At 57.4% G+C, this 56,964-nt stretch carries 57 protein-coding genes and 1 other RNA gene (2 of these 58 running past the window's edge); 15 read left to right on the top strand and 43 right to left on the bottom strand.

Translation table 11 applies throughout. The features are described from left to right. Positions 1-88, bottom strand: partial view of a bifunctional protein-disulfide isomerase/oxidoreductase DsbC gene (dsbC, locus tag SK54_RS06110; protein ID WP_003863443.1) — the start only. The gene continues 626 nt to the left of window position 1, outside the view; the window shows 88 of its 714 coding nt (coding positions 1-88); the start codon lies at positions 86-88; the stop codon falls past the left edge of the window. A 28-nt stretch (positions 89-116) separates the two neighbouring features. Continuing rightward, positions 117-1,013, bottom strand: coding sequence for a site-specific tyrosine recombinase XerD (gene xerD, locus SK54_RS06105; protein ID WP_003863442.1), 897 nt, complete (start codon positions 1,011-1,013; stop codon positions 117-119). A 101-nt stretch (positions 1,014-1,114) separates the two neighbouring features. Here xerD and fldB point away from each other — a divergent pair, with 101 nt between their 5' ends. Beyond that, positions 1,115-1,636 (top strand): flavodoxin FldB, encoded by a 522-nt coding sequence (gene fldB, locus SK54_RS06100; RefSeq protein ID WP_015571793.1) that lies wholly within the window; start codon positions 1,115-1,117, stop codon positions 1,634-1,636. Position 1,637: 1 nt separating this feature from the next. Here fldB and SK54_RS06095 read toward each other — a convergent pair whose 3' ends face one another. Continuing rightward, complete coding sequence (locus SK54_RS06095) at positions 1,638-2,048, bottom strand: protein YgfX (RefSeq protein WP_017382887.1); 411 nt, start codon at positions 2,046-2,048, stop codon at positions 1,638-1,640. Further along, entirely contained in the window at positions 2,029-2,295 is a 267-nt protein-coding gene (gene sdhE, locus SK54_RS06090; RefSeq protein ID WP_003863437.1) for an FAD assembly factor SdhE, read from the bottom strand. The genes SK54_RS06095 and sdhE overlap by 20 nt, the downstream gene beginning before the upstream one ends. Positions 2,296-2,589: 294 nt before the next feature. On the opposite strand from sdhE, the gene ygfZ reads away from it, so the two are divergent. After that, a complete protein-coding gene (gene ygfZ, locus SK54_RS06085; protein WP_017692714.1) occupies positions 2,590-3,570 on the top strand; it encodes a tRNA-modifying protein YgfZ in 981 nt (326 codons plus the stop codon). Between the two features lie 111 nt (positions 3,571-3,681). Here the strand turns inward: ygfZ and SK54_RS06080 are convergent, their stop codons facing one another. Beyond that, positions 3,682-4,341: a PAQR family membrane homeostasis protein TrhA gene (locus SK54_RS06080; protein WP_003863433.1), complete on the bottom strand. Its 660-nt coding sequence runs from the start codon at positions 4,339-4,341 to the stop codon at positions 3,682-3,684. Between the two features lie 266 nt (positions 4,342-4,607). On the opposite strand from SK54_RS06080, the gene SK54_RS06075 reads away from it, so the two are divergent. The 6 genes from SK54_RS06075 to SK54_RS06050 all read left to right on the top strand — a co-directional run bounded on the left by SK54_RS06075 (position 4,608) and on the right by SK54_RS06050 (position 10,525). Further along, the gene (locus SK54_RS06075) at positions 4,608-5,339 is read left to right on the top strand and encodes a MurR/RpiR family transcriptional regulator (RefSeq protein WP_015571796.1); all 732 of its coding nucleotides are present in this window, start codon (positions 4,608-4,610) and stop codon (positions 5,337-5,339) included. 116 nt (positions 5,340-5,455) lie between these two features. Continuing rightward, entirely contained in the window at positions 5,456-6,889 is a 1,434-nt protein-coding gene (gene bglA, locus SK54_RS06070) for a 6-phospho-beta-glucosidase BglA (RefSeq protein WP_017382891.1), read from the top strand. A gap of 124 nt (positions 6,890-7,013) precedes the next feature. After that, positions 7,014-7,373, top strand: a complete 360-nt coding sequence (locus tag SK54_RS06065) for a hypothetical protein (protein WP_032660255.1) — start codon at positions 7,014-7,016, stop codon at positions 7,371-7,373. A gap of 48 nt (positions 7,374-7,421) precedes the next feature. Continuing rightward, positions 7,422-9,431 carry a protein-disulfide reductase DsbD family protein gene (locus SK54_RS06060; RefSeq protein WP_048246895.1) on the top strand — a complete coding sequence of 670 codons (2,010 nt, stop codon included), beginning with the start codon at positions 7,422-7,424 and terminating at the stop codon, positions 9,429-9,431. 1 nt (position 9,432) lies between these two features. After that, a complete protein-coding gene (locus SK54_RS06055; protein WP_032669266.1) occupies positions 9,433-10,035 on the top strand; it encodes a DsbA family protein in 603 nt (200 codons plus the stop codon). Beyond that, positions 10,025-10,525 (top strand): protein disulfide oxidoreductase, encoded by a 501-nt coding sequence (locus SK54_RS06050; protein ID WP_017382895.1) that lies wholly within the window; start codon positions 10,025-10,027, stop codon positions 10,523-10,525. The genes SK54_RS06055 and SK54_RS06050 overlap by 11 nt, the downstream gene beginning before the upstream one ends. A 2-nt stretch (positions 10,526-10,527) precedes the next feature. On the opposite strand, the gene SK54_RS06045 is transcribed toward SK54_RS06050, so the two are convergent. The 8 genes from SK54_RS06045 to SK54_RS06010 form a co-directional block, all read right to left on the bottom strand. Continuing rightward, positions 10,528-11,271 (bottom strand): SDR family oxidoreductase, encoded by a 744-nt coding sequence (locus SK54_RS06045; protein WP_015571798.1) that lies wholly within the window; start codon positions 11,269-11,271, stop codon positions 10,528-10,530. A 70-nt stretch (positions 11,272-11,341) separates the two neighbouring features. Continuing rightward, on the bottom strand, positions 11,342-14,215 hold the full coding sequence (gene gcvP / locus SK54_RS06040) for an aminomethyl-transferring glycine dehydrogenase (RefSeq protein ID WP_048246892.1): 2,874 nt from the start codon (positions 14,213-14,215) through the stop codon (positions 11,342-11,344). Positions 14,216-14,339: 124 nt separating this feature from the next. After that, a complete protein-coding gene (gene gcvH, locus SK54_RS06035; protein ID WP_006811885.1) occupies positions 14,340-14,729 on the bottom strand; it encodes a glycine cleavage system protein GcvH in 390 nt (129 codons plus the stop codon). A 23-nt stretch (positions 14,730-14,752) separates the two neighbouring features. Then, positions 14,753-15,847, bottom strand: coding sequence for a glycine cleavage system aminomethyltransferase GcvT (gene gcvT / locus SK54_RS06030; protein WP_003860107.1), 1,095 nt, complete (start codon positions 15,845-15,847; stop codon positions 14,753-14,755). A gap of 397 nt (positions 15,848-16,244) precedes the next feature. Continuing rightward, positions 16,245-17,447, bottom strand: coding sequence for an FAD-dependent 2-octaprenylphenol hydroxylase (gene ubiI, locus SK54_RS06025; RefSeq protein WP_047050791.1), 1,203 nt, complete (start codon positions 17,445-17,447; stop codon positions 16,245-16,247). Positions 17,448-17,459: 12 nt separating this feature from the next. Further along, entirely contained in the window at positions 17,460-18,638 is a 1,179-nt protein-coding gene (gene ubiH / locus SK54_RS06020) for a 2-octaprenyl-6-methoxyphenyl hydroxylase (RefSeq protein WP_047716365.1), read from the bottom strand. Beyond that, entirely contained in the window at positions 18,635-19,948 is a 1,314-nt protein-coding gene (gene pepP / locus SK54_RS06015; RefSeq protein ID WP_100160610.1) for a Xaa-Pro aminopeptidase, read from the bottom strand. Before pepP ends, ubiH begins: the two co-directional genes overlap by 4 nt. 31 nt (positions 19,949-19,979) lie before the next feature. Further along, the gene (locus SK54_RS06010) at positions 19,980-20,558 is read right to left on the bottom strand and encodes a YecA/YgfB family protein (RefSeq protein WP_003860099.1); all 579 of its coding nucleotides are present in this window, start codon (positions 20,556-20,558) and stop codon (positions 19,980-19,982) included. Positions 20,559-20,725: 167 nt separating this feature from the next. Here SK54_RS06010 and zapA point away from each other — a divergent pair, with 167 nt between their 5' ends. From zapA to SK54_RS06000, 3 genes are all read left to right on the top strand, one after another. After that, positions 20,726-21,055 carry a cell division protein ZapA gene (zapA, locus tag SK54_RS06005; RefSeq protein WP_003860096.1) on the top strand — a complete coding sequence of 110 codons (330 nt, stop codon included), beginning with the start codon at positions 20,726-20,728 and terminating at the stop codon, positions 21,053-21,055. Between the two features lie 41 nt (positions 21,056-21,096). Continuing rightward, positions 21,097-21,280, top strand: a non-coding RNA gene (ssrS, locus tag SK54_RS21770) — 6S RNA. A 24-nt stretch (positions 21,281-21,304) separates the two neighbouring features. Next, a complete protein-coding gene (locus SK54_RS06000; protein WP_017692706.1) occupies positions 21,305-21,901 on the top strand; it encodes a 5-formyltetrahydrofolate cyclo-ligase in 597 nt (198 codons plus the stop codon). A gap of 154 nt (positions 21,902-22,055) precedes the next feature. On the opposite strand, the gene serA is transcribed toward SK54_RS06000, so the two are convergent. Then, positions 22,056-23,288: a phosphoglycerate dehydrogenase gene (serA, locus tag SK54_RS05995; RefSeq protein WP_015571805.1), complete on the bottom strand. Its 1,233-nt coding sequence runs from the start codon at positions 23,286-23,288 to the stop codon at positions 22,056-22,058. Positions 23,289-23,553: 265 nt separating this feature from the next. Further along, positions 23,554-24,213, bottom strand: coding sequence for a ribose-5-phosphate isomerase RpiA (rpiA, locus tag SK54_RS05990; RefSeq protein ID WP_017382903.1), 660 nt, complete (start codon positions 24,211-24,213; stop codon positions 23,554-23,556). Between the two features lie 127 nt (positions 24,214-24,340). Between rpiA and argP the strand changes: the two genes are divergently transcribed. Then, complete coding sequence (argP, locus tag SK54_RS05985) at positions 24,341-25,234, top strand: DNA-binding transcriptional regulator ArgP (RefSeq protein WP_003860089.1); 894 nt, start codon at positions 24,341-24,343, stop codon at positions 25,232-25,234. 42 nt (positions 25,235-25,276) lie between these two features. On the opposite strand, the gene SK54_RS05980 is transcribed toward argP, so the two are convergent. The 13 genes from SK54_RS05980 to tkt form a co-directional block, all read right to left on the bottom strand. Further along, complete coding sequence (locus SK54_RS05980; protein WP_017382904.1) at positions 25,277-25,999, bottom strand: oxidative stress defense protein; 723 nt, start codon at positions 25,997-25,999, stop codon at positions 25,277-25,279. 92 nt (positions 26,000-26,091) lie between these two features. Further along, positions 26,092-26,727, bottom strand: coding sequence for an arginine exporter ArgO (gene argO / locus SK54_RS05975; protein WP_015571807.1), 636 nt, complete (start codon positions 26,725-26,727; stop codon positions 26,092-26,094). A 148-nt stretch (positions 26,728-26,875) separates the two neighbouring features. Next, on the bottom strand, positions 26,876-27,730 hold the full coding sequence (mscS, locus tag SK54_RS05970) for a small-conductance mechanosensitive channel MscS (protein ID WP_015571808.1): 855 nt from the start codon (positions 27,728-27,730) through the stop codon (positions 26,876-26,878). A 187-nt stretch (positions 27,731-27,917) separates the two neighbouring features. Continuing rightward, positions 27,918-28,997 (bottom strand): class II fructose-bisphosphate aldolase, encoded by a 1,080-nt coding sequence (gene fbaA, locus SK54_RS05965; RefSeq protein ID WP_017692704.1) that lies wholly within the window; start codon positions 28,995-28,997, stop codon positions 27,918-27,920. A 92-nt stretch (positions 28,998-29,089) separates the two neighbouring features. Then, a complete protein-coding gene (pgk, locus tag SK54_RS05960) occupies positions 29,090-30,253 on the bottom strand; it encodes a phosphoglycerate kinase (RefSeq protein ID WP_015571809.1) in 1,164 nt (387 codons plus the stop codon). Positions 30,254-30,302: 49 nt separating this feature from the next. After that, the gene (gene epd, locus SK54_RS05955; RefSeq protein ID WP_015571810.1) at positions 30,303-31,322 is read right to left on the bottom strand and encodes an erythrose-4-phosphate dehydrogenase; all 1,020 of its coding nucleotides are present in this window, start codon (positions 31,320-31,322) and stop codon (positions 30,303-30,305) included. A 293-nt stretch (positions 31,323-31,615) separates the two neighbouring features. Continuing rightward, positions 31,616-32,326, bottom strand: a complete 711-nt coding sequence (locus SK54_RS05950) for a nucleoside/nucleotide kinase family protein (RefSeq protein WP_045340106.1) — start codon at positions 32,324-32,326, stop codon at positions 31,616-31,618. Further along, positions 32,323-32,832, bottom strand: coding sequence for an MltR family transcriptional regulator (locus SK54_RS05945; protein ID WP_015571811.1), 510 nt, complete (start codon positions 32,830-32,832; stop codon positions 32,323-32,325). The genes SK54_RS05950 and SK54_RS05945 overlap by 4 nt, the downstream gene beginning before the upstream one ends. 15 nt (positions 32,833-32,847) lie before the next feature. Then, positions 32,848-33,819 (bottom strand): class II fructose-bisphosphatase, encoded by a 972-nt coding sequence (glpX, locus tag SK54_RS05940; RefSeq protein WP_023295396.1) that lies wholly within the window; start codon positions 33,817-33,819, stop codon positions 32,848-32,850. Then, entirely contained in the window at positions 33,816-35,093 is a 1,278-nt protein-coding gene (locus tag SK54_RS05935; protein ID WP_015571813.1) for a zinc-binding dehydrogenase, read from the bottom strand. Before SK54_RS05935 ends, glpX begins: the two co-directional genes overlap by 4 nt. A 23-nt stretch (positions 35,094-35,116) precedes the next feature. Beyond that, positions 35,117-36,496, bottom strand: coding sequence for a PTS mannitol transporter subunit IICB (locus tag SK54_RS05930; RefSeq protein WP_048246890.1), 1,380 nt, complete (start codon positions 36,494-36,496; stop codon positions 35,117-35,119). A gap of 27 nt (positions 36,497-36,523) precedes the next feature. Continuing rightward, complete coding sequence (cmtB, locus tag SK54_RS05925; RefSeq protein ID WP_023295399.1) at positions 36,524-36,967, bottom strand: PTS mannitol transporter subunit IIA; 444 nt, start codon at positions 36,965-36,967, stop codon at positions 36,524-36,526. A gap of 313 nt (positions 36,968-37,280) precedes the next feature. Then, entirely contained in the window at positions 37,281-39,272 is a 1,992-nt protein-coding gene (gene tkt, locus SK54_RS05920) for a transketolase (protein WP_015571818.1), read from the bottom strand. Positions 39,273-39,544: 272 nt separating this feature from the next. Here tkt and SK54_RS05915 point away from each other — a divergent pair, with 272 nt between their 5' ends. Together SK54_RS05915 and SK54_RS05910 are read left to right on the top strand one after the other, a co-directional pair. Continuing rightward, positions 39,545-40,303 (top strand): metalloprotease LoiP, encoded by a 759-nt coding sequence (locus SK54_RS05915; RefSeq protein ID WP_017382909.1) that lies wholly within the window; start codon positions 39,545-39,547, stop codon positions 40,301-40,303. A 210-nt stretch (positions 40,304-40,513) separates the two neighbouring features. Further along, positions 40,514-41,782 carry an OprD family outer membrane porin gene (locus tag SK54_RS05910; RefSeq protein WP_045343966.1) on the top strand — a complete coding sequence of 423 codons (1,269 nt, stop codon included), beginning with the start codon at positions 40,514-40,516 and terminating at the stop codon, positions 41,780-41,782. 83 nt (positions 41,783-41,865) lie between these two features. Here SK54_RS05910 and SK54_RS05905 read toward each other — a convergent pair whose 3' ends face one another. The 14 genes from SK54_RS05905 to SK54_RS05840 all read right to left on the bottom strand — a co-directional run bounded on the left by SK54_RS05905 (position 41,866) and on the right by SK54_RS05840 (position 54,561). Further along, positions 41,866-43,506, bottom strand: a complete 1,641-nt coding sequence (locus SK54_RS05905; protein WP_015571819.1) for a thiamine pyrophosphate-binding protein — start codon at positions 43,504-43,506, stop codon at positions 41,866-41,868. Positions 43,507-43,519: 13 nt separating this feature from the next. Beyond that, positions 43,520-44,989: an aldehyde dehydrogenase gene (locus SK54_RS05900; protein WP_015571820.1), complete on the bottom strand. Its 1,470-nt coding sequence runs from the start codon at positions 44,987-44,989 to the stop codon at positions 43,520-43,522. A 9-nt stretch (positions 44,990-44,998) separates the two neighbouring features. After that, positions 44,999-45,769 (bottom strand): aspartate dehydrogenase, encoded by a 771-nt coding sequence (locus tag SK54_RS05895; protein ID WP_015571821.1) that lies wholly within the window; start codon positions 45,767-45,769, stop codon positions 44,999-45,001. A gap of 9 nt (positions 45,770-45,778) precedes the next feature. Then, the gene (locus SK54_RS05890) at positions 45,779-46,573 is read right to left on the bottom strand and encodes an SDR family oxidoreductase (RefSeq protein WP_015571822.1); all 795 of its coding nucleotides are present in this window, start codon (positions 46,571-46,573) and stop codon (positions 45,779-45,781) included. After that, on the bottom strand, positions 46,557-47,327 hold the full coding sequence (locus SK54_RS05885) for an alpha/beta fold hydrolase (RefSeq protein WP_047719208.1): 771 nt from the start codon (positions 47,325-47,327) through the stop codon (positions 46,557-46,559). Before SK54_RS05885 ends, SK54_RS05890 begins: the two co-directional genes overlap by 17 nt. Positions 47,328-47,337: 10 nt before the next feature. Further along, complete coding sequence (locus SK54_RS05880) at positions 47,338-47,868, bottom strand: cupin domain-containing protein (RefSeq protein WP_015571824.1); 531 nt, start codon at positions 47,866-47,868, stop codon at positions 47,338-47,340. Positions 47,869-47,878: 10 nt separating this feature from the next. Next, the gene (locus SK54_RS05875; RefSeq protein ID WP_015571825.1) at positions 47,879-49,135 is read right to left on the bottom strand and encodes an MFS transporter; all 1,257 of its coding nucleotides are present in this window, start codon (positions 49,133-49,135) and stop codon (positions 47,879-47,881) included. A gap of 25 nt (positions 49,136-49,160) precedes the next feature. Beyond that, positions 49,161-50,348, bottom strand: a complete 1,188-nt coding sequence (locus tag SK54_RS05870) for an NAD(P)/FAD-dependent oxidoreductase (protein WP_015571826.1) — start codon at positions 50,346-50,348, stop codon at positions 49,161-49,163. Then, positions 50,345-51,271 (bottom strand): VOC family protein, encoded by a 927-nt coding sequence (locus SK54_RS05865; protein WP_015571827.1) that lies wholly within the window; start codon positions 51,269-51,271, stop codon positions 50,345-50,347. The genes SK54_RS05870 and SK54_RS05865 overlap by 4 nt, the downstream gene beginning before the upstream one ends. A gap of 78 nt (positions 51,272-51,349) precedes the next feature. After that, a complete protein-coding gene (locus SK54_RS05860; RefSeq protein WP_048247935.1) occupies positions 51,350-52,138 on the bottom strand; it encodes an IclR family transcriptional regulator in 789 nt (262 codons plus the stop codon). Positions 52,139-52,150: 12 nt separating this feature from the next. Then, a complete protein-coding gene (locus SK54_RS05855; protein ID WP_017382918.1) occupies positions 52,151-52,900 on the bottom strand; it encodes an SDR family oxidoreductase in 750 nt (249 codons plus the stop codon). After that, complete coding sequence (locus SK54_RS05850) at positions 52,900-53,922, bottom strand: aromatic ring-hydroxylating oxygenase subunit alpha (protein WP_017692695.1); 1,023 nt, start codon at positions 53,920-53,922, stop codon at positions 52,900-52,902. The genes SK54_RS05855 and SK54_RS05850 overlap by 1 nt, the downstream gene beginning before the upstream one ends. A 10-nt stretch (positions 53,923-53,932) precedes the next feature. Further along, a complete protein-coding gene (locus SK54_RS05845) occupies positions 53,933-54,241 on the bottom strand; it encodes a recombinase-like helix-turn-helix domain-containing protein (protein ID WP_017382919.1) in 309 nt (102 codons plus the stop codon). Then, a complete protein-coding gene (locus SK54_RS05840; protein ID WP_003860044.1) occupies positions 54,238-54,561 on the bottom strand; it encodes a Rieske (2Fe-2S) protein in 324 nt (107 codons plus the stop codon). Before SK54_RS05840 ends, SK54_RS05845 begins: the two co-directional genes overlap by 4 nt. A gap of 415 nt (positions 54,562-54,976) precedes the next feature. On the opposite strand from SK54_RS05840, the gene SK54_RS05835 reads away from it, so the two are divergent. Next, positions 54,977-56,188, top strand: coding sequence for an MFS transporter (locus SK54_RS05835; RefSeq protein WP_026094259.1), 1,212 nt, complete (start codon positions 54,977-54,979; stop codon positions 56,186-56,188). A 3-nt stretch (positions 56,189-56,191) separates the two neighbouring features. Here the strand turns inward: SK54_RS05835 and speB are convergent, their stop codons facing one another. Further along, positions 56,192-56,964, bottom strand: the 3' portion of a protein-coding gene (gene speB / locus SK54_RS05830; RefSeq protein WP_003860040.1) for an agmatinase. The gene runs 148 nt beyond the window's last position; 773 of the gene's 921 nt are visible here — the last part of the coding sequence; the start codon falls outside the window, past its right edge — the gene reads right to left on this strand; the stop codon is at positions 56,192-56,194.

Raw genomic sequence — 56,964 nt, 5'->3', positions numbered from 1 at the left:
GAGACTGTTTAATGGCGGCATCGTCCGCATGGGCAAAACCGGAAACCGAAGCTGCCAGCAGGGTGAACAGCGCTAAAGACTTTTTCATATTTGTTCCTGTAACAATTCGTCGGCACTCACGCGCGAGGGTGGTGCTGTTGGTGTAGCTGCCGCAGGCGTTCCGTCGCGACATGGGTGTATATTTGCGTCGTTGAAAGATCGCTGTGTCCAAGCAACATCTGCACCACGCGTAAATCAGCGCCGTGGTTTAACAGATGCGTCGCGAAGGCGTGACGCAAAACGTGCGGCGACAGCTTCTCACTGTCAATACCCGCCAGTGTGGCGTAATGTTTAATGCGATGCCAGAACGTTTGTCGCGTCATCTGCTGCGCGCGCTGGCTCGGGAACAATACATCGATGGAGACGCCGTTCAGCAGCCACGGACGCCCGTGTTCCAGATACGTCTCCAGCCAGTAGACCGCCTCTTCACCCAGCGGCACCAGCCGTTCTTTGTTCCCTTTACCGATAACGCGCACCACGCCCTGACGCAGGCTGATATCGCTCATCGTCAGGCCCACCAGCTCGGAAACGCGCAAGCCCGTGGCATACAATAGTTCAAGCATGGCTTTATCGCGTAACTCCAGCGGAAGGTCAACTGCGGGCGACTGTAATAATCTCTCAACTTGTGCTTCGCTGAGATCTTTTGGCAGCCGCTGAGGCAGTTTAGGCGATGCCAGCAGTGCGCTGGGGTCATCCGCGCGGATCTTCTCGCGGTACAGGTGCTGGAACAGGCGGCGCATGGCGCTCAGCAGACGTGCAGAGCTGGTGGCTTTGTACCCCCCTTCCATCCGCTCAGCCAGTAACCCTTGCAGGTCATCGCTTTGCGCGCTTTCAAGCGTCAGCCCACGATGTGCCAGCCACTCGACCAGCAGCGTGAGATCCCGACGATAGGCGCTGAGCGTATTTTCAGCGAGGTTTTTCTCCAGCCACAGCGCGTCGAGAAACTGTTCGATGAGTGCGAGATCCTTTTCCACATCAGCCCCTTTGGTTCTGCAATCTGGCCATTATGCCTGATTGCCATCGGTTTCTGGTACACTACGCGCAAAGTCATAGCAAGAATTGAGATAGTTACGCGATGAATATTGGTCTGTTCTATGGTTCCAGCACCTGCTACACCGAAATGGCGGCGGAGAAAATTCGTGACATCATTGGCCCGGAACTGGTGACGCTGCATAACCTGAAAGATGACGCGGTTGCCTTGATGGAGCAGTACGATGTGCTCATTCTGGGTATCCCTACCTGGGACTTTGGTGAGATTCAGGAAGACTGGGAAGCCATCTGGGATCAGCTCGATTCAGTCAATTTTGAAGGCAAAATCATTGCGATGTACGGCATGGGCGACCAGCTGGGCTACGGGGAGTGGTTCCTTGACGCACTCGGCATGCTGCACGACAAACTGGCGCCAAAGGGCGCGACCTTTATCGGCTACTGGCCTACGGAAGGCTATGAGTTCACCAGTCAAAAACCGATTATTGCCGACGGTCAGCTGTTTGTCGGGCTCGCGCTGGATGAAACCAACCAGTACGATCTTAGCGACGAGCGCCTCCAGAGCTGGTGCGAGCAGATTCTGGGTGAGATGGCCGAGCAATTCAGCTGATTTACTCCTGCGTCGGCTGTTGCACGATCAACCGGCGTAGATCTCGCCACTCCGCGGGATCCATACTGTCTGCGGCCAGCCACAGGTGCTGGCGACGGTTATCCTCGACCCGACGCAGCCGTAGCATCATCCCGGTGTTAAGCATCCACGGCGTCCCCATCATCTCCCACTCTTTTCCCTGCCAGCGCAGGCGAGAATCCATCAGCAGCTTAATTTCACCCTGACGGGCGTTGATTCGACGCTGGCTGCGCACGCTGTCAAACACCACAAACGACAGCAATAGCAACCACAGAGGGGTATAGCTAAGCGGCCACGGCACCAATAACACCAGTGCCGCCACCAGCCCGTGGAGCAGTAAGGACATCCACTGTGAGCGCCACGAGACGCGAAGATCAGATTGCCACAGGACCACGTTCCTGATTCCGTGTTTGAATTAATTGCACCATCCGTTGCAACTCGGTGTCGGCGGGCTTGCCGTGATTCATCAGCCAGTTGAATAAATCCGGATCGTCAGACTCAAGCAGACGGACAAACAGGCGCTTATCGTCATCGCTTAAGCTGTCGTACTCATACTCGAAGAAAGGCATGATGGAGATATCAAGTTCACGCATGCCGCGACGGCACGCCCAGTGAATACGGGCCTTGTTGTTAATATCCATGTTCTGTTTCCTGCATTACGTTTGGCACAGTCGGTATCCCGTTTGGTATTCATTATTGCTCTCCGGGAACACCTGCTAGTGTAACGTGTTTTTGACCGTTTCTTTACTGGAATATTGCGAACCTCGAGCAGGCTCCCTGAATAATCCTTATAAAGACAGCGGATTACACTATTTTGCGTAGCGCCACGCATAACCGCGTAATGGCACGAATGGCCTGCTGAAAGCGCTTGCATTGAATACAGTCTCTTTTACCATTAGGTATTATCAAAGCGTTAAGCAATTCAGGACATCACTATGGCATTTACACCATTTTCTCCTCGCCAGCCCGCCGCCTCTGCGCGTCTGCCGCTGACGCTGATTACTCTTGATGACTGGGCACTGGCGACACTGACTGGTGCGGACAGTGAAAAATACCTGCAAGGCCAGGTCACGGCGGACGTGGCGCAGTTGACTGAGCACCAGCATCTGCTGGCCGCGCATTGCGATCCAAAAGGCAAAATGTGGAGCAACCTGCGTCTGTTCCGCCGTCAGGACGGATTCGCCTTTATTGAGCGCCGCAGCCTGCGTGACGCCCAGCTTAAAGAGCTGAAAAAATACGCGGTCTTTTCTAAAGTCACCATCGCCCCGGACGATGAACACGTTCTGCTGGGGGTCGCGGGTTTCCAGGCGCGTGCAGCGCTGAAAAACCTGTTTGCCGAGCTGCCGGATGCTAAAAAACAGCTGGTCAGCGAGGGAGCGACCTCCATTCTGTGGTTCGAACACCCGGCGGAGCGCTTCCTGCTGGTAACCGACGAAGCAACGGCGGAACGCGTCACTGACGCCCTGCGCGGTGAAGCACAGCTCAACAACAGCCAGCAGTGGCTGGCGCTGAACATCGAAGCGGGCCTGCCGGTGATTGACGCGGCAAACAGCGCGCAGTTTATCCCGCAGGCGACAAACATCCAGGCGCTGGGTGGTATCAGCTTTAAGAAGGGCTGCTACACTGGTCAGGAAATGGTGGCGCGTGCGAAATTCCGCGGCGCGAACAAACGCGCCCTGTGGACACTGGCTGGTCACGCCAGCCGTGTGCCGGAAGCGGGTGAAGATCTTGAGATGAAGATGGGCGAAAACTGGCGCCGTACCGGCACCGTGTTAGCCGCCGTCCAGCTCGATGATGGCCGCCTGCTGGTGCAGGTTGTCATGAATAATGATATGGAGCCCGACAGCGTGTTCCGCGTGCGGGATGATGCAAACACGCTCAGCATTGAGCCGCTACCGTATTCTCTGGAAGATTGATGCTGTATCGCCCGGTGGCGCTGCGTTTACCGGGCCTACGGTGTTGATATTCTCCCTCTCCCTGTGGGAGAGGGTCGGGGTGAGGGCATCAGACCGCACCTTACAAAAAAACTACACCTGCCCAACATACAGATAAATTGCCAGGAAGTGGCACACGCTGCCGCCCAGCACAAAGCCGTGCCAGATGGCATGGTTGTACGGAATACGCTTGCAGACGTAGAAAATCACGCCCAGCGAGTAGACTACCCCGCCCACCGCCAGAAGCGTCACGCCCCCCACCGCCAGCTTAATGGCTAACTGATACACCACAATCAGCGACAGCCAGCCCATTGTCAGATAGGTAACCAGCGACAACACTTTAAACCGGTGCGCAATGGTCAGCTTAAACAGGATCCCCAGCAGCGCCAGGCTCCAGATCACAATCATCAGGCCACGCGACAGCGGTGAGTTGAGCCCCACCAGCAAAAACGGCGTATAGGTACCCGCAATAAGAAGATAGATAGCGCAGTGGTCAAATTTCTTGAGCCATATCTTCGCCCGTTGATGCGGAATAGCGTGATACAGCGTTGAGGCCAGGAAAAGCAGGATCATACTCCCGCCATACAGACTGTAGCTGGTAATGGCCATCGCGCTGGCGTTGGTATCCACTGCCTGTACCAGCAATAACACTAAGCCGACAATCCCAAAAACCAGGCCAATGCCGTGGCTTATACTGTTGGCTACTTCCTCAGCCAGCGAATATCCCTGTGCGATTAATGGTCTGCTCACCATACTTAACTCCGGGAAAACAAAAGATGATTATTCATCGCCAGTCTATGCTAACTGAGAATGATTCCAGTGAACACCTGTTAGCTAAAATAAATCCACATTCAAGATTTATCCTTATAAATCATCATAATATAAAAACAATCCACCGCACAGGTGTAAATGATTTCATTAACATCTAAGTAATCAAGGAGATAAATCCGTCTCCCACCCTTCGTCATCATGGTATGCTTCAGGAATAGTGTCCGACAGCGAGTTTAGCCATTGTGAGTATGTTCAGCCATTCCGCCATTGCCAGCCTCAACAATCTGGAAATGATGGTCTACAACTATGTCATTAAGAACCGCGATAAAGTGATGTACATGACCATCCGCGAGCTGGCGGATGCGGCGGGCGTTTCCACTACTACCATCCTGCGCTTCTGCCGCAAGCTTAACTGCGATGGCTACTCGGAATTTCGGGTGCGCTTTAAACTCTATCTGGAGCAGAACGAGCCGCAGCAGGCGAATTTTGGTGCCAGTGAAATCATCAGCTTCTTTAAAAGCGTAAATAACGAAGAGTTTGATGCGCTATTAGATAACGCGGTCGATATTATTTTATCATCTGAACGAATTATTTTTGTCGGTGCGGGCACCTCCGGATCGCTGGCAAAATATGGCGCACGTTTCTTTTCAAATATCGGGAAATTCAGCAACCATATCGACGATCCTTATTTCCCGGTCACTAACGACATGGCTAAAAATGCGCTGGCTATTGTACTCTCCGTCTCCGGCGAAACCGAGGAGATCCTGCGCTTCGCCAGCCAGTTCAGCCTACACCACTGCAAGGTGCTCTCAGTCACCAGCCACGAACATTCACGTCTCGCAAAGCTGGCGGACTTTAACCTCTCCTGGCACGTACCGCAAACGCGCATTGGCGGCGTTTACGATATCACCACGCAAATTCCCGTCATCTATATTCTGGAATCATTAGGCCGGAAACTGGCGAAGAAATTAACAGAATAAAACATCCTGTTTTTTTGATGTGACAAATTACAATTTCCGCAAAATGTTATATCGTGACATTTAATTCCGCTTTGCTAGACTCGAAATCAATAAGTCCTGAATTGAGAATAGCAAAGATGAAAAAACTCACCTTACCGAAAGATTTTTTATGGGGCGGCGCGGTAGCGGCGCACCAGGTTGAAGGCGGCTGGAACAAAGGCGGCAAAGGGCCAAGCATCTGCGACGTGCTCACCGGCGGCGCACACGGCGTTCCGCGAGAAATCACGCAGGAAGTGATTGAAGGCAAATATTACCCCAACCACGAAGCCGTCGACTTCTACGGCCATTACAAAGAAGACATCAGGCTGTTTGCCGAGATGGGCTTCAAATGTTTCCGTACCTCCATCGCCTGGACGCGCATCTTCCCGAAAGGCGACGAAACTCAGCCAAACGAAGAGGGGCTGAAGTTTTACGACGACATGTTCGATGAACTGCTGAAGTACAACATCGAGCCGGTGATCACCCTCTCCCACTTTGAAATGCCGCTGCACCTCGTTCAGGAATATGGCGGATGGACCAACCGTAAAGTGGTAGATTTCTTTGTGCGCTTCTCGGAAGTGGTATTTGAGCGCTACAAAAATAAGGTCAAATACTGGATGACCTTCAACGAAATCAACAACCAGCGCAACTGGCGTGCGCCGCTGTTCGGCTACTGCTGCTCTGGCGTGGTCTATACCGAGCACGACAACCCGGAAGAGACCATGTACCAGGTGCTGCACCACCAGTTCGTGGCCAGCGCGCTGGCGGTGAAAGCCGCACGCCGCATTAACCCGGAAATGAAAGTCGGCTGCATGCTGGCGATGGTGGCGCTCTATCCGTACTCCTGCAAGCCAGAAGATGTCATGTTCGCTCAGGAATCCATGCGCGAGCGCTACGTCTTTACCGACGTACAGCTGCGCGGCTACTACCCGTCTTACGTGCTGAACGAGTGGGAACGCCGTGGCTTCTCCATCAAAATGGAAGCGGGCGACGAGCAGATCCTGCGTGAAGGCACCTGCGATTACTTAGGTTTCAGCTACTACATGACCAACGCGGTCAAAGCGGAAGGCGGTACCGGTGACGCCATTTCCGGCTTCGAGGGCAGCGTGCCGAACCCACACGTCAAGGCGTCCGACTGGGGCTGGCAGATTGATCCGGTAGGCCTGCGCTATTCGCTGTGTGAACTGTACGAGCGTTATCAGAAGCCGCTGTTTATCGTGGAAAATGGTTTCGGCGCCTACGACACCGTGGAAGAGGACGGCAGCATCAACGATGACTATCGCATCGACTACCTGCGCGCCCACGTGGAAGAGATGATGAAGGCGGTGACCTGGGATGGCGTGGATCTGATGGGCTACACGCCGTGGGGCTGCATCGACTGCGTCTCCTTCACCACCGGCCAGTACAGTAAGCGCTACGGCTTTATATACGTCAACAAGCACGATGACGGTACCGGTGACATGTCCCGCTCCCGTAAGAAGAGCTTTGAGTGGTATAAAACCGTCATTGCCAGCAACGGCGAAACGCTGTAATGGCTCGCCCTCTCTGCAAGCGGAGAGGGCAAACCGCTTATCTTCCAGACACTTCTTTACAGCTTTTGCGTTGCCAAAATATGTTCGCCCGATAATATAGGCGTCCTGAATATTTGAGGCGAACATGATCAAGCGACAACGCAACGCTATCCTGCTTGTAGCCCTGGCCTGCCTGGTGGTGCTGATATGCACCGCCCAGCGGATGGCCGGGATGCACGCGCTTGTCATGAACGTCACCACCACGAGCCAGTCTGTCCAGCAGGGACAGGAGAGTGCCGACGCACCGGTAACCCCGTGTGAGCTTAGCGCCAAGTCGCTGATGTCGGTCCCGCCTGTTTTATTTGAAGGCGCCCTGATTGCCGTCACCCTGCTGCTGGCGTTGCTGGCAGCCAGTCCACCGCGCCGCGAACGGCAGTGGCCTCCCCGCGTTATCTCCCCGCCCCGGTTAAGGGTGCATCTGCGATTATGCGTCTTCCGTGAATGAGCCTTCGCCTGTTACTTCAGGTTAATTCATCATTTACGGAGAAAATTTATGTTTACTGTATTCAGGCGACTGCTGGTCTGCCTGCTTTGGCTATGGCTGCCCCTCAGCCAGGCTGCCGACAGCGGCTGGCTGCGCGCCGCCGATAATCAGCACGCCAGCGTCAGGCTGCGTGCGCAACCCGAAAGCACTGGCGAAACCCGCCTGCTGCTGGACGTCGCCCTGCAAAAAGGCTGGAAAACCTACTGGCGCTCGCCGGGCGAAGGCGGCGTCGCCCCCGCGATTAAATGGCATCAGCCCGTCGAGGCGATCTGGCGCTGGCCTGTGCCGCAGCGTTTCGACGTCGCGGGCATCACCACGCAGGGCTACCACGGCGATGTCAGCTTTCCCATCACTCTGCGGGGCGACGTCCCGAAGATCCTGAGCGGCGTACTGACGCTCTCCACCTGTAGCAACGTCTGTATTCTTACCGACTACCCGTTTTCGCTGAACATGACCGCATCCGCAGGCGCCGGTTTTGATTACGATTTCAGTCGGGCCATGGGCACCCTTCCGCTCAGCGGCGGGTTGACCTCAACGCTTAACGCCACCTATGCCCCCGGCAAGCTGACCGTAACGGCGCAGCGTGACGCAGGCTGGCAGGCGCCGTCCCTGTTTATCGACGGTATGGATGATGTTGATTTCGGCAAACCGGCCCTCACCGTGCGCGGTGACTCGCTGGTCGCCACCGTGCCCGTGACGGACAGCTGGGGCGAGGCCGCGCCCAACCTCAGCGGCAAAACCCTGTCGCTGGTTCTGGCCGATAGCGGGCAGGCACAGGAGTCCAGCCTGAGCATTCAGCCGGGGAACGCCGCGCCGACGCTCTCGTTAGGCTGGGTGCTGCTGATGGCGATGGCGGGCGGTCTGATCCTTAACGTCATGCCCTGCGTACTGCCCGTGCTGGCCATGAAGCTGGGCACGCTGATGCAAACCGAACGGCAGGCGCGGGGTCAGGTACGCCGACAGTTTCTTGCGTCGGTAGCCGGGATCGTGATCTCGTTCCTCGCGCTGGCGCTGATGATGACGGTTTTACGCTTAGGCAATCAGGCGCTCGGCTGGGGGATCCAGTTCCAGAATCCGTGGTTTATTGGCGCGATGGCGCTGGTGATGGTGCTTTTCAGCGCCAGCCTGCTGGGGTTGTTTGAAATCCGTCTCCCTTCCGGCGCCAGCACCTTCCTCGCCACGCGCGGCGGCAACGGGCTTGCGGGTCATTTCTGGCAAGGCGCGTTTGCCACGCTGCTGGCGACGCCCTGCACCGCGCCGTTCCTGGGTACGGCGGTCTCGGCCGCGCTGGCGGCGCCGCTCCCCCTGCTGTGGGGGATCTTCCTGGCGATGGGTATCGGCATGAGCCTGCCGTGGCTGCTGGTGGCGGCCTGGCCGGGGCTGGCCCAGCGGTTTCCGCGTCCGGGACGCTGGATGAACGTCGTACGCGTAGTGCTGGGGATGATGATGCTCGGCTCATCGCTGTGGCTGCTGAGCCTGCTGACGGTGCACATTGGCAGCCTGCCCGTCATCACGCTGGGCGTGCTCCTGATCCTTACGCTGCTGCTGGTCACCGCCTGGCGCTACCGCTGGCAAACGGCACTGCGCGCCGGGGTATTTGCTGTAGTGGTGGCCGGGGCGGTCGCGTTTGTATCCGGTTCCGGCGGCGAGGGTTCCCGCCGCGATCGTATTCACTGGCAGCCGCTCAGCGAGCAGGCCATTGCCCGCGCGCTGGCGGAGAACAAACGGGTGTTCGTCGACGTGACCGCCGACTGGTGCGTGACCTGTAAAGCCAATAAATACAACGTGCTGCTGCGCGACGACGTGCAGGATGCGCTCTCCGCCCCGGACGTTGTCGCCCTGCGCGGCGACTGGAGCCGCCCCTCAGATACCATCAGCCAGTTCTTAACCACGCGCGGCAGCGCCGCCGTACCGTTTAACCAGATCTACGGACCGGGATTACCGCAGGGCCACGTGCTGCCTGCGTTGTTAAGCCGCGAAGCGGTGCTGAGCACCCTGTCCGATGCAAAAGGAAAATAACATGAGAGCCTTCGTTGCCTTACTTCTGCTGTCGTTATCAACGTTCGGTTTCGCCGCACCTTCTGATGACGCTTCCAGCGACCAGCTGGCAAAACTGCTGTTTAACGACCCCAACAGCCCGCGAACCGGCGCGACATCGCCGAAGCTGACCATCGTCTCCTTCACTGACTACAACTGCCCGTATTGCAAGCAGTTCGACCCAATGCTTGAGAAAATCGTGCAGGAAAATCCCGACGTGCAGCTCATCGTCAAACTGCTGCCGTTCAAGGGACAAAGCTCGGTAAATGCCGCGAAAGCGGCACTCTCAACGTGGCAGCAGGCGCCGGATAAATTCTGGGCGCTCCACCAGCGGCTGATGATGAAAAAGGGCTATCACGATGACGCCAGCATCGCCGCCGCGAAGGTAAAGACCGGAACGGACAGCATTAAAAAGGATGATAAAACCATGGACAGCCTAAAGATGAACCTCATCCTGGCGCAGGTGCTGAATATTCAGGGTACCCCGGCGACCATTATCGGCGACCAGATGGTGGCGGGCGCAATTCCGTATGACGACCTGGAGGGGCTGGTCAAAGAACAGCTGGCAAACGCCCGTGGCAAGTAAGCTTCCGCGCCTGCTGCGCGAGCTGGGCGTATGGCTGCTGATTGGCGTAGCCGTGAGCCTGGCGGTGGACTATTTCCGCCAGCCCGCGCTGCCGCAGAATTTCTCCGCGACGGCACTGCACACCCTCGACGGCCAGCCCGTCGATCTTATCGCCATGAGTAAGGAGCGACCGCTGCTGGTCTACGTCTGGGCGACATGGTGCGGCGTCTGCCGCTACACCACGCCGTCGGTGGCGGCGCTTGCCGCGGACGGGGGTAACGTGATGTCGGTTGCGCTGCGCTCGGGCGATAACGCGACGCTCGAAACCTGGATGAGGAAGAAGAAGGCGACGATGCCCACGGTCAACGACGCCAGCGGAGAACTGGCGCGTGAGTGGGACGTTAAGGTTACGCCAACGCTGGTGGTGATCTCTCACGGTGAGGTGAAGTCGATCACCACCGGCTGGACCAGCGGCTGGGGAATGCGCCTGCGGCTGTGGCTGGCGTCGTAGCGTTACTTCCCGCCAGCCAGCTCCAGGAAGCTACCGGTGACATAGGAGGCTTTGTCGCTCAGCAGCCAGACAATGGCCTGGGCGACCTCCTCCGGCTGACCGCCACGCTGCATCGGTAACATCGACTTCACCCGATCCACACGCCCCGGCTCGCCGCCGGAGGCGTGAATATCGGTATAAATCAGGCCTGGCCGCACGCCGTTAACGCGAATGCCCTGCGCCGCCACCTCCAGCGCGAGGCCGGTGGTCAGGGAATCCACCGCCCCTTTTGAGGCGGCATAATCCACATATTCCCCCGGCGCGCCCAGCCGTGATGCCGCCGAGGAGACATTCACAATCGCGCCGCCCTTGCCGCCGTGTTTATGCGACATGCGCTTAACCGCTTCACGGCAGCAGAGAAAATAGCCGGTGACGTTGGTAGCCAGCACGCGGTTAATACGTTCAGCGGAGAGGTTTTCGATGGTGGATTGTTCAAACAAAATCCCGGCGTTGTTCACCAGCGCGGCGAGCGGCTCACCTTCGCGATCGATGCTGTCGAACATCGCCATCACCTGCGCTTCATCGCTGATGTCCGCGCGTACGGCAAAGGCTTTACCGCCCGCGTCCACGATCTGATTAATGACGTCCGTCGCGGCTTTGATGTTGTGATGAAAATTCACCGCAACTGTGTAGCCTTCGCTTGCCAGCTGTAGCGCGGTGGCTTTACCAATACCCCGGCTGGCGCCGGTGACCAGTGCAATTGCCATTCTTTTCTCCCAATAAAAAAGCCGGGTAGCGGCTTCGCCTTACCCGGCCTACGTTACTACAGGAACAACGTTACTGGTATTCGCTCATCGGCACGCAGGAGCAGAACAGGTTACGGTCGCCGTAAACATCATCAAGACGTTTCACGGTTGGCCAGTATTTGTTTGCCACACCTGCCGGGAAGACAGCCAGCTCGCGGGTATAACCGTGGTTCCACTCTGCCACCAGTTCGTTCTGTGTATGCGGCGCGTTCACCAGCGGGTTATCTTCCAGCGTCCACTCCCCGCCTTTCACGCGGTCGATTTCGCTGCGGATCGCCAGCATGGCGTCGATAAAGCGATCCAGCTCCACCTTGCTTTCAGATTCGGTCGGCTCAACCATCAGCGTACCCGCTACCGGGAACGACATGGTTGGCGCGTGGAAGCCGTAGTCGATCAGGCGCTTGGCAATATCCAGCTCGCTGATGCCCGTCTCTTCTTTCAGAGGACGAATATCGAGGATGCATTCGTGCGCCACGCGACCGTCGCGGCCGGTATAGAGCACCGGATAGGCGTCCTTCAGACGCGTTGCGATGTAGTTGGCGTTGAGGATCGCCACCTGGCTGGCCTGCTTCAGCCCTTCCGCGCCCATCATGCGGATGTACATCCAGCTGATTGGCAGGATAGAGGCGCTGCCGAACGGTGCCGCGGAGACCGCGCCCTGACGGGTCAGCATGCCTTCAATCTGCACCACGCTGTGGCCCGGCACAAACGGTGCCAGGTGCGCTTTCACGCCGATAGGACCCATCCCCGGGCCGCCACCGCCGTGCGGAATGCAGAACGTTTTATGCAGGTTCAGGTGCGACACATCCGCGCCAATAAAGCCCGGAGAGGTGATGCCCACCTGGGCGTTCATGTTTGCGCCGTCGAGGTAAACCTGGCCGCCGAACTGATGCACCACATCACACACTTCACGGATAGTTTCTTCGTACACGCCGTGGGTGGATGGGTAGGTCACCATGATGCAGGAGAGTTTGTCGCCCGCCTGCTCGGCTTTGGCGCGCAGGTCGGCCAGATCGATGTTGCCGTTTTTGTCGCACGCCACAACCACCACTTCCATTCCTGCCATCTGGGCAGAAGCCGGGTTGGTACCGTGGGCAGAGCTTGGGATCAGGCAGATATCACGGTGGCCTTCATTGCGGCTTTCGTGATAGTGACGGATCGCCAGCAGACCAGCGTATTCACCCTGCGCACCGGAGTTCGGCTGCATGCAGATCGCGTCGTACCCGGTCAGCTTCACCAGCCAGTCGGAGAGCTGGTTGATCATCATGTGATAACCTTCCGCCTGCTCAGCCGGGCAGAACGGGTGCAGCTCAGAGAATTCAGGCCAGGTAATTGGGATCATCTCAGCCGCGGCGTTCAGCTTCATGGTGCAGGAGCCCAGCGGGATCATCGCCTGGTTCAGCGCCAGATCTTTACGTTCCAGAGAGTGCATGTAACGCATCATCTCGGTTTCGCTGTGATAGCGGTTGAACACCGGGTGAGTCAGGATCGCGTCGTCGCGCAGCATGCTTTCCTGAATGGAGCGGCTGTCGAGCGCAACCTCTTTGTCGAGCGTATCAACGTCCAGACCGTGTGCGTCACCCAGCAATACGTTGAACAGGGTCAGGATATCGTCACGGGTGGTGCTTTCGTCCAGCGTAATGCCGACCGCATTGTGAATGTCGCTGCGCAGGTTGATTTGCGCTGCCTCGGCGCGCGCCAGCACGGCCGCTTTGTCTGCCACCTCGACGCACAGGGTATCGAAATAGTGTTCATGACGCAGTCTGAGACCTTTCTGTTGCAGACCGCAGGCCAGGATATCGGCCAGACGGTGGATGCGGCTGGCAATACGTTTCAGGCCAGCCGGACCGTGGAACACCGCGTACAGGCTGGCAATGTTAGCCAGCAGCACCTGCGAGGTACAGATGTTGGAGTTCGCTTTCTCGCGGCGGATATGCTGCTCGCGGGTCTGCATCGCCATGCGCAGCGCGGTGTTACCGGCGGCATCTTTCGATACGCCGATAATACGGCCTGGCATGGAACGTTTAAATTCATCTTTCGCGCCAAAGAACGCCGCGTGCGGGCCGCCGTAGCCCATCGGCACGCCGAAACGCTGAGCTGAGCCGAAGACAATATCCGCGCCCTGTTTGCCTGGCGCCGTCAGCAGCACCAGCGCCATAAAATCAGCGGCGACGCTAACAATAACCTTACGGGATTTCAGCTCGGCGATCAGTGCGCCGTAGTCGTGCACTTCCCCGGTGGTGCCCACCTGCTGCAACAGCACGCCGAAGACGTCCTGGTGATCCAGCACTTTTTCCGCGTCGTCGACAATCACCTCAAAGCCAAAGGTTTCCGCACGGGTGCGCACCACGTCCAGCGTCTGGGGATGCACGTCCGCCGCCACGAAGAAGCGGTTGGCGTTTTTCAGCTTGCTCACGCGCTTCGCCATCGCCATCGCTTCGGCGGCGGCGGTCGCTTCATCCAGCAGCGAGGCAGAGGCGATATCCATACCGGTCAGATCCAGCGTCACCTGCTGGAAGTTCAGCAGCGCTTCCAGACGGCCCTGGGAGACTTCTGGCTGATACGGGGTGTAAGCGGTGTACCAGCCCGGGTTTTCCAGCATGTTACGCAGGATCACCGGCGGTAACTGCACGTTGGTGTAGCCCATGCCAATGTAAGACTTATAGCGCTTGTTAAGGCCGGCGATGGCCTTCAGCTCCGCCAGCGCGGCGAACTCCGTCGTGGACTCGCCTACCTGCGGCGGCGTAGCAAGCTGGATGTCTTTTGGCACGATCTGGCCGATCAGTGCGTTTAATGAATCCGCGCCAACTGTCTTCAGCATCTCCTGCTGTTGCTGAGCATCCGGCCCAATGTGACGTTCAATGAAGGCGCCACGGTTTTCAAGCTGGCTTAAAGTCTGTGTCATGAGCGATGGTTCCTGAAACGTGCAGTGAATTTAAGTTCCCTCTCCCTTTGGGAGAGGGTTAGGGTGAGGGGAAGATTGGCACCCTCACCCCTGCCCTCTCCCAAAGGGAGAGGGGGATTACTGATTACTCGTCTTCTAACAGTGCTTCGTACGCGGTCGCATCCAGCAGCGCGGCAACCTGCGCTTCGTCGCTGGCTTTGATCTTGAAGATCCAGCCGCCTTCATACGGTTCGCTGTTGACCAGCTCCGGGGAGTCGCTCAGCGCGTCGTTCACGGCAACAATTTCACCGCTCACCGGGGCGTAGATGTCAGAGGCCGCTTTAACGGATTCCGCCACCGCACAGTCGTCGCCTGCGCTCACGGTTGCGCCCACTTCCGGCAGGTCAACAAACACCATGTCGCCCAGCAGCTCCTGCGCGTGCTCGGTGATCCCAACGGTGTAAGTGCCGTCCGCCTCTTTGCGCAGCCACTCGTGTTCTTTGCTGTATTTCAGTTCTGCTGGCACATTGCTCATTGAAGTTCTCCTGATAAAAATAGTTAGGCGACCGGCTTACCGGCGCGAACAAAAATCGGTTTGGTCACGTTGACCGGCATTTCGCGGTTGCGGATCTGCACCACCGCCGTTTCGCCAATCCCCGCCGGCACGCGTGCCAGGGCAATACTGTAGCCGAGCGTCGGGGAGAACGTTCCGCTGGTGATCACGCCTTCGCGATGATTGCCATCGGCATCGGTGAAGCGTACAGGCAGCTCGCCGCGCAGAACGCCTTTTTCTTTCATCACCAGGCCTACCAGCTGTTCAGTGCCCTTCTCGCGCTGCATCTCCAGCGCTTCACGACCAATAAAATCACGGTCAGCCGGTTCCCACGCGATGGTCCAGCCCATGTTGGCCGCCAGCGGAGAGACGCCTTCGTCCATCTCCTGACCGTAGAGGTTCATCCCCGCTTCCAGACGCAGCGTATCGCGCGCGCCCAGCCCCGCAGGCTTCACGCCCGCCTCCACCAGCGCACGCCAGAAATCAGCGGCCTTCTCGTTTGGCATGGCAATTTCGTAGCCCGCTTCACCGGTGTAGCCGGTGGTGGCGATAAACAGATCCCCCGCCTGCACGCCGAAGAATGGCTTCATGCCTTCGGTGGCTTTGCGCTGCTCGTCGCTGAACAGAGACGCGGCTTTCGCCTGGGCGTTTGGCCCCTGCACCGCAATCAGCGACAGATCGTCACGAACGGTGATGTCTATGGCGTAAGGTTCAGCGTGTTGGGAAATCCAGGAGAGGTCTTTTTCGCGGGTGGCGGAGTTTACAACGAGGCGGAAGAAATCTTCGGTGAAGTAGTAGACGATGAGGTCGTCAATCACGCCGCCCGAGGCATTCAGCATGCCGGTATAGAGCGCTTTGCCCGGCGTCTTCAGTTTGGCGACGTCATTTGCCAGCAGATAACGCAAAAACTCCCGGGTGCGGCTACCGCGCAGGTCGACAATCGTCATATGAGACACGTCGAACATACCGGCATCGGTGCGCACCGCGTGGTGCTCATCAATCTGCGAGCCGTAGTGCAGCGGCATCATCCAGCCGTGGAAGTCCACCATGCGGGCGCCGCACAACACGTGCTGTTCGTACAAAGGAGTCTGTTGAGCCATCTTTTCCTCGTTGAAAAATTCACCGTGAAACCCGGTGTCGGCCTCGCGATCGGGGGCCGACGCAAACGTTCTCTTTTACCTGAACTTACCACCGAAACCGGCGGTTAACCATAAGGTAAAACGGGTCATCACATTAGCTTATGACCAAAAATCGCTGAAAAGCCTACAGAGTTATTCACTGGGAAAATGCGATTAAACCCGCATAAAATTAACAATGATCTAACAGGATTTAGCAGATGGTGATATTTCATGCGGAAAAACGGGCCGAATTTCCGTAACATAAAAATAGTTAGATTAGATTTTCTAATGCGAAAAATGACGTGAAATTAGATTATTTCAAACGAGGAAATTTCCCCGGCGCGGAGGCCGGGAAAATAAAGTGTGACGGGGATCGAGATTAACGTAACCAGTCGGGAAGATCGTTGAGGCCCATTGCCTGACGAAGAAGCTGCGGTTTTACGCCGGGAAGGGTGTCGGCCAGCTTGAGGCCAATATCACGCAGCAGTTTTTTCGCCGGATTCGCTCCGGCAAACAGCTCGCGGAAGCCCTGCATTCCCGCCAGCATCATCGCCGCACTGTGTTTGCGGCTGCGCTCGTAGCGACGCAGATACAGATGCTGACCAATATCTTTGCCTTCCCGATGCAGGCGACGCAGCTCTTCAACCAGCTCAGCCGCGTCCATAAAGCCGAGGTTCACCCCCTGCCCGGCCAGCGGATGAATGGTATGCGCCGCATCCCCCACCAGCGCCAGACGGTGCGCGGCAAACTGACGCGCGTAGCGACCGGTTAACGGAAACGTCTGGCGTTCGCTTTCAAGCGTGCACAGGCCCAGACGGTTATCAAACGCCACGCATAGCGCCTGACTGAAGGCATCCGGCGTCGCCTCCTGCATCTGCTGCGCTTTCTCCGGCTCTAAAGACCAGACGATGGAGCAGAGATGCGGATCGGCAAGCGGCAGGAAGGCCAGAATGCCGTCATTATGGAAAATCTGGCGCGCCACGCCGCCGTGCGGCTCTTCGGTGCGGATTGTGGCCACCAACGCGTGATGGCGGTAATCCCAGAAGGTCAGCGGAATATCCGCTTTGTTACGCAGCCAGGAATTGGCGCCGTCGGCACCCACCACCAGACGCGCGGTCAGCATGTCGCCACTTTCAAGAGTGATAAACGCGTCGTTTTCGCCCCACGCCACCTGCTGAAGTTTCGCCGGTGCGATCAGCGTGACGTCGCTGCACTGCTGCGCTTTCTGCCACAGCGCGTGGTGGATCACCGCGTTTTCAACGATGTGTCCAAGGTGGCTGTAGCCCATGCTTTCATCGTCAAACGCGATACGGCCGAAGCTGTCTTTATCCCACACTTCCATGCCATGGTAACAGCTGGCACGCAGCGCCACGATTTCAGACCAGACGCCAAGGTGCGTCAGTAGCTTTTCGCTGGCGGCATTGATCGCCGAGACGCGCAGCTCCGGCGGTGCATCCTGCGCCACAGGCTGCGGCGCTTTTTGCTCAAGCACGGCCACGCGCAGGCCGCTGCCCTGTAAACCACAGGCCAGCGCCAGTCCTACCATTCCGCCGCCCACAATGGCGACATCAACATTTTGCACGGTCAATACTCCTTAACGCGCGACCCAACCCAGGGTCCGCTGCGCCAGCACGTCACGTGCCGGAATGAACATTTCCATCGCCATCAGCCCAAGGTTGCGACCCGCAACCAGCGGTGCCCAGCGATTGGCAAACAGGTGGACTAAACCGTCGGTGACACCAATGGTCGCCGCTTTGTCCGCCTGGCGTCGTTTCTGGTAATGGCTCAGCACCGAGTATGCGCCACAATCCTGTTGTTCGCTCCACGTCCGGGCCAGGAGCTCTGCCAGGCTTATCACGTCACGGAGGCCAAGGTTGAAGCCTTGCCCGGCGATGGGGTGCAGCGTCTGCGCGGCGTTGCCGACCAGGGCGACGCGATGGGAGACAGTCTGCGATGCGGTCGTCAGCGCGAGCGGATAGGCCACGCGTTTTCCGGCATGGGTGATGCGCCCAAGCCGCCAGCCGAAGGCTTTTTGCAGCTCGGAACAAAAACGTTCGTCGGACCAGGAGAGAACCTCATCGGCCCGATCCTGCGCATGGCACCATACCAGCGAGCAACGCCCGTTCGACATCGGCAGCATGGCCAGCGGGCCGTGTTCCGTGAAGCGCTCAAATGCCCTGCCGTTATGCGCGCCAGCCGTAGAGACGTTAGCGATGACCGCCGCCTGCCCATAGGGTTCAGAGCGCCATTCGACGCCGCACTGCGTGGCGATCGCGGAGCGTGAACCATCTGCCGCCACCAGCAGTTGCCCCTCCAGCGTGGTGCCGTTGTCCAGCGTCACGCTGACGGCCTCGTCACGACGGCTAAAGCTGGCGACGCGCGCCGGACAGTGCAGCGTGACGCCAGGCGCGTCCTGTAACAGACGGAACAGCCGCAGCCCTACATCATGCAGCTCGACAACCTGCCCCAACGCCTCGATCCGATAATCGTGGGCATCCAGCGTCACAAACCCGGCATGCCCGCGATCGCTGACGTGAACGGTGCCGATCGCCGTTGCGCAATTCGCTATCGCCTGCCAGATCCCAATACGCGCAAGCTGCTGACAGGTCCCCTGCGCCAGCGCGATAGCGCGGGCGTCGAAACCGGGATGATCGGCCGCCTGCGGCGCGACCGCCTCAACGAGATGCACCGGAAGCTGGCCCTGGGTTAACTGCGAAATAGCCAGCGCCAGAGTAGCGCCGGTCATGCCTCCGCCAACGATGATTACGCTCATTCGCGTGCCGCCGCCATCAGCGCCTCGATGTCGTCGGCTTTTTTCACCACGGTCGCGGTCAGGTTTTCGTTACCGGTTTTGGTGATGACGATGTCATCTTCAATACGAATGCCGATCCCGCGGTACTGTTCCGGCACGTCGGCATCCGGCGCGATGTACAGCCCCGGCTCAACGGTCAGCACCATGCCTGGCTCCAGCATGCGCGAACGTTCCGGACCGTATGCCCCGACGTCATGCACATCCAGCCCCAGCCAGTGGCTCAGGCCGTGCATAAAGTACGGACGATGGGCGTTTTCGGTTATAAGGGTGTCCACATCGCCTTTCAGAATGCCGAGCTTCACCAGCCCGGTAATCATGATGCGCACCACCTCGCCCGTAACCTCCTGTATGGAGGTGCCAGGGCGGAACAGCGTCAGCGCGGTCTCCAGAGACTCAAGCACGATGTCATAGATTTCACGCTGCGCGGTGGTGAATTTACCGTTCACCGGGAAGGTACGGGTGATGTCGCCCGCGTAACCCTGATATTCACAGCCAGCGTCAATCAGCACCAGATCGCCGTCGCGCAGTTCACTTTCGTTTTCGGTGTAGTGCAGAATGCAGCCATTTTCCCCGCCGCCTACGATGGTGTTATAGGACGGGAAGCGCGCGCCGTGACGGTTAAATTCATGGTGAATTTCCCCTTCAAGCTGGTACTCAAACATACCGGGACGGCACTTTTCCATGGCGCGGGTATGCGCCAGGGCGCTGATTTCGCCCGCGCGGCGCATCACGTTCAGCTCTTCTTCAGACTTGAACAGGCGCATCTCATGCACCATCGGTCGCCAGTCCGTCAGGGTGGCGGGTGCAGACAAATTCTGACGTGAGCCTTTACGCAGCTTATCCAGCGCGGTGAAAACAATGTCATCCGCATACGCGTATTCGCCCTGGGCGTGATAGAGCACGTCCAGACCGTTCAGCAGTTGGTAGAGCTGCTGGTTGATTTCGCTGTAGGCCAGCGCGCGGTCCACGCCCAGTTTTTCTGGCGCCGCCTCCTGCCCTAAGCGGCGACCAAACCAGATTTCCGCGGTCAGATCGCGCACGCGGTTAAAAATCACGCTGTGGTTGTGGGTGTCATTGCTTTTAATCAGCACCAGTACCGCTTCCGGCTCGTTAAACCCGGTGAAGTACCAGAAATCACTGCTCTGGCGATAGGGGTATTCGCTGTCGGCGCTGCGCGTCACTTCCGGCGCGGCGAAAATCAGGGCAGCGCTTCCCGGCTGCATTTTTGCCAGCAGCGCCTGACGACGGCGAGAATACTCTTGACTGGAGATAACCATGACACCCTCCTGTGCGTTATTTTTCTTAGTGTAATGTTGGCTTGCGAACTTCCGGCGCGGTCGGCTGCGAGCGCGTAAAATTGTCGTGGCACAGCAGAGACGCCACGCGCACGTACTCGATAATCTCTTCGAGAGACATCTCCAGCTCTTCCTGGTCTTCGTCTTCATCGTAGCCGAGCTGGGCGATGTTGCGCAGATCGTCGATCGCTTCACCCGCTTCGCCGGTCACTTTATCCAGTTTAGGCTGGGTTACGCCCAGGCCAAGAAGATAGTGGTTTACCCAACCCGCGAGCGCATCAGCGCGATCGAAGACGCTGACATCGTCGCCTTCAGGCAGATAAAGCTGAAAAAGAAAGCCATCGTCTTCCAGGGAATCGCTGGTTGCGGCGTGCATTTTACGCAGCGCTTCCGCCAGTTCGTGGCCAAACGCCAGCCCTTCGTTGGTGAGGTCGTGGATCAGCGGCTGCCATGAGCTGTCGCTGTTTCCGCCGCACAGTATGCCGCTGATCAGACCGTGCATTTCGGCAGGGGTCAGACCGACTCCCTGCTGGTTCAGTAACTGGTTTAAATCCTTGTAACCAGGCATTTCGTTCTGTATAGACATACGCATTCGTCATCAAAGGGAGGATATTCATGATATGCTACCACTTTGGACCCTGGTGATACCAGAAAAGGGCTTGTATCTTCACATCAGGGTAGCTATAGTGTCGCCCCTTCGCAGCCCCCGGGGCAGTATGCGAAGGCAGCGCAGTCAATCAGCAGGAAGGTGGCATGTCTGCACAACCCGTCGATCTCCAGATTTTTGGCCGTTCACTGCGAGTGAATTGTCCGCCTGAACAAAGGGATGCCTTGAATCAGGCTGCGGACGATTTGAATCAGCGGTTGCAAGATCTAAAAGAACGCACTAGAGTCACAAATACTGAGCAGCTGGTTTTCATCGCCGCGTTGAACATCAGCTATGAACTGACTCAGGAAAAAGCGAAGACCCGCGATTACGCGGCAAGCATGGAGCAGCGCATTAAAATGCTCCAGCAGACCATAGAACAGGCATTGCTTGATCAAGGTCGCAGTCCCGAAAGACCGGGACCAAAGTTTGAATAACACTTCTCAGTTGACTATGGTAGAGTAACTGTGAAGACAAAATTTCTCTGAGATGTTCGCAAGCGGGCCAGTCCCCTGAGCCGATATTTCATACCACAAGAATGTGGCGCTCCATGGTTGGTGAGCATGCTCGGTTCGTCCGAGAAGCCTTAAAACTATGACGACACATTCACCTTGAACCAAGGGTTCAAGGGTTACAGCCTGCGGCGGCATCTCGGAGATTCCCTCTCTTTTCTTCTACCGACTACCATGACTCAACTCCCTGAAGTTTCTGCTTCACGCCAGGACATCCGTCAGCTTATTCGCCAGCGTCGTCGCGCTCTAAGCGCCGAGCAACAGGCACAGTTTGCTCAGCAGGCCGCCGCCCGCATGATGGCCTATCCCCCTGTGGTGATGGCAAACACCGTCGCCCTGTTTCTCTCGTTTGATGGTGAGCTGGATACCCAACCGCTTATCGACCAGCTCTGGCGCGCCGGGAAAAAAGTTTACCTGCCGGTTCTGCATCCCTTTAGCCCGGGCAATCTGCTGTTTCTGCACTACCATCCGCACAGCGAGCTGGTGGTGAATCGTCTGAAAATCACCGAACCCAAACTCGACGTGCGCGACGTGCTCCCGCTTTCCGGGCTGGATGTGCTGATTACGCCGCTGGTGGCGTTTGACGAGCAGGGCCAGCGATTAGGCATGGGCGGGGGATTCTATGACAGGACGCTACAAAACTGGCAGCAGTACGGATTGCAGCCGGTGGGGTATGCGCATGATTGCCAGGGCGTGGAGGCATTACCCGTAGAGAAATGGGATGTGCCGTTGCCGGCGGTGGTGACGCCCAGTAAAACCTGGACCTGGTAGAACAAAGCCGGGTGGCGGCTACGCCTTACCCGGCCTACATAAATCCTCGAACATTGCAGGTCGGGTAAGCGTAAGCGCCACCCGACACACAGACCGCACGACAACTGTAGGTCGGGTAAGGCGTAGCCGCCACCCGACGCCACAGACCGCACCATCAGTACAACAGGCGCGCGCGAATCGTCCCCGGAATGGCCTTCATGCTCTGCAATGCTTTCTCGGCGATGTCTTCATCCGCTTCGATATCAATCACCACATAACCCATCTGCGAGTTAGTTTGCAGATACTGCGCGGCAATGTTAACACCCTGCTCAGCAAAGATCTGGTTGATGGCGGTCAGCACGCCAGGACGGTTTTCGTGGATGTGCAGCAGACGACGCCCACCGTGCAGCGGCAGAGACACCTCCGGGAAGTTCACCGCAGAGAGCGTTGAACCGTTGTCGGAATATTTGCTCAGTTTACCCGCCACTTCCAGGCCGATATTCTCCTGCGCTTCCTGAGTAGAACCGCCGATGTGCGGCGTCAGGATCACGTTGTCGAACTCGCACAACGGAGAAGTGAACGGATCGCTGTTGGTGGCCGGTTCCGTCGGGAATACGTCAATCGCCGCACCCGCCAGATGCTTACGCTTCAGCGCATCGCACAGCGCAGGAATGTCAACCACAGTGCCGCGCGCGGCGTTGATCAGCAGAGCGCCCGGCTTCATCAGCGCCAGCTCTTCCGCCCCCATCATGTTTTTGGTGGACGCATTTTCCGGCACGTGCAGACTGACCACGTCACTCATATTCAGCAGATCAGAGAGATGCTGCACCTGCGTCGCGTTACCCAGCGGCAGCTTGCTTTCGATATCGTAGAAAAACACGTGCATGCCGAGGGATTCCGCCAGAATACCGAGCTGCGTACCGATGTGGCCGTAACCGATAATCCCAAGCTTTTTACCACGCGCTTCGTAGGAGCCCGCAGCCAGCTTATTCCACACGCCGCGGTGCGCTTTAGCGTTAGCTTCCGGAATGCCGCGAAGGAGCAGCAGCAGCTCGCCAATCACCAGCTCCGCCACGGAACGGGTGTTAGAGAACGGCGCGTTAAAGACCGGGATACCACGTTTTGCGGCGGCATTCAGATCAACCTGATTGGTGCCGATGCAGAAACAGCCAATCGCCACCAGCTTTTCCGCCGCAGCAATAACGTCTTCAGTCAGTTGGGTACGGGATCGCAGGCCAATGAAATGGGCATCACGGATGGACGCTTTCAGCTCTTCAGTGTCCAGCGCGCCTTTGTGAAATTCGATGTTGGTGTAGCCTGCTGCGCGAAGGCTATCGAGCGCTTTCTGGTGCACGCCTTCAACCAGCAGGAATTTAATCTTGTCTTTCTCCAGTGATACCTTTGCCATTTACCCGACCCTGTTTTTATCTGAACTGATGTTGTGCTGGATATAAATCCCGTGCAGCCAACATATCAAAAAAAACTATTGCAGCAATATGAACGTTTGCGTCGGCACTCTGAAGAAAAGTCATACAGAGCAAAATGGCAGAGGAAAATGCTGCGGAAAATTACGAACGTGGCAGGATCGGCAAAAGAGGCGGAAAAACGTGACACAAGTCACCGAATTTAGCTTTTCAAATTTTTTTAGCGGGGGGAGCGCTCCCCCCGTCAGATCATTTTACGATGGTTTTTACACCGTCAGCCGTGCCGATCAGCGCCACATCCGCGCCACGGTTGGCAAATAACCCTACGGTAACGACGCCTGGAATGCCGTTGATCGCATTTTCCAGCGCAATGGCATCGAGGATCTCAAGGCCGTGAACGTCGAGGATCACGTTGCCGTTGTCGGTCACCACACCCTGACGGTATTCCGGACGACCACCCAGCTTCACCAGTTGACGTGCCACGGCGCTGCGCGCCATCGGGATCACTTCGACCGGCAGCGGGAAATTCCCCAGAATGTCGACCTGCTTGGAGGCGTCCGCGATGCAGATGAACTTATCCGCCACGGAAGCGATGATCTTCTCGCGGGTCAGCGCCGCGCCACCGCCTTTGATCATCTGCATATGGCCGTTGATTTCATCCGCGCCATCAACGTAAATGCCCAGACGGTCCACTTCGTTGAGGTCGAAAACGGTGATGCCGAGTCTTTTCAGCTTTTCCGTGGAAGCATCGGAGCTGGAAACCGCGCCCTCGATCTGCCCCTTCATCGTGCCCAGCGCATCGATAAAGTGCGCCGCCGTCGACCCCGTACCAACACCGACAATGGTACCCGGCTGTACGTACTGGAGAGCGGCCCATCCTACTGCTTTTTTCAGTTCATCCTGCGTCATGATCGTTTTGCCTGTGGTGTGAAAACTCAGGGCGCATTATAGAACACGTCGAATGGATTTCGTCTGCCACGAAGGGAAAATTGTGTCATAGTGCAGATTAAGCAAAATTAAGGAGTCAGCCAGAGCAATGAAACGTCCGGACTACAGAACACTACAGGCACTTGATGCAGTTATTCGTGAACGCGGTTTTGAGCGCGCGGCGCAAAAGCTGTGCATCACCCAGTCCGCCGTATCACAGCGTATCAAACAGCTTGAAAACATGTTCGGGCAGCCGCTGCTGGTGCGTACCGTACCGCCGCGTCCGACGGAGCAAGGACAAAAGCTCCTCGCCCTGCTGCGGCAGGTTGAACTGCTGGAAGATGAGTGGCTGGGCGATGAACAGACCGGCTCCACGCCGCTGCTGCTGTCGCTGGCGGTGAACGCCGACAGTCTGGCAACCTGGCTGCTGCCGGCCCTTGCGCCGGTGCTGGCCGACTCCCCTATCCGCCTGAATCTCCAGGTTGAAGACGAGACCCGCACTCAGGAACGCCTGCGCCGTGGCGAAGTGGTTGGGGCGGTCAGTATTCAGCCTCAGGCGCTGCCAAGCTGTCTGGTGGATCAGCTGGGCGCGCTGGATTACCTGTTTGTCGGTTCAAAAGCCTTTGCCGAGCGTTACTTCCCGAACGGTGTGACCCGCGCCGCGCTGCTGAAAGCGCCTGCCGTCGCTTTCGACCATCTGGACGATATGCATCAGGCCTTCCTGCAACAAAACTTCGATCTGCCGCCGGGCAGCGTGCCGTGTCATATCGTTAACTCGTCCGAAGCCTTCGTACAGCTCGCGCGTCAGGGAACCACCTGCTGCATGATCCCGCATTTGCAGATTGAGAAAGAGTTGAAAAGCGGTGAGCTGATTGATTTAACCCCGGGGCTGTATCAGCGCCGGATGCTGTACTGGCACCGTTTTGCGCCGGAAAGCCGCATGATGCGCAACGTCACTGACGCGCTGCTGGCGTTTGGGCACAAGGTGTTAAGACAGGATTGAAAAACTAGCCGGGTGGCGGCTTCGCCTTACCCGGCCTACGGGTTACTGAGCGGGCTTTTCAGTCGGCTCCAGCTGGAACACCACATCAACCTGATCGTCGAACTGAATGGTTGGCTGCTCGTAGGTTTCCTGAGCAGAAACCGGCGCGGCGTCCGCCTTCATCATCCGAACCATCGGGCTTGGCTGGTAGTTTGAAACGTGGTAGCGCACGCTGTAAACCGGACCGAGCTTGGTCTTGAAGCCGGATGCCAGCTGCTGCGCCTGATGAATGGCATCATCAATCGCCGCTTTACGCGCTTCGTCTTTATATTTCTCCGGTTGCGCAACGCCCAGCGAGACGGAACGAATTTCGTTCAGCCCAGCCTTCAGCGCACCATCCAGCAATCCGTTGAGCTTATCAAGCTGGCGTACAGTCACTTCCACAGTACGCACGGCGCGATAGCCTTTCAGGATGCTTTTGCCGTTCTGGTAGTCGTAATCCGGTTGGGTACGCAGGTTCGCAGAGCTGATGTCTTTTTTCGCGACACCGTTCTGTTCCAGGAAAGAGAGGTATTGCGCAACACGATCGTCTGCCTGTTTCTTGGCGGAAGCAGCATCTTTCGCCGCCACGTTCACTTCAATTGCCAGGGTTGCAACATCCGGTACCGCATCCACGCTTGCCGTGCCTGAAGTGACAATGTGCGGGCCGTTTGGCAGTTCATTCGCCTGCACCGACACCGCACCTAAACTTACTAATGCCGCCAGGGCCATCACCTTAAACTTCACTGTCATTCCTCCATGTTGCGAAGAGTGCCCCATCAACAGGGCTCATGCCAGCAAGCTTAGCGGGTCTTATTCAGATGTCCATAAGACAACGCTTAGTTGAACAATCCCTGTACGTGATGAATGCCCTCTTTCGCCAGCTGGAAGGCAATAAACCACATCACCAGCCCAACCAGGGTATTGATAGTGCGCTGCGCTTTAGCGGTGCGAAGACGTGGCGCCAGCCATGCCGCCAGGATCGCAAGACCAAAGAACCAGAGGAAGGAGGCGCTGACCGTACCGAGCGCAAACCAGCGCTTGGGCTCAACGTCCAGCTGTCCACCCAGGCTGCCGAGCACCACAAAGGTATCAAGGTAGACGTGCGGGTTAAGCCACGTCACGGCGAGCATGGTGACGATAATCTTCCAGCGCCCTTGCTTCATCACTTCGGCGCTCGCCAGCTCAAGATTGCTGCTCATGGCCGTTTTCAGGGCGCCAAACCCGTACCACAGCAGAAACGCTACGCCGCCCCAGGTAACCAGCGCCAGCAGCCACGGCGACTGCATCAGCAAGGCGCTGCCGCCAAAAATCCCGGCGCAAATCAGTAGCAAATCGCTCACCGCGCACAGCAGGGCAATCATCAGATGATACTGGCGGCGAATGCCCTGGTTCATCACAAACGCATTTTGTGGACCAAGGGGAAGGATCATGGCCGCGCCTAACGCAAGCCCCTGAAAATAATAAGATAACATGACGTAATTCTCGCAGAGTTGTCCTGGAGGCAGACTATACTGCGGGAACGACATTAGAGGAAATTGATAATATTAATTGGAGATTAGCCGGGCTAATATAAGAAAAGCCCGGTGTCGCTGACGCTTACCGGGCCTACGTTAAAGCAAATTATTCGGCTGCTTTCTCGCGTTTGAGATTTACGTCCATCTGCGGATAAGGGAAGCTGATACCGTTGGCATCGAAATCACGCTTGATGCGCTCCAGCACGTCCCAGTAAACGTTTTGCAGATCGCCGCTTTTACTCCAGATGCGCACCACAAAATTAATGGATGACGCGCCCAGCTCGTTCAGGCGAACGGTCATTTCGCGATCTTTAAGAATGCGGTCATCTGATTCGATGATATCGGTAATCAGCTTTTTCACCAGCTCAGTATCTGAATCATAGCCAACCCCGATAATGAGTTCATTACGGCGAACCGGCTCACGAGAGAAGTTAGTAATGTTGCCATCAATCACTTTCTTGTTTGGCACAATGACGATTTTGCCGTCTGCCGAACGCAGCGTGGTAGAAAAAATCTGCACGTTCAGCACGGTGCCCGCAGTGCCACCGAGATCAACATACTCTCCGGCACGGAAAGGACGGAACGTCACTAACAGTACGCCAGCTGCAAGGTTAGCCAGCGAGCCCTGAAGAGCGAGACCTACGGCCAGACCAGCGGCACCAAGTACGGCAATGACCGAAGCGGTCTGTACACCGACCCGCCCCATTGCCGCAATGAGGGTAAACGCAATAATCCCGTAACGCACCAGCGCAGATAGGAAATCAGCAACGGTTGCATCGATATGACGGGATAGCATTACGCGATTAACGCCCCGGGAAACCGTGCGGGCAACGATCATCCCCACAATAATAATGGCGATTGCCGCCGCAATATTCACAGCGTAACTAATCAGGAGCGCCTGGTTGCGCACCAGCCAGGAGCCAGCGTTATTGATGCTATCTACAACACCGAGATCTTCCATTTATCTTTCCTTATGCTCATAAAAACCACAAAATCTATCCCACACGGAGACAGGCAGGTCAGTAAAGGGTAAACAAAAAGCCATGATATTGCCAAACAGATCACAAAAACAGAGGCATCAGGCTATTGAAAAGGCATAAAAAAAGGCCCGCATATGCGGACCTTCTTGACGCTATGAACAGCTCAAATTACAGAACGTCAACCGCGTTCAGTTCTTTGAATGCCTGCTCCAGACGAGTAATCATAGAAGTCTGGGCAGCGCGCAGCCATACGCGTGGATCGTAGTATTTCTTGTTCGGCTGGTCTTCGCCTTTCGGGTTGCCCAGCTGACCTTGCAGGTAAGCTTCGTTGGTTTTGTAGTATTGCAGGATACCGTCCCAGGTTGCCCATTGGGTGTCGGTATCGATGTTCATTTTCACTACGCCGTAGCTTACGGAATCTTTGATTTCCTGAGCAGAAGAACCGGAACCGCCGTGGAAGACGAAGTTCAGGCTGTTGTGCGGCAGGTTGTGTTTCTTAGACACGTATTCCTGAGAATCACGCAGGATGGTCGGGGTCAGAACCACGTTACCTGGTTTGTATACGCCGTGTACGTTACCGAAGGACGCTGCGATGGTGAAGCGTGGGCTGATTTTGCTCAGCTCGGTGTAAGCGTAATCAACGTCTTCTGGCTGAGTGTACAGAGCAGAAGCGTCCATGTGGCTGTTGTCCACACCGTCTTCTTCACCGCCGGTGCAACCCAGTTCGATTTCCAGGGTCATGCCCATTTTGGACATACGCGCCAGGTACTTAGAGCAGATCTCGATGTTTTCTTCCAGAGACTCTTCGGACAGGTCGATCATGTGAGAAGAGAACAGTGGCTTACCGGTTGCTGCGAAGTGTTTTTCACCTGCGTCCAGCAGACCGTCGATCCATGGCAGCAGTTTTTTCGCGCAGTGGTCAGTGTGCAGGATAACCGGAACACCGTAGTGCTCAGCCATCTGGTGAACGTGATGTGCGCCAGAGATAGCACCCAGGATAGCAGCGCCCTGAGGAACGTCAGTTTTCACGCCTTTACCTGCGATGAACGCAGCGCCGCCGTTAGAGAACTGAACGATAACCGGTGCTTTAACTTTTGCAGCGGTTTCCAGTACGGCGTTGATGGAGTCGGTACCTACGCAGTTAACTGCTGGCAGAGCGAAGTTGTTTTCTTTAGCTACCTGGAACACTTTCTGTACGTCATCACCAGTGATAACGCCAGGTTTTACGAAATCAAAAATTTTAGACATGTTGCTTAGTCCTGTATCTTCGGCCGTTAGAAAAGGTGCGAGCTCTGATAAGCGCGCTGAAAATTGGGCAGGTTTCCCTGCCCCTGAATGGCTTACTTCTTAGCGCGCTCTTCGAGCATTGCTACTGCTGGCAGGACTTTACCTTCCACGAATTCGAGGAATGCGCCGCCACCAGTGGAGATGTAGGAGATCTTGTCAGCGATACCGAACAGATCGATAGCTGCCAGGGTGTCACCACCGCCTGCGATAGAGAACGCTTCGCTGTCTGCGATAGCGTTAGCCACGATCTCAGTCCCTTTGCGGAAGTTCGGGAATTCGAACACGCCGACAGGACCGTTCCACAGGATAGTTTTTGCGTTTTTCAGGATTTCAGCCAGTTTCTGTGCAGAAACGTCGCCCAGGTCCAGAATCTGCTCTTCATCTTTGATGTCGTTAACAGATTTCAGGGTTGCGGTAGCGGTTTCGGAGAACTCGGTAGCTACACGAACGTCAGTTGGAACCGGGATATCACAGGTGCTCAGCAGACGTTTGGCTTCGTCAACCAGATCCGCTTCGTACAGGGATTTACCCACGTTGTGGCCTTGCGCAGCAACGAAGGTATTCGCGATACCACCACCAACGATCAGCTGGTCAGCGATTTTGGACAGGGAATCCAGTACGGTCAGTTTGGTAGAAACTTTAGAACCACCAACGATAGCGACCATTGGACGAGCAGGTTCTTTCAGAGCTTTACCCAGCGCTTCCAGTTCGTCAGCCAGCAGCGGACCTGCACAGGCGACGTCTGCGAATTTACCGATACCGTGGGTAGATGCCTGCGCACGGTGAGCCGTACCGAATGCATCCATCACGAATACGTCGCACAGCGCAGCGTATTTTTTGGACAGGGTTTCGTCGTCTTTCTTTTCGCCTTTGTTGAAGCGAACGTTTTCCAGAACAACCAGCTCACCTTCGGCAACTTCCACGCCGTCCAGGTAATCTTTCACCAGGCGAACCGGGCTGGACAGTTTGTCTTTCAGGTAATTAACAACCGGCAGCAGAGAGAACTCTTCGTTGTACTCGCCTTCAGTTGGACGGCCCAGGTGGGAGGTGACCATCACTTTAGCGCCCTGCTTCAGAGCCAGTTCAATGGTTGGCAGAGATGCACGGATACGCGCGTCGCTGGTCACTTTGCCATCTTTAACCGGTACGTTCAGATCGGCACGGATGAAAACGCGTTTACCTGCCAGATCCAGATCGGTCATCTTAATTACAGACATGGTGAATCCTCTCGTTGATTCTTAAAGTTTTGCAAGCGCAAGGTGCGCTCTACCTGAAACCTTTTGCGGCCATGGCTAACGTGGTGTCGAGCATTCGGTTAGCAAAGCCCCATTCGTTATCACACCAGACCAGCGTCTTGATAAGGTGCGCACCACTGACTCGCGTCTGCGTGCCATCCACGATGGCGCTGTGCGGGTCGTGGTTAAAATCTACTGAGACCAACGGTAATTCCGTATAGTCAACTATACCATGAAATGCTCCCTGTGCCGCTTTTTGCAGCAACAGGTTGACTTCACAGGCTTTTACCGGTTTTTTCACCGTCACGCTAAGATCGATTGCGGTGACGTTTATCGTCGGCACGCGCACGGCAATCGCTTCGAAACGGTCGTTAAACTGCGGGAAAATACGGGTGATCCCGGCAGCCAGTTTCGTATCCACCGGAATGATGGACTGGCTCGCCGCGCGAGTGCGCCGTAAATCCGGATGGTAGGCGTCGATGACCTGCTGATCGTGCATGGCGGAGTGAATCGTGGTCACGGTGCCGGATTCAATGCCATACGCATCGTCTAACAGTTTAATGACCGGAATAATGCAGTTGGTGGTGCAGGAGGCGTTGGAGACAATGCGGTGTTCAGCTTGCAGCTCGTGCTGGTTGACGCCAAACACGACGGTGGCGTCGAGGTCGTTACTGCCGGGATGGGAGAACAGCACTTTTTTCGCGCCAGCATTCAGATGCGCTTCGCCATGTTCACGGTTACCGTACACGCCGGTACAGTCCAGCACCACATCCACACCCAGTTCGCGCCAGGGCAGCCCTTCAATACTGTTCTCATGCAGCACGCGGATGGCATCGTCACCGACGAACAGCTGTTCCCTTTCCTGGCGAACGTCCCAGGCAAAGCGACCGTGGCTGGTGTCATATTTCAACAAATGCGCCATGCCCGCAGCATCCGCCAGTTCATTGATTGCCACCACGGTGATTTCCGCACGACGCCCGGATTCATATAAAGCACGAACCACGTTGCGCCCGATGCGACCGAAGCCATTAATCGCTACGCGTACGGTCATAGATCTCCTGCAAAGCTATCCCTGAGTTTGAGGTGGCTGAAAGAGTAATCCAGCGACGCCCGAAGGGGAATCCTTGCTGTCACAAACTGCGATTGATTGGTCAATTGTCGAACATTTAATCGACTGAAACGCTTCAGCAAGAATAAGCGAATCGGGGAATAAAAGGAATCTCTGTCTAGATTAAGAGCGATTTTATCTGATCTCCATCACATTTTTCCGGAATAATCCCTTTTCCTCCCGCCACGTAAAAACGCGGCGGGTCGACCGGAGCCCCTACTGAAAGCCGCTGAGGATCAGACGAGTCGGTATTCGCCATTTGCCGACATCATCAGTTCAACATTGGCAGGACGGCTGTGACGCAAAACACGCTCCACGTTTGGCCCGTCGGTGCGCGCATAAAACGCGTCGGCGTCGGCCTGAGAGAGTCCGCCGGCCAGCTTACGTCCAACCAGGCGCGTACGTAAGGCTTCGGCGGGGGCGCGAATAAACAATGAAAAATCACAGTATTCCATCAGCGTTCGCCATCGTTCGTCATCAAGCAGCAGCCAGTTACCCTCAACAATCACGACAGGGGCCGTTACCACGATTGCATCTTCGACAGGGTCGTGCGTTTGCCGGTCATACTGCGGCCAGGTACCGTCGCCCTCTTTTATCTGCCGCAGATGTTGCGCCAGCCTGTCGACATCAAAGGTCTCCGGGGCGCCTTTGTACGCGCGCAGGTTATGCGCTTCCAGCCAGACGTTGTAGTGATGAAATCCATCCATCGGCAACGTCTGAATCGGAGCGAGCCCCTCCATCTGACGAGAGAGGAATTCCCAGAAGGCGGTCAGCGTGGACTTGCCCGTACCGGGCGGGGCGCTGAGAAAAACAATCGTACGTCTGCTGGCGCTGGCGAAATGCCGTTTCGCCAGTTGCCGCAGCAAAGGCTTATGAACATTTTCAATTTCGTCGTCAGGATAATGTGCTTCTACATATAGCCCATTGACCGTTAGCCCAATTTTCACGGCGTAAGTTCCTTTAAAATTGTCGTTACCGCCAGGGTGAGCGCCGTCTTGATCATTGCGGTAAAGCGCACCTCAGACCATGCGGCAAAGTCAGCAAATTTCATCGACTCCAGCGCGCTAAATAACGTCGCGTTACGGGTGATGCAATTAACGTTGCTGATAAAATCCCAGGTGATGTCATCGGCGAAGCCAGGGATCGTATCCTGCTCGTTCAGATACTGATAAAACTGCGAAAAATGCGTTATGTCGGCGTAGAGCCATTTTTCCATTTTCCCCAGCGCATAGATCAGGCGTAACGCCACATCGATGTCATCAAGCGGCCCACTCCGGGCGAGTAACGGCTTCACTGCATATTCCACGATCTCTTCATCGTTATCGACAAACAGCGACGGCAGAAAACATTTAATGCCCTGGAGTAAAAAAGACTGTGCCGTCGTCATAAATGCGAGGAGGTTATTCTGAGCATCCAGTTGCTCAAGCACATCGTCTTCTGTCAGTGTCGTCATTTGTATCTCGATAAATCACCGTGAATGCAGAGAGTCTATTATATTACACGTTCGATCTGCGCCGCCGATCAGTAAAGTTTGCGTGCGCACACCCTTCGCAACCTGTTGAATACCTTTAACCAGTTCGCCGCCCGTCACGCCCGTCGCGCTGAACAGAATGTCATTGCCCTTTACCAGTTCGCTAAGGGTATAGATACGATTGACTTCCACCTTCATCTCCGCACAGCGACGGTGCTCCTGCACGGCGACCCTACGGTTCTCAGGACTCTCCCCTTTCGCTTCACAAAAATCGATCAGCTCCGCCTGCATATCGCCACCCAGCGCTTTCACCGCGCAGGCGGAGATCACCCCTTCCGGCGCGCCGCCTGTGGTGTACATCAGATCATAGGGATTATCCTGTAAGCAGGTCAGAACGCTGGCGGCGACGTCGCCATCGGGCAGCGCAAACACTTTCACGCCCAGTTGCGTCGCCTCGGCAATTGCATTTTGCAGGCGCGGTTTGTCCAGCGTCACCATCCGCAGATGCTCCAGCGGCTTGCCCAGCGCCCGGGCAACGTTGCGAAGGTTTTCTGCCAGCGGGAGATCGAGGCTGATTGCCCCGGCTGCCGCTGCGTTAACCACCAGTTTTTTCATGTACATATCAGGGGCATGAAACAGGCGGCCCTCAGGCGCAAACGCCATCACAGCCAGCGCATTGCTTTGCCCCATCGCCACCATGCGGGTGCCCTCGATGGGATCGACGGCAATATCCACCGCCGGGCCGATGCCGCTTCCGACCTCCTCGCCAATCCACAGCATTGGCGCATGGTCGATCTCACCTTCGCCGATAACGATACGCCCGCGCATCGCTATCGCGTTTAGCGCCTCGCGCATGGCGGTTACCGCCAGCCCGTCGATTCGGTTTTTATCGCCGCACCCGGTTTGCGGCCAGGCGGCCAACGCCGCCTGTTCCGTAACGCGAAAGAGCGGCCATGCCAGAGACATCATGCCGCCGCCTCCCCAATATCCACACCAAACTGCGCCAGCAGATAGCGCTCTGCTTTTTCATTCCAGATGCCGTGCGTCTCTTCCACAAGCCTTGCCAGCTCCCGGAAAAGCGGATCGGTTTTGCCCTTTTCGGCAAAATCGGCAATGGCCGTTAACGGCATGGTGACACCGTTATAGATAAGCTTCTTGCCTCCAGAAATGTCCGGAAGATTGAGTACCGTATGCGGCACCGCATCAAGGCCGCCGATGTGGGTCACCATAAACGACGGCTGGAGCTGGCCCGTCGCACTCAGCGCAATCGCCTCTTTCATGTCCTCCGTCGAGCCGCCGGAGGTGCCCACCACGTGGGTACTGTTGTAATGGACGTTGTAAAAATTAAACGGCACCTTGAAATTGCTGTCCGTTGGTCCGGCGAAGAAATTCAGGCACCCGTCCTCGGCGAGAAGATCGTCTGCCAGTTCAATGACCGCCGGAACCGCGGCATAGACAAACACGTCGTCAAAGCCTGCATTGTCAGTTAATGCGCGTAACGTAGCGGCAGGGTTCTCCAGTTCGGAGGTATTGACATAGATAAGCTCAATACCCTTTTGTGCCGCCAGCTCAACCGGCAGGAGTTTTTCCGCCTGCGCAAGACGAGCCTCATCGATATCCACCACCACAACGCGCGACGGCTGAATCCCGCCGTTAATCGCATAATCAATAGCGCCAATTCCCATCGGCCCGGCGCAGGCCAGAAGCGCAATATTACCTCCCGGTTTCACACCCATCCGGTGCTCATAGACATATTGCGTCGTATGATAATTGGCGTTATACGCGCCGATAATGCAGCACATGGGTTCCGCCAGCGAAGCCGCCGCAAAATAGGAGCCGTGATAAGGTAAAACGCAGCCCAGATTAATCGCAACTTCTGGAATAATCATATACGTCGCATTGCCGCCAAAATATTCATAGCTGTAGCCAGCAGAATAACCGGTCGGTAATCCCATTGCCGGTTGTAAAACAAAGCGCTGACCTTTTTTATATTTTTCGGTCAGATTTTTCCCGACCTCAACAATCACCCCGGCGCATTCATGTCCGGTGATGACCGGATGATTTTCCAGATCGTCCGGCACACGTTTATGTTCACTGCCTAATTTCGCTGCCTTCCAGGTTGATAAACAAACGCTGTCAGAAATTACGCTCACCAGCAGTTCATTGTCGCTTATTTCGGGCAGTTCAAATTCACGGATACGAACATCCTGCTTGCCATAAATGGCAGCCACTTTCGTTTTCATAATGACTCCAGAAACCAGATAGATTAATTCGCCGTTAAATGCTTAAAGAGATCGTCAAGCTGCGGATCGCCGAGATAGTTTTTTATCAGCACTAACGGTTTGTCACTGACCCGTTTAGCACGCCCCTCCAGGCTGGCATGGGTAACAATAATGTCCGCATCGTCAGGCACATTTTCGATGGCGTAATGTTTTACGTCGATATCTCGCCCGGCCTTTTCCAGACGCTTGCGGAATGTCGTCGCGCCCATAGCGCTGGAGCCCATTCCGGCATCGCAGACAAAAGCGATATGCTTAATATCCTGGTAAGAAAACTTGCCTTCCTGCTTCATGGCTTTTACGGCGTTGGCAGAATCATTGAAAGTATCTTCCGTTTCAGCTTCGCTATTTTTATTCATATTCAGGATAAAAGAGGCGACTGCAAAGGTGACCAGCGTGCCTGCCGTTACGCCAGCAATCGTTGCGAGAAAAGCACCCTTAGGTGTTAACGCGAGATAGGCGAAAATCGAACCCGGACTTGGGCCAGCTACCAGACCACCGCCCAACATATTAAATATCCACGTTCCGCTCATGCCGCCAGCAATCATCGCAATCAGCGTCAGCGGTTTCATCAGTACGTAAGGGAAATAGAGCTCATGAATGCCGCCCAGGAAGTGAATAATCATCGCGCCAGGGGCTGATTTCTTTGCCATCCCTTTGCCAAAAAAAGTAAAAGCCAGCAGCAGACCTAATCCCGGCCCGGGGTTGGAGGCCACCATAAAGAAGATGGATTTACCCGTTTCGGAAGCCTGCTGCATTCCCAGCGGATAATAAACACCCTGATCGATAGCGTTATTTAAAAACAGGATTTTTGCCGGTTCGTTAATCAGCGACAGCAGCGGCAAATAGCCCGCATGCACCAGTGCTTCAATACATTCTTTGATAAAGTTATTGGCAATTAACACCGCAGGGCCGATCACTTCAAATCCCAGCAGGCAGAGGAGCATGCCCGCAATACCCAGCGAGAAGTTGTTGATGACCATCTCAAAACCAGCGGGAATGCGTTTATCCAGCAGCCGATCGATGTGCTTAATCACCAGACCGCCAAGTGGCCCCATGATCATTGAGCCGAGGAACATAGGAATATCCGCGCCGATAATCACGCCGATAGTGCCGATCCCCCCCATCACCGCCCCACGTTTGCCGCCAACCAGGTGTCCACCGGTAGAGCCAATCATCACCGGCAATAAATAGGTGATCATCGGACCGACAATTTTGGCAAAATGCTCATTTGGCATCCAGCCGGTTGGAATAAATAATGCGGTAATAAATCCCCAGGCAATAAAAGCGCCAATATTCGGGATGACCATTGCAGTCAAAAAGCCCCCAAAAGCCTGGACCTTTGCACGAGCAGACTTGTGTTCCATAATAATGTCCTGTAAAGGAGAGAATAATTATGCGCGAGCGATAATATCCGCCAACTGCTTTTCTGACTTAGCGGTTAACAACGCCGACAGTTTATCTTCTTCACATAATAATTCGCTTAATGCCTGGATAGCGCCGATATGTGAATCCGCATCCGCCGCCGATAAACCAATGAGTAATTTCACGGGCTCATCGTCGTCGGCAAACTGCACTTCCTGTTTAAGAAGCGTTAATGACATACCTGTTTTTAAGGCACCGCACTCCGGACGGGCATGAGGCATCGCTACACCCGGAGCGAGAATGTAATAAGGACCATTAGTGAGCGTCGAGGTTTTAATTGCTTCAATATAACCAGCGTTAATATAATGATTTTGCAGCAAAGACGACATGGACAAATCAATGGCTTCCTGCCAGTCCTTTGCTGCGGATTTTATTGATATTGAGGATTCAGGGAAATAATCAATTAACCGCATATATCATCCTTATTTTATTTTTAGGGTACAACGTATCGCTAAAAACAAAATACGCCTGCGGTAAAATGAAATCAAACGGGGAGAAAATGGCGAGCGTGTCAGAACGCATTTTAATAAAACGAATGAAAACATATCGTTAAAAACAAGAAATAAAAAAGCAAGTCTATATATGTGATATCCATTGCAAATTACACATATTATGACTTTACGCATTTGTGACGGGAATCACCAAATATATGTTGTTAACACAAAAAAAATACCATCGAAATAAAAACGGGCCGCCTTAGCGACCCGTTTTGCCTCACTGGGAGAGTTACAGCAGTTCTTTCGCCTTAGCGACAACGTTCTCAACGGTGAAGCCAAACTCTTCAAACAGCTGTTCAGCCGGCGCAGACTCTCCAAACGTGGTCATACCGACGATAGCACCGTTCAGGCCCACGTATTTGTACCAGTAGTCAGCAATACCCGCCTCCACCGCCACGCGAGCGGAGACCGCTTTAGGCAGTACGGATTCGCGGTACGCGGCATCCTGCTTGTCGAACGCATCGGTAGACGGCATGGAGACTACGCGCGCTTTCACGCCTTCAGCAGTCAGTTTTTCCCATGCGGCAACGGCCAGTTCAACTTCAGAACCGGTCGCGATGAAGATCAGCTCAGGCTGGCCTGCGCAATCTTTCAGCACGTAACCACCGCGCGCGATGTTTGCCAGCTGCTCTGGGGTACGCTCCTGCTGCGCCAGGTTCTGACGGGAGAGGATCAGTGCGGTCGGGCCATCATGACGCTCAACGCCGTATTTCCACGCCACCGCAGATTCAACCTGGTCACATGGACGCCATGTGCTCATGTTCGGGGTCACGCGCAGAGAAGCCACCTGCTCTACTGGCTGGTGGGTAGGACCGTCTTCGCCCAGACCGATGGAGTCGTGGGTGTAGACCATCACCTGACGCTGTTTCATCAGCGCAGCCATACGCACGGCGTTACGTGCATATTCCACAAACATCAGGAAGGTAGAGGTGTACGGCAGGAAACCACCGTGCAGAGCGATACCGTTGGCAATCGCGGTCATCCCGAATTCACGTACACCGTAATGGATGTAGTTACCGGCAGTATCTTCGTTGATTGGCTTAGATCCGGACCACAGGGTCAGGTTTGATGGCGCCAGGTCAGCGGAACCGCCGAGGAATTCTGGAAGCAGAGGGCCAAACGCTTCGATCGCATTCTGAGATGCTTTACGGCTGGCGATCTTGGCTGGGTTCGCCTGCAACTTCGCGATGAACTCGTTCGCTTTCGCGTCGAAGTCAGACGGCATGTCGCCTTTCATACGACGGGTGAATTCAGCCGCTTCCTGAGGGAAGGCTTTCGCGTATGCCGCGAACTTCTCGTTCCAGGCCGCTTCTTTCGCCTGGCCCACTTCTTTCGCATCCCACTGAGCGTAGATTTCAGACGGGATTTCGAAGGCAGGGTGTTTCCAGCCAAGCGCTTCACGGGTCAGTGCAATTTCCGCGTCGCCCAGCGGTGCGCCGTGGGAGTCGTGAGTGCCCGCTTTGTTCGGAGAACCGAAGCCGATGATGGTTTTGCACATCAGCAGGGACGGTTTGTCGGTCACGGCGCGCGCTTCTTCTACGGCACGTTTAATCGAGTCAGCATCGTGGCCATCAACGCCGCGCACAACGTGCCAGCCGTAAGCTTCGAAACGTGCGGCGGTGTCGTCAGTGAACCAGCCTTCAACATGACCGTCGATGGAGATGCCGTTGTCGTCGTAGAACGCAACCAGTTTACCCAGCTTCAGGGTGCCTGCCAGGGAGCACACTTCGTGAGAAATGCCTTCCATCATGCAGCCGTCGCCCAGGAAGGCGTAGGTGAAGTGGTCAACGATGTCGTGGCCAGGACGGTTAAACTGCGCCGCCAGGGTCTTCTCTGCAATCGCCATCCCTACGGCGTTAGCGATGCCCTGACCTAGCGGACCGGTAGTGGTTTCAACGCCAGCGGTGTAGCCCACTTCCGGGTGACCTGGAGTTTTGGAGTGCAGCTGACGGAAGTTTTTCAGCTCTTCGATTGGCAGATCGTAGCCAGTGAGGTGCAGCAGGCTGTAGATCAGCATAGAGCCGTGGCCGTTAGACAGCACGAAACGGTCGCGGTCTGCCCATGCCGGGTTCTGCGGGTTGTGGTTAAGGAAATCACGCCACAGGACTTCGGCGATGTCAGCCATGCCCATAGGGGCGCCCGGGTGGCCGGATTTGGCTTTCTGTACTGCGTCCATGCTCAGCGCACGAATAGCATTAGCAAGCTCTTTACGTGAGGACATTTTAACTCCAGATCGGACTGTTAAAGGCCATGCCCTTGACGACAGCGCGTTTTGGGCTACGCCGGAAAAAAGTGCCAACAATGTAACCCAAGCCGCAGGGCATGTACATGGACCATTCTTTTGCAGCTTAAGAAATCTCTGGATCATGCTCGCATGTTGCGCAATCTGCTCGCCCGCCTCTGTCGATATTCCTTATACTTAGCCCGACACCGGCTTCGTTGACGGTGCATTTTTCGGAATTAATTCAGATTAACGAGTACGGAAGCAACATCATGAAAATGCGTGCAATCGGGCTGGCTGTGGGAACAACGCTCCTGCTAAGCGGCTGTCAGAATATGGATTCTAACGGCCTGATGACCTCAGGCGCAGAAGCTTTTCAGGCCTACTCATTGAGCGATGCGCAGGTGAAAGCGTTGAGCGACGAGGCCTGTAAGGATATGGATGGAAAAGCTACGCTTGCCCCGGCAAACAGCACCTACACGCAGCGTCTGAACAAGATTGCTTCCGCGCTGGGCGACAACATTAACGGTCAGCCGGTGAACTACAAGGTGTATATGGCGAAAGACGTCAACGCCTTTGCGATGGCGAACGGCTGTATCCGCGTTTACAGCGGCCTGATGGACATGATGACCGACAACGAAGTGGAAGCGGTGATCGGCCATGAAATGGGTCACGTTGCACTGGGTCACGTGAAGAAAGGGATGCAGGTTGCGCTGGGCACCAATGCCGTGCGCGCAGCGGCGGCCTCTGCGGGCGGCATCGTCGGCAGCCTGTCCCAGTCGCAGCTGGGCGACGTGGGCGAAAAACTGGTGAACTCGCAGTTCTCCCAGCGTCAGGAGTCGGAAGCGGATGACTACTCTTACGATCTGTTGCGCAAACGCGGCATCAATCCATCGGGTTTAGCTACCAGCTTCGAAAAACTGGCGAAACTGGAGGAGGGCCGTCAAAGCTCCATGTTTGACGATCACCCGGCTTCGGAAGAGCGTGCGCAGCATATTCGCGACCGTATGGCGGCAGACGGAATTAAATAATTTCAGAAGGAGGCAGTTTTGCCTCCTTTTTATTTCGCATGAATTGTTAACTTAAAAGCACGTATCGATAACACCCCTGAAAGCCCCGCCAAATCTACCCTGCCACTCTGAAATGTCTGGTCACATAATTATTGCAAAGGTTACTTTTTCCGGTAATTATCTCTTCCGCAGTTATTCAAATTAATATATCCAGACAGAGACGTTCCCTCCGTGAAAAAAGAATTATCATTAATTGCTTTAAGTTTATTTGCCGCATTACCTGCCGCCGCAAGCCAGCAATCCGACAGCAAGGGTTTTATTGACGACAGCCATCTGGATCTGTTTTTACGCAATGCGTATATCAGCCGCGACTACCATCAGGGCCAGCAGGACAAAGCCGAATGGGGTCAGGGGATCATCGCCACGTTTGCATCCGGCTATACCGAAGGGCTGGTGGGCTTCGGCGTGGACGGTATCGCGCAGTATGGCGTGCGTCTGGACGGTGGCCGCGGCAAGAGCGGCGCGGGCGGCATCGACTTCTTTAAGCAGGAAGACGACGGCCGGGCAAAATCCGATCTGGCAAAGTTTGGCGCGACGGCCAAAATGCGCATCTCCAATACCGTGCTGAGCTACGGGAACCAGCGTCCTGAACTGCCAATCATTACATCCGACAGCTCCCGCCTGCTGTTTGAAAGCTACACCGGCACCCTGCTGACCTCGAAAGAGATCGACGGTCTGGAAGTCAACGCCGGTTACTTCACCGACGAGCAGCGTAAAAGCGATGACCGCCACGACAGCGGACTGAAGAGCCTCTCCTTCGGCGGTGCGAGCTATCAGTTTAACGACCAGTTCAGCGGCGCGCTGTACGCCTCTCATAACGAAGAGGTGATGAACAAGCAGTACCTGGGCATGAACTTCAAACAGCCTTTCAGTACCGGGCAGCAGCTGGTGCTCGACTTCAACGGCTATAACTCCCGTCTCGACCAGCATTACGCGGACAGCCTCAACACGGGCCTCAGCAACACCATCTGGAGCCTGGCAGCGAGCTATATCTGGGACATTCACACGTTCAAAGTGGCGTACCAGCAGAGCAGCGGCAGTACCGGCTACAACTACGGCGGCTATCGCGACAAAGGCGGCGTGGGTGACGGCGGTAACACCATCTGGCTGGCGAACTCCTACTGGTCTGATTTCAACGGCGAAGATGAACGTTCCTGGCAGGCATCCTACGGTCTGGACTTTGGCGGCCTTGGTTTACCGGGCCTGAGCTGGACCACCGCCTACGTGCGCGGCGATAACATCAAAACCTCTGAAACCAGCAATGGCAAAGAGCACGAGTGGTTTAACCAGATCCAGTACCAGGTGCAGGATGGCCCGGCGAAAGATCTGAAGCTGAAGCTGCGCTACTCCGTACTGCGCGTCTCCAGCAACGCCAGCGAGTACAACGTGGGCGGGGACGAGATCCGCGCTTACGTGGAATACCCGTTTAACGTGTTCTGATGAAAAAAGCCGGGTGGCGGCTTCGCCTTACCCGGCCTACCGTTTTCTCCCTGTGGAAGAGGGTTAGGATGAGGGGGAAACAGCTAGTAAAGCGTCTTCTGCGGCGGCCCCGCAAACTTAAGGGCGCCAATCTGCCCCATCCGCACTTCCACTACCGACGGCCCCGGCATCGCCAGCGCCTCCGTCATCACCGCATCAAAATCCTCTGCCCGCTCAACGCTCCACGCCTGAAGGCCAATCGCCTGCGCCAGCAGGGTAAAGTCCGGCGTATGCAGTTCGTTATAGTACTGACGCCCGCCAAAATATTTATCCTGAATACCACGCATTACGCCGTAGCCCCCGTCGTTCATGACAAGCAGCGTCACGTTAGCTTTCTCCTGCGCCAGCGTCGCCAGCTCGCCTAAATTGAGGCTCAGGCCGCCGTCGCCCACCAGCCCCACCACCTTGCGCTGCGGGTTGGCAATCGCGGTGCCGATGGCCATCGGCAGCCCCATACCAATCGCCCCGGCGAGGGAGTGAATGTTCATCATCGGACCGTTAGCCCTGAACAGGCGGCTACCCCACAGGCTGCCGGACACGGTGATATCGCGCACCAGCAGGCCGTCTGTCGGCAGGGCTTTTGCTATGGCGTCGTTAAGCTTCGCATAGGCGCCGCACTGCTCGCGCAGCCCCTGTTCGGCTTGCCCGACCGCCTGCTGCACCTGCATATCCCACTGGGGACTGCCCCACTCGCGGCCCTGCACTTTTTCAGCCAGCGCGCCAAGCACCGCTGAACAATCGGCTATCAACGTGCTATCCATCAGGTAGTTACGGCTTGCCGCCGCCGGGTCGATATCGATCTGCACCCGCGGGGAAGGCAGCTCAAGCGTCCAGGAACGGGTTTCGTTGCTGCGCAGGCGTGAACCGGCGACCAGCGTAAAATCGCACTGCGCGATCAGCGCCTCAACCGACGGCGAGTTGTGGAACGCGCGAAGGCTGGCGCGGTGGCTGTCCGGCAGCACGCCGCGCGCATGGGTGCTGGAAATCACGGTGATGCCCGCATCCGCCAGCGTTTTAACCGCGTCTGCGCTGCCCAGCGCCCCGCCCCCCAGCCACAGCAGCGGCTGTTTCGCCTGTTTGAGCTGCGCCCACAGCGCGTCAACCATTTCGGTATCCACGGCTGGAACCGATGCCGGTTTAACCGGTTTAGTCACCAGCGACAGCGGAATTTTGGCGCCCTGAATATCAATCGGGATTTCCACCGAGACCGGTCCGCACGGCGGGGTCTGCGCGTCCTGGATAGCTTTATGCAGAATCGCTATCGCCTGATTCGCATTGCTGATGCGGTACGCCCGTTTTGAGCTGGCCTTCAGGAAGGTCAGCTGGTCACGGGTTTCATGGATAAACCCGGTGTCGGCGTCCAGCCAGGCTTTCTCTACCTGCCCGGTTAAATGCAGCAGCGGCGTGCAGGCATTCATGGCTTCCACCAGCGCGCCTACCGCGTTCCCGGCCCCCGCGCCGGTGCTGGTCAGCGCCACGCCGAGACCGGAAAAGCGCCCGTGGGCATCGGCCATGGTGACGGAACCGGCTTCACCGCGCGCAGGCACAAAGCGGATATGGCCCCGCTGCCCAACCGCATCCGCGATCGGCAGGTTGTGAATGGAGATGACGCCGTAGATGGCCTCAACCTGATACTGCTCCAGCGTTCTGGCGATGGCGTCGCCGACGGTTATCATTTCGCTCATTGCTCACCCTTTCTCAGTCGCACCAGTGGTTGACGCTGTTACCCGTCGCCAGATAAATGCTCTTTTGTTGCATCCAGGCTTTCAGCCCCTGAATACCCTTCTCGCGGCCCAGACCGCTCTCTTTAAAGCCCCCGAACGGGGTCGAAATCGCAAAAACCTTGTAGGTGTTGATCCACACCGTGCCTGCCTCCAGCTGCTCGCTGAGACGCAGGGCGCGTCCGGTATCGCGCGTCCAGATCCCCGCCGCCAGGCCGTAAACCGAGTCGTTCGCCTCGCGGATAAGCGTGGCTTCATCGCCAAACGGCATCGCCACCAGCACCGGGCCGAAGATCTCTTCCTGACAGGCGCGGGCGCTGTTGCTCAGCCCTTCGATAATCGTGGGCAGGAAAAAGCTGCCGTTTGCCAGAGCGGGATCGGCGGGTATCTCACCGCCGCACAGCACGCGGCCCCCTTCACGCTTCGCCAGTTCGACGTACTCGATCACGCTCTGGCGATGTTTTTCGCCGATCAGCGGTCCGACATGCACGCCGTCGGTAAACGGGTGTCCGACGCGCAGCCCGCGAGTTAATTCCAGCAGCCCCGCCATCAGCGGGGCGTAAATGCTCTCGTGGATAAACAGCCGCGACCCGGCGATACACGCCTGCCCCGCCGAGCTGAAAATGCCATAGCAGATCCCGCGCGCGGCCTGTTCGATATCAGCATCCTCCAGCACGATGGTCGGCGATTTGCCGCCCAGCTCCAGCGAGGCCGGGATCAGTTTTTCCGCCGCCACGTGCGCCAGATGACGGCCCGTGGTGGTACCGCCGGTAAAGGAAATTTTGCGCACGCGAGGATGACGCGCCAGCGCATCGCCAATCACCGAGCCTTTGCCCGGCAACACGCTCAGCAGCCCGGCGGGCAGCCCGGCCTGTTCAAAAATCCGCGCCAGCTCCAGCGCCATCAGCGGCGTGGCTTCAGCGGGCTTGAGGATCACCGCGTTCCCGGCGGCAATCGCCGGTGCGACCTTCTGCATTTCGCTGGCAATCGGCGAGTTCCACGGCGTGATGGCCGCCACCACGCCGAGCGGCTCATAGCGGCTCAGCGTCAGCAGATCCGGCTGGCGCGGCGTGGGCAGTTCCCCTTCCAGCAGCTCGCAGGCGGCGGCAAAGTAGCGCGCCGTTCCCGCCGCGCTCATCACCAGCCCGCGCGCTTCCGCCAGCGGCTTGCCGTTATCACGGCTCTGCATCTGCGCCAGCGCGTCGACGCGGGATTCAATGAGATCGGCAACCTTATACAGGATCTTCGCGCGCATATGCGGCAGGCTGTTACGCCATGCGGGATCGCGCCAGGCGCGCTCTCCGGCGTCTACCGCCTCCTCCAGGTCATCCAGACTGGCGGCGTTCAGCGTCGCGTTGATCGACCCGTCTGCCGGGAAGTGGCTCTGCATCGGGTTGCCGCCGCCGTGTCGCCACTGGCCGCCGATAAAAATCTTCAGATCGTCCATCGTCTCTCCTCAGCTCAGGGCCAGCTCGCGGCAGGCGCGCACCGCGCTCAGTGCCGCCAGGGTGGAGGTTTTAGGATTAGAAGCCAGCGGCAGTCCGCTCAGCTCCAGATGAAACTCGCCGAACAATCCTTCCACGTGGAGCGTGTGGGTGTTACGTTTCGTTGCCGGGTCAACCATCAGCTGCACGCGGGTGTCGTCCATCCCGACGCCGCCGAGCGCCACGGTCGCCGCCACGTTGGCGTTCGCCGGGAACAGGCGCGCCGCCTCGCGGGCGCTGCCCTCGAAGAAAACCTTTGCCTCTGACACCGCATTCAGATCGATAAGCTGCTCGGCATAGCTGCCGCGCCAGCTGGCCGGGCTTTTGCGCGACTGATAGGTAACGCGCTCAAGGCCGCCCTCTTTCGCCGCCGCCAGCCCGTCGATACCGGCCACCGCACCGGAAAGCAGGGTCAGTTTTCCGCCCGCAGCGAGCAGACGCTGCTCCAGCGCGCTGTCCGCCAGCGCGCCGGTGGAAATGACGGCCAGATGCCAGCCGCGACGCAGGATCTCTTCCCCGTACTGGGCCACCGCCTGCTGGCTGGCGCATTCCAGCACCAGATCCGGCGTTTGTGCGCACGCCATCGGCGACGTCAGCGCCTCGACCGCATTGCCAAACTGGTCGTGAATGGCGGCATGGTGAGACGCGCGCGCCACGATCCAGCCGATAGCCACGCCGGCGGGCAGGCGCTCAATCACCGCCTGCGCCATGGCGCCAAAACCAATCAACATTACCTTTTTCATGATGTGTCCTTACAGATGGCGGCAGAAGCCGCCGGAAACGTCCAGCGCCGCGCCGGTGGTAAACGAGGCCAGCGGCGAAGCGAGGAACAGCAGCGCCTGCGCGGGCTCCTGCGGCTTGCCGAGGCGCGCCATCGGAATGCCGCGCTTGCGCGCGATATCCGCCGTCCATTCCGGCCAGCTCTGGCTTTTGTCCGCCCGGTTTTCAAAGCGGCGCTGCCACTGGCCGGATTCCACCATGCCGAGCAGAATGGAATTGACGCGAATACCTTTGCCCACCAGCTCTTTCGACAGTGTCAGCGTCATGTTCAGCAGCGCGGCACGAGCGGCGGAGGTGGCGATCATGTGCTCCTCCGGCTGTAGCGCCAGCAGGGAGTTCACGCAGGTAACAGAGGCAATGTCGGACTGCTCCAGCAGAGGCTGAAACGCCTGCACCGGGTTAATCACCCCGAACAGTTTGAGTTCGGCTTCGTGCAGCCACGCCTCGCGCGGGGTGTCATGGAAGTGCGCCACGTAGCCCTGCCCGGCGTTGTTGATCAGCATATCCGCCGCGCCAAAACGCGCCTGCACCGCATCCGCGAAGGCCTGAACTTCGTCGGCGTTCAGCACGTCGCAGCGGTAAGCAAAAATCTCCCCGTGGGGAAATTCGTTTTGCAGCGTCGCATGGGCGCTGGCGAGCCGGTCCGGGTCACGGCCGCAGAAGGCGACTTTCGCCCCTTCACCCAGCAGCAGGCGCAGCGTTTCAAAGCCAATGCCGGAAGAACCGCCGGTAACGACCGCTACGCGCCCGTCAATTTGTGCATTCATCGCGCACCTCTTCGTTAATGCGTAAAAGCTGTTGGTTGAAAAACGCGTCGTTATCGAGATAGCTGGCGTGCCCGGCCTGCGGAATGGCGATAAACGGCATGCCGTAGCGCAGCGCCAGACCCTGAACAAGTTCCGGCTGGGTGATGGCATCCTGCTCGCCGCACCAGACTTCAAACGTGCCGGAGTAGCGTTTAAGCCAGCCGTGAATGTCGTCATGTGCCAGCATCCATGCGGCAGCGAGGTAGCCTTCCGGGCGCAGCGCCCGCATGCCCGCCGCGACGGTGGCGATATCTTCCGCGCGCGCGCCGGGGCGCAGCAGCTTCGCGGCGCGGGTCTGGGCGAGGATGTCGCCCCCCAGCGCCATCTGCTGCTCGCGGTTGCGCCAGACCTGCTCCCGCTGCTCCGGCGCGGCATTGCCGTACCCCTGCGCGGCGTCGGCCAGCACCAGATGGATGACGCGCTCAGGGAACTTCGCGGCAAAGGCGCTGGCCACCAGCGCCCCCAGGGAATGGCCGACCAGCACTGTCTGCCAGACACCGGCGCGATCCAGCATGGCCGCCAGCGCGTCGGCGTAATCCCCCGCGTTCGCCCGCGCTACGGCCAGCATCGGGCTTTCGCCGTAACCGGGCATGTCCCACGCCAGTACGCGAAAACCGTTCAGCGCCATCTGCTTGTGCCAGGAGGCGGCGCCGGAGCTGATCCCGTGCAGCAGCACCAGCGGTATGCCGCTTCCCTGTTCACGAAAACCCGTCATCATGCCCCCCTTAGTTCCGCTTCACTTTGGAAAGCGGATGGTCGGACGGATAGGTTGGGATTTCCGGCTTGTTGGTCCCCAGCATGACGCACATCAGCGCTTCTTCTTCGCCGTGGTTAAACAGCCCGCGATAGATACCCGGCGGAACGGAGATCAGATCACGCTCACGCAGCACGGTTTCGGTGTAGTTGTCGCCGTCCTGGATCATCAGCGTGATCTGCCCCTTGAGCATGAAGAACACCTCTTCCACGTCGTCGTGCAGGTGCAGCGGTCCTTCGCACTTCGACGGCAGCACCATGGTGGAGAAGGTAAAATGGTCCGCCTGCACGGTGTTGGTGTCGTTCGCGACGCCCGTTGCGCCGGTGCCGATGTAGCGCATCTGCGCCCGGCGGTATTTCGGGTCAAAATCGGCCTGGAACTTCAGCGCGTTCCAGTCGTATTTACGCCCTTCGAAGCGCGCGATGCGCGACTCGACCCACTCTTCCATCGTCAGGTGGTCAGGTTTGATGCCTGTTGTGTTGGTTACGGTTGAATCAGTCATGACACTCTCCTCAGTAACGTCTCAGCAGCGGCAGTAACAGGACGCAGCCCACCGCCGCCATCACCGCCAGAAAAATCAGCCCGGAATCCATGCTGTGGGTGAAGGCGATAAGCGCACCCATCACCGCCGGCGACAGCGCGCCCGCAAAGTTTCCCAGCCCGTTGAAGATACCGCCCGCCGTGGCGCTCACCCGGGGATGGGTGGCCTTCGCCAGCAGGGCGAAAATGTTGGGTGCGCCGGTGCCCCACATAAAGGTGCTGAAGCTCATCGCCGCGATGACGGCCAGCGGGGTATCAAGGTGCATCACCGCCGCCAGCCCGACGGCCGCCCCCGCCATGGAGATAAAGCATGCCGCCGCGCGCTTATCGACCCTGTCCGAGAGCCACGCGCCAATCACTTCCCCTGCCAGCATGGCGATGAACGGCATCGACGACAGCCAGCCCGCGTGCTCCAGATGAATGCCTTTGCCTTTGATCAGGTAGCCCGGCAGCCAGCCGTTGATGCCCCACAGATAGGTCAGGAAAGCGATGTTAAAGATGCAGATGATCCAGAAGTGCGGGCTGACGAACAGCTCACGCCGCGCCGCGCGCCGCTCGTCCCGGGACGCCTGCGAGGTGCCGGGTTTTGCCTCCAGGCGGATCCCGCGCAGACCAATGCGCACAAAGATAAGCACCGGCACGGTAAGCATGGCCATCACAAAGAAAGTGCTCTGCCAGCCAAAGGTGTTCAGCAGCCAGAGGGAAAGCGGGAAACCAATCGCCGCGCCCACCGGGGTCCCCAGCAGCCACAGCATGGTGGCGCGTGCCTGTAAATGCTGCGGGAAGTTGTGACGTACGATGGCGAAGGCCAGCGGGAACAGCGGTCCTTCCGCCACGCCCAGCAGAATACGCAGGACGATCATCAGCGTGTAGTTATGGGTAAAGCCCATCGCCACCATCAGCACGCACCACACCGCCATCATCCCGGTGAGCAGGCGCAGCGGCGCGATTTTGTCGCCTAAACCGCTTAAAAACACCGATGAGAAGCCATAGCTCAGCAGGAAAGCGCTCATCAAAATGCCGAGACGCGTGGTGTCGAAATCAATGCCCATCGCCTGCTGGAAATGGGTATCCGAAAAGAGCGCCGCGATGCTGATTTTGTCGAAAAACGCCAGCAGCACGCAGGCCAGCAGCGACAGCGGGATGGCCCAGCGCACCGCTTTTTCGGGCGTGCGGGTCCCCTCACCGCTCGCCTCAACCGGTGCGGTGTTAGTCTCGAGTGTGGTCATCTCTCCCCCTACGGGTGCGGGTTAGCTATCGCAGTGACATCAGTGAAAAGGTCGGGTCGGCGAGCGGCACGTCGGACAGATCCCGCCCCGCCGCCATCCAGCGCTTCGCCAGCTTGACGGTACGCGCATCGTCGAACGCCACCAGCTGCGTCAGCCTCCCGTTGTCGTCCAGCGAGAAGTACAGCGCCTCTTTACGCACGACCGTTCTGCTGCCTGGCTGCGGAATACCGAGGATCTGAATATTGTGCTGGTATTGATCCGACCACAGCCACGGCGCGTCGTCGTAGCCTGGCGCATCCGGGTTGAGCATCGCTTTCGCCGTCGCCACCGCCTGATTCTGGGCGAAGGCCCAGGACTGGATGCACAAGCCGTAGTGATGGTGCTGGGCGACATCTCCTGCGGCAAAGATGAATGGATCCGAGGTGCGTCCCTGGGCATCCACCACGATCCCGCGCCCGGTTTTCAGCCCCGCATCGCGCGCCAGCTCCAGATTGAGATCGACGCCGATCCCAACCACGACCGCATCAAAGGTTTCACGCTGGCCGTCGCAGTGGATGACCGGCAGGCCGCCGTCGTCCTCCAGCTCCAGCGCACCGCAGCCGGTACGGATCTCCACCCCCTGCTCGCGGTGGATGGCCTCCAGGCGCTGCGACACCTCGCCGCTCACCGAGCGCATGCACAGCGCGGGCTGCTGCTCGAACAGGGTGACCGCCACGCCGCTTTTCCGCGCCGAGGCAGCAATCTCCAGTCCGATCCAGCCGCCGCCGACGATCGCCAGTTTTTTACTTTCCGCCAGACGACTTTTCAGGCGCTGCGCGTCCTGCCAGTGGCGCAGGGTATAGACCTGCGGATGGCTGGCCCACGCCTGCGAAGGCAGGCGCGCCCGACCGCCGGTAGCGATTAAAAGGATGTTGTAACTAAGCCGCTCGCCGTTGCTAAGAACAACTTTTTTCTCATCGCGATCGACAGATTCAGCGCGCAGCGGCCGGTACCAGGCCAGGTTCAGCGCCTGCTGCACCTCGTCGGTAAACAGCCTTGGGAGCGCCGCGTTCGGCTCCAGCAAAGACGCTTTCGACAGCGGCGGGCGCTCGTAGAAATCCCATTCTTCTTCCGCTACCACGCAAATCTCGCCGTCGAAACCCTCATCGCGCAGGGTTTTCGCCGCCCAGCCGCCCGCCTGACCGCCGCCGATAATGACAATGCGCGATGTCATACCGCCTCCGGCTTTTTCTGCTGACGGCGCGTGTCGTGGTCAATCCCGCCTTCCACCGCCCACTCGGTAAAGGAGACCAGCGAATGCTCCAGCTCACGCGGCTGCCAGTTTTCCGTCAGATAATCATCGTTGGTGTAATACTCAAACGCCCCGCCGGTCGGGCTGTTGACGTACCAGAAGTACGCCGACGACACCGGATGACGGCCCGGCCCGATAAAGGTGCTCCAGTCATGTTTATTCATCGCGATACCGCCGCCGATCACCTCGTGGATGTCGCGCACGGTGAAGGCCACGTGGTTGAGGCCGCGCTTGCGGTTCGGCAGTTGCAGCAGGAACAGGTTGTGATGGCCGCCGCGCACGCCGCAGCGCAGGAACACGGCGCGGTTGATATAGCGGTCCGAGACCTGGAAGCCGAGCACCTCGCGGTAGAATTTCTCCACTGCCGCCAGCTCTTCCACGAAGAACACCACATGCCCCACGTTGATCGGCTGGGCGCGATCGTAAACCGGGCTGGGGGTGTCGATACGGCGGGCATCGCCCCACTGGTTAATCGGCTCGACGTTCAGCTCCACGTCAGTTTGCTGGGTCACCTGCACGCGCAGCGTCATGCCGTTCGGGTCCAGGCACTCCAGCGCGTCGCCCACTTCACGAAAACCTGGCTGTTGCGCCAGCTTCGGGCGCAGCGCGTCCAGATCAGACTGGCTGGCAACCGCCCAGGTCATGCGGCGCAGGGTGTTGCCCGCTTCAAACGCGGGCGGCAGGTCGGGGCTGTCGATCGGGTTAAGCTCCACGCGCGCGCCGCTCAGGGTGGTGAAACGCTGGCCGCTGGCATCGCCCGTCAGGCCAAAATCACGCATAAATTTGGCGCAGTGCGTCAGGTCTTCCACACCAAATTCCAGCTTTTCAATTCCGGTTACACTCATCGTTCGTTGCCTCATCTGGCCCAGATTGGGCGTAAAACATGCCCGACGCAGTCAAGCGCCTGACGTTAACTCACTGATTTAACTGGCCTGTGACAAATACCCTAAGAAGCCAGAAATTTTATCCGCCGCGAGGCGAACCTCGTTTTGCAGGCGCTCGCGGTCGCTCTGCGGGATCTCCTCCGACGGCACCAGAATGCTGACCACCGCCGCCACGCGGCCGCTTCGGTCATACACCGGGTAGACGATGGAAGAGATGCCGTGGCGGAAGAAGGATTCGCCGATGACATACCCGCGGGCTTTGTCCTGCTGCACCATCTGCCACAGGGCTTCACGGTCGTGAAGCTGCCCCGGCGTGTTGCCCGGCAGACGCTCATGCGGGAACAGCTGTTCGAAATCAGCGCGGGAAATATCGGTCAACAGCATGCGGCCCAGCGAGGTGCAGTGCACCGGCAGGCGGGTACCAATGCTGACCTGGTTGATGCGCGACCCGGCGGCGCTGACGCGGGCGATGTAGATAATGTCGCGCCCGTCGCGGATCGCCAGATGGCTACTGCACTGGCTCACGTCGCGCAGTTGCTCGATCACCGGCTGGCCGACCTGCGCCACGTCCAACGAGGCGATGTACTCAAAGCCAAGACGCAGCACGTTCATGCCCAGCGAAAAGGTATTGGTGCGCGTGTTACGCTCCAGAAATCCCATGTACTCCAGCGTCTGTACCACGCGATAGGCGGTGGCCTTCGGCATATCCACCAGCCGGTGCAGTTCGGCAAAGGTCAGATCGCTATGCTGCTCACCAAAGGCCAACAGCAGCTGTAAACCGCGCTCCAGCCCCGGCACCAGATACTTCACTTCCTGATCGTTTGCCATCATCGCCCTACCTTAGTTAAAGACAAAACCGCCGTTGACCGGGATCAGCTGTCCGGTGATAAACCTCGACAGATCGCTAAGCAGCCAGACCACGCTGCCGGTGACATCTTCCGGCTGCTGCGCGCCGGTTAACGCGCGTCCGTTTTCGTAGAGCTGATGCCGTTCGGCGGGGACATATTCCGTCGCCTCGACGCGGGTTAGCCCCGGTGCGATGGCGTTGATCCGGATACGTTTTTCCCCCAGTTCGCGCGCCATTGAACGGGTCATGGCAATCACGGCCCCCTTGCTGGCAACGTAGGCCATCAGGCGCGGCGCGCCCCACAGCGCGGTGTCGGACGCCACGTTCACAATGCCTGCCCCTTCGCGCAGCAGCGGCACGGCGGCGCGCGTCACCAGCCAGGTGCCTTTGACGTTGACGCTCATCACCCGATCCCAGAGATCCGGATCGTAATCAAGCATGTTTTTGCCGCCCACGCCCGTCGCCATCGCCGCGTTGTTCACCAGGCCGTCAATCTGCCCTTGCTCGCCAATGGCGCTGAACACCTGGTCGATAGAGTGCTGATCGGCCAGATCGATAACGTGCGATTCGATCGCATAGCCCTGCTCGCGCAGCCGGTGGGCACTCTCGGCCAGCTCGCCTTTGAGGATGTCGCACATCACCACCGCCGCGCCCTGCTCCGCGCAGGCCTGGGCAAAGTGGTAGCCCAGCCCGCGCGCGGCGCCGGTCACCACGATGCGCTTGCCGCTCAGCAGCCCATTCATCAGGCGGCTCCCTGCTGTGCTTCACGCATCGCCAACTGCTCTTTGGCGGCCTTTTGCATCATGCGGCGCAGGCGCGAGAGGCCAACGTCATGCTGATACAGGTATTCATGATCGCGCGCGTTTGGCGCCAGGCTCTCCAGCACCACGCGGTCCTGCTCCAGCACTTCCCAGTGCAGTTTTTCCAGACGGTTGCGGTACATGAAGCGCCACATATCGCGCTGCCAGCCCTGCACGCGGCGGATGCGCCAGAAGAAGACGCGGCAGTTGTCGTTATCTTCCGGCACCACCATGCCGACGATAAAGAAGTGGCCGCCCGGTCCGAAGCGCTTCTTGTACGGAATGGAGAGGCGCATCCAGCAGGTGCCGCTGTTGCCCAGCTCCACCCAGTCAAAATTGACGCCGCTCTGCCCTTTCTTCTCGAAAATAAAACCGGTTTTGGTCGGCTGGAGCACCATGTCGGCCTTGCGATCCCCTTCCGCCATCGAGTGCGACGAGGAGTGCAGATAGGTGCCGTGCATCGGGTCCATCACGTTTTCCAGCGCGTACTGGTAATTGCATTTCCACGCGGCGGTGCAGAGGAAGTTGCTGAAGTTTTCCGTGTCGGCGAGTTCATCCGGGAAGGTCAGTTCGTCCGGCTGCTGGTCCGCGGTGACGCCAAACCACAGGAAGATAGCGCCGTGCGCCTCCTGCACGTTATAGCTGCGCACGCACTGCTGGCCGACCAGCGGACATTTATCCACGGCGGGCACGTCTTTCACCTCGCCGTTGCCCGCCACCTCTACGCCGTGATACCAGCAGGCAATGCGGTCCCCGAGGTTCCAGCCCATCGACAGGCGCGCGCCGCGGTGCGGGCAGCGGTCCTCCAGCGCCTGCACCTGGCCATCTTTATTGCGCCAGACCACAATCTGCTCGCCCAGGCGGGTGATGCCCACCGGCGCAGACTGCACTTCCCAGCTCGCCAGCACCGGATACCAGAGGCCGCGCAGACCTTTATCCAGATAATGTTGTACGGTCGTCGTCATCACGTTGCCCTCAGTAGCCGTTAACCTGTAAGAATGCCTGGAAACTGGCGTCGCTCCACGGCTCGCCCTGCTGGTCGTGCATACGCACCGCGTTCAGCCCGCTTACCAGCTCCGGCAAGGTTTCAACGCCCTGCTCGAAGAGATCTTCCAGCGTCGCAATCAGCTTCACTTCCCAGCTTTCCGGCTCGCGGCTGCGGGTCTGCCAGATCAGGTTGGTGTAATCACCCGGCTTATGAATGGCGCCATTACCGCCCTCTGCCGGCGGGGTAAACTGGCGGCTTTCCGGCAACGCCGGGTTGTAGTTCAGGGTGTCGCTCATGCCACGGTCTCCTCGACGAAGGTAATCTGGATTTGATTTTCAAAGACCCGAACCGGGTAGCGGTTGAGGTTGCGACCACCGGGGCCGTGCAGGCACTGGCCAGTTTTGACGTCGAACACCGCCTCGTGCAGCGGGCATTCCACCTTGCCGTCTTCCACGAAGCCCTGACTCAGCAGGGCATAGGCGTGCGGGCATACGTCCTCCAGCGCGTAATATTCACCGTCGATCAGGTAAACGCCGATCTCTTTACCGTCGACGTTGCCGCTAAAAGGGAAATCTTCCTGTACTTGTTCTGCGTCACATACGCCTATCCAGCTCATCACGATCCTCCAGGCTTTTGTTTCATATATGAAACTCTGTTTCTTATTTAATACGGTCAATATAAAAGCGATGAATGTTTCGTCAAGCGACAATGTGACGAATTTGTTAATCGATCGGCAATTAATTAACTAAGTGTGCAAGGGATCACGAAAAAATGCAGCGATATGAAATTTTCATTATTGCAGCGTGAGAAATACGTTTTTTTAATGGTCTCTTATTTTCATTAAAAGATATTGACTTCTTTTCTTTTTACTCTCTAAAAATAAATGAACGTCACCTCTTTCGCGTTTCACCTGTGAAACGAAACTTTAATTTATCTTTAATAAACAAAGAGTTTCACAGGTGAACCATTTTAGCTCCGTGACAATCACATTGATGAAAAATATAAGTTACAAAAAACGTAAGGCGGACATGATGACGGCAAGATGGCAAGGCACGATAGCGCTTTTATTACTCATTATTATTTCCTACGTCGATCGGGTAAATATCTCGGTAATGATTTTAAACCCGGAATTTGCCGAACATTTTCAGTTAAATGAAAACAGAATGTTACAGGGCCTGCTCATGACCTGCTTTCTTCTGGGTTATGGGTTTTCCGCTTTATTATTAACGCCAGTTATTGAAAGCAAACTTCATTATCGGCAAGGATTATTAAGCAGCATTGCGATTTGGGCCGCGGTCTGCGCGGCTTCACCTTTGCTCGGCTCGCTGACGGGAATGCTCATCGCCCGCGTGATTCTGGGGATCGCGGAGGGACCGCTTTTTTCACTGAAAACGCGCTTTATCAGCGATAACTTTAGCGCGCAAGAGATCGGCAAACCCAACGCCGTGACCGCGCTGGGCGTCTCGCTCGGGCTGGCCGTGGGCTTTCCGCTGGTGACCTGGCTGATGTCGCATCTGGGCTGGGCCGGGTCGTTTTACGCCCTGGCGGTGATGAATCTGGTGTTGGGCGGCGGGCTCATCTGGCGTTTTCTGCCCGCGCCACACAGCCCGGTGAAGATGAAAAAACCGGGGTTTGTTCACACCTTCACGCTGGCCTGGCAGACGCCGCTGCTGGGCTGGATCCTGCTGGTTGAAATCGCCACGCTGAGCTATCTGTGGGGCAGCAGCGCGTGGCTGCCCGCATGGCTGCGTGACGAGCACCACTTCTCGCTGCACGCGACGGGCATGCTTGCGGCGGTCCCCTTCCTGCTGAGCCTGGGGTCAAAGTTTCTGGGCGGCGTGCTGCTCGACAAAATGCGGCCGGAACAGGCGCCGGTACTGTTTGTGGTGGGCGGTACGTTGACGGCACTCTCCGTGATCGCACTGATGCTCAGCCATCAACCCGCATGGCTGGCGCTCTTTATGCTTTCGGCTAACGTCTTCTGGGGGCTACAGGGAGCGGCTATTCCGGCGGTGATCCAGCATCACGCCGCGCGGGAAGCGGTGGGCAGCGCTTACGGCATAATCAATGGGATCGGCAATATCTGCGCGGCGTTTATTCCGCTGCTGATGGGGATGGTGATGAGATCGGTGGGGTCGGTCAGTTCAGGCTTTTCGGTGCTGGTCGTCTCGCAGGTTGTCACCCTGCTTGCCGGGGGAATGTTGCTGCTGCGCATGCGGCGCGCAGCAGCAATCAGCGCGTAAGGCTTATTCGCCTTTTTTCGCCGCCTGGATGTAGAGCATTTCCAGCGCCAGGGTCGCCGCGGCCAGCGCGGTGATCTCGGACTGGTCATAGGCCGGAGCTACTTCCACCACGTCCATCCCGACGATGTTCAGATCCTTCAGGCCGCGCACCAGCTTGATGGCGCGGTCTGATGTCAGGCCGCCGATCACCGGCGTACCGGTACCCGGTGCGAATGCCGGATCAAGGCAGTCGATGTCGAAGGTCAGGTAGACAGGCATATCGCCGACGATCTGCTTAACCTGAGACAGAATATCGTCCACGCCGCGATCGTTCACCTGGCCCGCGTCGAGTACGGTGAAGCCGTTGTCTTTGTCGAACTCGGTGCGGATGCCGATCTGCACGGAGTGGTTTGGATCGATCAGGCCTTCTTTCGGCGCGGTATAGAACATGGTGCCGTGGTCGAATTCACAGCCGTTCGCGTAGGTGTCGGTGTGCGCATCGAAGTGCACCAGCGCCATTTTGCCGAAGTGCTTCGCGTGGGCGCGCAGCAGCGGCAGGGTCACGAAGTGGTCACCGCCGAAGGAGAGCATGCGTTTACCGGCCGCCAGCAGCTTCTCGGCGTGCGCCTGCAATTTTTCGCTCATTTCACGCGCGTCACCGAAGGCGTACACCAGATCGCCGCAGTCCACCACGTTCAGGCGCTCGCGCATGTCGAAGTTCCACGGGAAGCGGTTGTGCTCCCAGGCCAGGTTGGTGGAAACCTGACGGATCGCCGCCGGGCCATGACGTCCACCCG

Origin of the sequence: Enterobacter sp. MGH120 (assembly GCF_001037725.1) — a bacterium.
Taxonomy (GTDB): Bacteria; Pseudomonadota; Gammaproteobacteria; order Enterobacterales; family Enterobacteriaceae; genus Enterobacter; species Enterobacter hormaechei_C.
This window is presented reverse-complemented; position numbering and strand designations above follow the sequence as displayed.

Excerpts from the sequence above, each read along its gene's own strand:
- fldB (WP_015571793.1), top strand. The coding sequence starts at position 1,115 with ATGAATATTGGTCTGTTCTATGGTTCCAGCACCTGCTACACCGAAATG.
- sdhE (WP_003863437.1), bottom strand. The coding sequence starts at position 2,295 with ATGGATATTAACAACAAGGCCCGTATTCACTGGGCGTGCCGTCGCGGC.
- ygfZ (WP_017692714.1), top strand. The coding sequence starts at position 2,590 with ATGGCATTTACACCATTTTCTCCTCGCCAGCCCGCCGCCTCTGCGCGT.
- SK54_RS06080 (WP_003863433.1), bottom strand. The coding sequence starts at position 4,341 with ATGGTGAGCAGACCATTAATCGCACAGGGATATTCGCTGGCTGAGGAA.
- SK54_RS06075 (WP_015571796.1), top strand. The coding sequence starts at position 4,608 with ATGTTCAGCCATTCCGCCATTGCCAGCCTCAACAATCTGGAAATGATG.
- bglA (WP_017382891.1), top strand. The coding sequence starts at position 5,456 with ATGAAAAAACTCACCTTACCGAAAGATTTTTTATGGGGCGGCGCGGTA.
- SK54_RS06065 (WP_032660255.1), top strand. The coding sequence starts at position 7,014 with ATGATCAAGCGACAACGCAACGCTATCCTGCTTGTAGCCCTGGCCTGC.
- SK54_RS06060 (WP_048246895.1), top strand. The coding sequence starts at position 7,422 with ATGTTTACTGTATTCAGGCGACTGCTGGTCTGCCTGCTTTGGCTATGG.
- SK54_RS06055 (WP_032669266.1), top strand. The coding sequence starts at position 9,433 with ATGAGAGCCTTCGTTGCCTTACTTCTGCTGTCGTTATCAACGTTCGGT.
- SK54_RS06045 (WP_015571798.1), bottom strand. The coding sequence starts at position 11,271 with ATGGCAATTGCACTGGTCACCGGCGCCAGCCGGGGTATTGGTAAAGCC.
- gcvP (WP_048246892.1), bottom strand. The coding sequence starts at position 14,215 with ATGACACAGACTTTAAGCCAGCTTGAAAACCGTGGCGCCTTCATTGAA.
- gcvH (WP_006811885.1), bottom strand. The coding sequence starts at position 14,729 with ATGAGCAATGTGCCAGCAGAACTGAAATACAGCAAAGAACACGAGTGG.
- gcvT (WP_003860107.1), bottom strand. The coding sequence starts at position 15,847 with ATGGCTCAACAGACTCCTTTGTACGAACAGCACGTGTTGTGCGGCGCC.
- ubiH (WP_047716365.1), bottom strand. The coding sequence starts at position 18,638 with ATGAGCGTAATCATCGTTGGCGGAGGCATGACCGGCGCTACTCTGGCG.
- SK54_RS06010 (WP_003860099.1), bottom strand. The coding sequence starts at position 20,558 with ATGTCTATACAGAACGAAATGCCTGGTTACAAGGATTTAAACCAGTTA.
- zapA (WP_003860096.1), top strand. The coding sequence starts at position 20,726 with ATGTCTGCACAACCCGTCGATCTCCAGATTTTTGGCCGTTCACTGCGA.
- SK54_RS06000 (WP_017692706.1), top strand. The coding sequence starts at position 21,305 with ATGACTCAACTCCCTGAAGTTTCTGCTTCACGCCAGGACATCCGTCAG.
- serA (WP_015571805.1), bottom strand. The coding sequence starts at position 23,288 with ATGGCAAAGGTATCACTGGAGAAAGACAAGATTAAATTCCTGCTGGTT.
- rpiA (WP_017382903.1), bottom strand. The coding sequence starts at position 24,213 with ATGACGCAGGATGAACTGAAAAAAGCAGTAGGATGGGCCGCTCTCCAG.
- argP (WP_003860089.1), top strand. The coding sequence starts at position 24,341 with ATGAAACGTCCGGACTACAGAACACTACAGGCACTTGATGCAGTTATT.
- argO (WP_015571807.1), bottom strand. The coding sequence starts at position 26,727 with ATGTTATCTTATTATTTTCAGGGGCTTGCGTTAGGCGCGGCCATGATC.
- mscS (WP_015571808.1), bottom strand. The coding sequence starts at position 27,730 with ATGGAAGATCTCGGTGTTGTAGATAGCATCAATAACGCTGGCTCCTGG.
- fbaA (WP_017692704.1), bottom strand. The coding sequence starts at position 28,997 with ATGTCTAAAATTTTTGATTTCGTAAAACCTGGCGTTATCACTGGTGAT.
- pgk (WP_015571809.1), bottom strand. The coding sequence starts at position 30,253 with ATGTCTGTAATTAAGATGACCGATCTGGATCTGGCAGGTAAACGCGTT.
- epd (WP_015571810.1), bottom strand. The coding sequence starts at position 31,322 with ATGACCGTACGCGTAGCGATTAATGGCTTCGGTCGCATCGGGCGCAAC.
- SK54_RS05945 (WP_015571811.1), bottom strand. The coding sequence starts at position 32,832 with ATGACGACACTGACAGAAGACGATGTGCTTGAGCAACTGGATGCTCAG.
- glpX (WP_023295396.1), bottom strand. The coding sequence starts at position 33,819 with ATGATGTCTCTGGCATGGCCGCTCTTTCGCGTTACGGAACAGGCGGCG.
- SK54_RS05935 (WP_015571813.1), bottom strand. The coding sequence starts at position 35,093 with ATGAAAACGAAAGTGGCTGCCATTTATGGCAAGCAGGATGTTCGTATC.
- SK54_RS05930 (WP_048246890.1), bottom strand. The coding sequence starts at position 36,496 with ATGGAACACAAGTCTGCTCGTGCAAAGGTCCAGGCTTTTGGGGGCTTT.
- cmtB (WP_023295399.1), bottom strand. The coding sequence starts at position 36,967 with ATGCGGTTAATTGATTATTTCCCTGAATCCTCAATATCAATAAAATCC.
- tkt (WP_015571818.1), bottom strand. The coding sequence starts at position 39,272 with ATGTCCTCACGTAAAGAGCTTGCTAATGCTATTCGTGCGCTGAGCATG.
- SK54_RS05915 (WP_017382909.1), top strand. The coding sequence starts at position 39,545 with ATGAAAATGCGTGCAATCGGGCTGGCTGTGGGAACAACGCTCCTGCTA.
- SK54_RS05905 (WP_015571819.1), bottom strand. The coding sequence starts at position 43,506 with ATGAGCGAAATGATAACCGTCGGCGACGCCATCGCCAGAACGCTGGAG.
- SK54_RS05900 (WP_015571820.1), bottom strand. The coding sequence starts at position 44,989 with ATGGACGATCTGAAGATTTTTATCGGCGGCCAGTGGCGACACGGCGGC.
- SK54_RS05895 (WP_015571821.1), bottom strand. The coding sequence starts at position 45,769 with ATGAAAAAGGTAATGTTGATTGGTTTTGGCGCCATGGCGCAGGCGGTG.
- SK54_RS05890 (WP_015571822.1), bottom strand. The coding sequence starts at position 46,573 with ATGAATGCACAAATTGACGGGCGCGTAGCGGTCGTTACCGGCGGTTCT.
- SK54_RS05885 (WP_047719208.1), bottom strand. The coding sequence starts at position 47,327 with ATGACGGGTTTTCGTGAACAGGGAAGCGGCATACCGCTGGTGCTGCTG.
- SK54_RS05880 (WP_015571824.1), bottom strand. The coding sequence starts at position 47,868 with ATGACTGATTCAACCGTAACCAACACAACAGGCATCAAACCTGACCAC.
- SK54_RS05875 (WP_015571825.1), bottom strand. The coding sequence starts at position 49,135 with ATGACCACACTCGAGACTAACACCGCACCGGTTGAGGCGAGCGGTGAG.
- SK54_RS05870 (WP_015571826.1), bottom strand. The coding sequence starts at position 50,348 with ATGACATCGCGCATTGTCATTATCGGCGGCGGTCAGGCGGGCGGCTGG.
- SK54_RS05865 (WP_015571827.1), bottom strand. The coding sequence starts at position 51,271 with ATGAGTGTAACCGGAATTGAAAAGCTGGAATTTGGTGTGGAAGACCTG.
- SK54_RS05860 (WP_048247935.1), bottom strand. The coding sequence starts at position 52,138 with ATGGCAAACGATCAGGAAGTGAAGTATCTGGTGCCGGGGCTGGAGCGC.
- SK54_RS05855 (WP_017382918.1), bottom strand. The coding sequence starts at position 52,900 with ATGAATGGGCTGCTGAGCGGCAAGCGCATCGTGGTGACCGGCGCCGCG.
- SK54_RS05850 (WP_017692695.1), bottom strand. The coding sequence starts at position 53,922 with ATGACGACGACCGTACAACATTATCTGGATAAAGGTCTGCGCGGCCTC.
- SK54_RS05845 (WP_017382919.1), bottom strand. The coding sequence starts at position 54,241 with ATGAGCGACACCCTGAACTACAACCCGGCGTTGCCGGAAAGCCGCCAG.
- SK54_RS05840 (WP_003860044.1), bottom strand. The coding sequence starts at position 54,561 with ATGAGCTGGATAGGCGTATGTGACGCAGAACAAGTACAGGAAGATTTC.
- SK54_RS05835 (WP_026094259.1), top strand. The coding sequence starts at position 54,977 with ATGACGGCAAGATGGCAAGGCACGATAGCGCTTTTATTACTCATTATT.